The sequence below is a fragment of the uncultured Sphingomonas sp. genome (assembly GCF_964237155.1).
Classification (GTDB): Bacteria; Pseudomonadota; Alphaproteobacteria; order Sphingomonadales; family Sphingomonadaceae; genus Sphingomonas.
In genome coordinates this window covers 1-55964 of the sequence record NZ_CAXSHH010000001.1, presented here as the reverse complement: position 1 = coordinate 55964, position 55964 = coordinate 1, and the positions used below count along the sequence as shown (strand labels likewise).

The 55964-nt window shown below is 68.7% G+C and carries 56 protein-coding genes and 2 tRNA genes (1 of these 58 running past the window's edge); 31 read left to right on the top strand and 27 right to left on the bottom strand.

Translation table 11 applies throughout. The annotated features are described in order from the left end of the window. The 3 genes in view from ACFE71_RS00290 to ACFE71_RS00280 are tightly spaced (each overlapping or abutting the next) and all read right to left on the bottom strand, a layout consistent with a single transcriptional unit that may run on beyond the window. On the bottom strand, positions 1 to 920 hold the 5' portion of the coding sequence (locus tag ACFE71_RS00290) for an RNA degradosome polyphosphate kinase (RefSeq protein ID WP_375426817.1). 1246 nt of this gene lie to the left of the window's left edge; the window shows 920 of its 2166 coding nt (coding positions 1–920); its start codon is at positions 918 to 920; its stop codon lies off the left edge, out of view. Then, a complete protein-coding gene (locus ACFE71_RS00285; RefSeq protein WP_375426816.1) occupies positions 917 to 1540 on the bottom strand; it encodes a chromosomal replication initiator DnaA in 624 nt (207 codons plus the stop codon). The genes ACFE71_RS00290 and ACFE71_RS00285 overlap by 4 nt, the downstream gene beginning before the upstream one ends. Next, a complete protein-coding gene (locus ACFE71_RS00280; protein ID WP_375426815.1) occupies positions 1537 to 2790 on the bottom strand; it encodes a heavy-metal-associated domain-containing protein in 1254 nt (417 codons plus the stop codon). Before ACFE71_RS00280 ends, ACFE71_RS00285 begins: the two co-directional genes overlap by 4 nt. A 65-nt stretch (positions 2791 to 2855) precedes the next feature. Here ACFE71_RS00280 and purM point away from each other — a divergent pair, with 65 nt between their 5' ends. Continuing rightward, positions 2856 to 3959 carry a phosphoribosylformylglycinamidine cyclo-ligase gene (purM, locus tag ACFE71_RS00275; protein WP_375426814.1) on the top strand — a complete coding sequence of 368 codons (1104 nt, stop codon included), beginning with the start codon at positions 2856 to 2858 and terminating at the stop codon, positions 3957 to 3959. 30 nt (positions 3960 to 3989) lie between these two features. Next, complete coding sequence (purN, locus tag ACFE71_RS00270) at positions 3990 to 4541, top strand: phosphoribosylglycinamide formyltransferase (RefSeq protein ID WP_375426813.1); 552 nt, start codon at positions 3990 to 3992, stop codon at positions 4539 to 4541. 79 nt (positions 4542 to 4620) lie between these two features. Here the strand turns inward: purN and ACFE71_RS00265 are convergent, their stop codons facing one another. The 4 genes from ACFE71_RS00265 to ACFE71_RS00250 all read right to left on the bottom strand — a co-directional run bounded on the left by ACFE71_RS00265 (position 4621) and on the right by ACFE71_RS00250 (position 7576). Beyond that, a complete protein-coding gene (locus tag ACFE71_RS00265) occupies positions 4621 to 5139 on the bottom strand; it encodes a GNAT family N-acetyltransferase (protein ID WP_375426812.1) in 519 nt (172 codons plus the stop codon). 13 nt (positions 5140 to 5152) lie between these two features. Beyond that, positions 5153 to 5575, bottom strand: a complete 423-nt coding sequence (ndk, locus tag ACFE71_RS00260) for a nucleoside-diphosphate kinase (protein WP_375426889.1) — start codon at positions 5573 to 5575, stop codon at positions 5153 to 5155. Positions 5576 to 5652: 77 nt separating this feature from the next. After that, positions 5653 to 6093, bottom strand: coding sequence for a DNA polymerase III subunit chi (locus ACFE71_RS00255; protein ID WP_375426811.1), 441 nt, complete (start codon positions 6091 to 6093; stop codon positions 5653 to 5655). Between the two features lie 13 nt (positions 6094 to 6106). Next, positions 6107 to 7576 carry a leucyl aminopeptidase gene (locus ACFE71_RS00250; protein ID WP_375426888.1) on the bottom strand — a complete coding sequence of 490 codons (1470 nt, stop codon included), beginning with the start codon at positions 7574 to 7576 and terminating at the stop codon, positions 6107 to 6109. 174 nt (positions 7577 to 7750) lie between these two features. Here ACFE71_RS00250 and ACFE71_RS00245 point away from each other — a divergent pair, with 174 nt between their 5' ends. The 4 genes from ACFE71_RS00245 to rsmA all read left to right on the top strand — a co-directional run bounded on the left by ACFE71_RS00245 (position 7751) and on the right by rsmA (position 13259). Next, a complete protein-coding gene (locus ACFE71_RS00245; RefSeq protein WP_375426810.1) occupies positions 7751 to 9997 on the top strand; it encodes an LPS-assembly protein LptD in 2247 nt (748 codons plus the stop codon). 82 nt (positions 9998 to 10079) lie between these two features. Continuing rightward, positions 10080 to 11435, top strand: a complete 1356-nt coding sequence (locus ACFE71_RS00240; protein ID WP_375426887.1) for a peptidylprolyl isomerase — start codon at positions 10080 to 10082, stop codon at positions 11433 to 11435. Between the two features lies 1 nt (position 11436). Continuing rightward, positions 11437 to 12444, top strand: coding sequence for a 4-hydroxythreonine-4-phosphate dehydrogenase PdxA (gene pdxA / locus ACFE71_RS00235; RefSeq protein ID WP_375426809.1), 1008 nt, complete (start codon positions 11437 to 11439; stop codon positions 12442 to 12444). Next, positions 12441 to 13259 (top strand): 16S rRNA (adenine(1518)-N(6)/adenine(1519)-N(6))-dimethyltransferase RsmA, encoded by an 819-nt coding sequence (gene rsmA / locus ACFE71_RS00230; protein WP_375426808.1) that lies wholly within the window; start codon positions 12441 to 12443, stop codon positions 13257 to 13259. Before pdxA ends, rsmA begins: the two co-directional genes overlap by 4 nt. Here the strand turns inward: rsmA and ACFE71_RS00225 are convergent. The 3 genes from ACFE71_RS00225 to guaB are packed head-to-tail and all read right to left on the bottom strand — an operon-like array spanning position 13256 to position 16423. Beyond that, positions 13256 to 13762 carry a tetratricopeptide repeat protein gene (locus ACFE71_RS00225; RefSeq protein ID WP_375426807.1) on the bottom strand — a complete coding sequence of 169 codons (507 nt, stop codon included), beginning with the start codon at positions 13760 to 13762 and terminating at the stop codon, positions 13256 to 13258. The genes rsmA and ACFE71_RS00225 overlap by 4 nt on opposite strands. 31 nt (positions 13763 to 13793) lie before the next feature. After that, the gene (locus ACFE71_RS00220; protein ID WP_375426806.1) at positions 13794 to 14969 is read right to left on the bottom strand and encodes an RsmB/NOP family class I SAM-dependent RNA methyltransferase; all 1176 of its coding nucleotides are present in this window, start codon (positions 14967 to 14969) and stop codon (positions 13794 to 13796) included. After that, entirely contained in the window at positions 14966 to 16423 is a 1458-nt protein-coding gene (guaB, locus tag ACFE71_RS00215) for an IMP dehydrogenase (protein WP_375426805.1), read from the bottom strand. The genes ACFE71_RS00220 and guaB overlap by 4 nt, the downstream gene beginning before the upstream one ends. A gap of 122 nt (positions 16424 to 16545) precedes the next feature. On the opposite strand from guaB, the gene ACFE71_RS00210 reads away from it, so the two are divergent. Genes ACFE71_RS00210 through ACFE71_RS00170 form a run of 9 tightly spaced genes read left to right on the top strand, consistent with a single transcriptional unit; the run spans position 16546 to position 23239 of the window. Next, entirely contained in the window at positions 16546 to 17553 is a 1008-nt protein-coding gene (locus ACFE71_RS00210) for an SPFH domain-containing protein (RefSeq protein ID WP_375426804.1), read from the top strand. Beyond that, positions 17550 to 18056 carry an NfeD family protein gene (locus ACFE71_RS00205; RefSeq protein WP_375426803.1) on the top strand — a complete coding sequence of 169 codons (507 nt, stop codon included), beginning with the start codon at positions 17550 to 17552 and terminating at the stop codon, positions 18054 to 18056. The genes ACFE71_RS00210 and ACFE71_RS00205 overlap by 4 nt, the downstream gene beginning before the upstream one ends. A 55-nt stretch (positions 18057 to 18111) precedes the next feature. Beyond that, complete coding sequence (locus tag ACFE71_RS00200; protein WP_375426802.1) at positions 18112 to 18816, top strand: response regulator; 705 nt, start codon at positions 18112 to 18114, stop codon at positions 18814 to 18816. Beyond that, positions 18785 to 20356: an ATP-binding protein gene (locus tag ACFE71_RS00195; RefSeq protein WP_375426801.1), complete on the top strand. Its 1572-nt coding sequence runs from the start codon at positions 18785 to 18787 to the stop codon at positions 20354 to 20356. The genes ACFE71_RS00200 and ACFE71_RS00195 overlap by 32 nt, the downstream gene beginning before the upstream one ends. A 29-nt stretch (positions 20357 to 20385) precedes the next feature. Beyond that, positions 20386 to 20811, top strand: coding sequence for an HPr kinase/phosphorylase (locus ACFE71_RS00190; RefSeq protein ID WP_375426800.1), 426 nt, complete (start codon positions 20386 to 20388; stop codon positions 20809 to 20811). After that, positions 20808 to 21716 carry an RNase adapter RapZ gene (rapZ, locus tag ACFE71_RS00185; protein WP_375426799.1) on the top strand — a complete coding sequence of 303 codons (909 nt, stop codon included), beginning with the start codon at positions 20808 to 20810 and terminating at the stop codon, positions 21714 to 21716. The genes ACFE71_RS00190 and rapZ overlap by 4 nt, the downstream gene beginning before the upstream one ends. Positions 21717 to 21735: 19 nt before the next feature. Continuing rightward, positions 21736 to 22143 carry a PTS sugar transporter subunit IIA gene (locus ACFE71_RS00180; protein WP_375426798.1) on the top strand — a complete coding sequence of 136 codons (408 nt, stop codon included), beginning with the start codon at positions 21736 to 21738 and terminating at the stop codon, positions 22141 to 22143. After that, positions 22140 to 22412, top strand: coding sequence for an HPr family phosphocarrier protein (locus ACFE71_RS00175; RefSeq protein ID WP_375426797.1), 273 nt, complete (start codon positions 22140 to 22142; stop codon positions 22410 to 22412). Before ACFE71_RS00180 ends, ACFE71_RS00175 begins: the two co-directional genes overlap by 4 nt. A gap of 29 nt (positions 22413 to 22441) precedes the next feature. Next, positions 22442 to 23239, top strand: coding sequence for a TrmH family RNA methyltransferase (locus ACFE71_RS00170; RefSeq protein WP_375426796.1), 798 nt, complete (start codon positions 22442 to 22444; stop codon positions 23237 to 23239). Between the two features lie 7 nt (positions 23240 to 23246). On the opposite strand, the gene rmuC is transcribed toward ACFE71_RS00170, so the two are convergent. The 3 genes from rmuC to recR form a co-directional block, all read right to left on the bottom strand. Continuing rightward, positions 23247 to 24713, bottom strand: coding sequence for a DNA recombination protein RmuC (rmuC, locus tag ACFE71_RS00165; RefSeq protein WP_375426795.1), 1467 nt, complete (start codon positions 24711 to 24713; stop codon positions 23247 to 23249). A gap of 223 nt (positions 24714 to 24936) precedes the next feature. Continuing rightward, on the bottom strand, positions 24937 to 25461 hold the full coding sequence (gene def / locus ACFE71_RS00160) for a peptide deformylase (RefSeq protein ID WP_375426794.1): 525 nt from the start codon (positions 25459 to 25461) through the stop codon (positions 24937 to 24939). A 77-nt stretch (positions 25462 to 25538) separates the two neighbouring features. Beyond that, the gene (gene recR / locus ACFE71_RS00155) at positions 25539 to 26135 is read right to left on the bottom strand and encodes a recombination mediator RecR (protein WP_375426886.1); all 597 of its coding nucleotides are present in this window, start codon (positions 26133 to 26135) and stop codon (positions 25539 to 25541) included. Positions 26136 to 26190: 55 nt separating this feature from the next. Between recR and fmt the strand changes: the two genes are divergently transcribed. Both fmt and truA read left to right on the top strand, forming a co-directional pair. Beyond that, complete coding sequence (fmt, locus tag ACFE71_RS00150) at positions 26191 to 27192, top strand: methionyl-tRNA formyltransferase (protein WP_375426793.1); 1002 nt, start codon at positions 26191 to 26193, stop codon at positions 27190 to 27192. Next, positions 27189 to 27932, top strand: a complete 744-nt coding sequence (gene truA, locus ACFE71_RS00145; protein WP_375426792.1) for a tRNA pseudouridine(38-40) synthase TruA — start codon at positions 27189 to 27191, stop codon at positions 27930 to 27932. The genes fmt and truA overlap by 4 nt, the downstream gene beginning before the upstream one ends. Here truA and ACFE71_RS00140 read toward each other — a convergent pair. The 10 genes from ACFE71_RS00140 to dapA all read right to left on the bottom strand — a co-directional run bounded on the left by ACFE71_RS00140 (position 27929) and on the right by dapA (position 39994). Next, on the bottom strand, positions 27929 to 29107 hold the full coding sequence (locus ACFE71_RS00140; protein ID WP_375426791.1) for a class I SAM-dependent RNA methyltransferase: 1179 nt from the start codon (positions 29105 to 29107) through the stop codon (positions 27929 to 27931). The two genes, truA and ACFE71_RS00140, sit on opposite strands and share 4 nt — an antisense overlap. Beyond that, positions 29104 to 30522: an NAD(P)H-hydrate dehydratase gene (locus ACFE71_RS00135; protein ID WP_375426790.1), complete on the bottom strand. Its 1419-nt coding sequence runs from the start codon at positions 30520 to 30522 to the stop codon at positions 29104 to 29106. The genes ACFE71_RS00140 and ACFE71_RS00135 overlap by 4 nt, the downstream gene beginning before the upstream one ends. Before the next feature lie 218 nt (positions 30523 to 30740). Next, complete coding sequence (gene ilvD / locus ACFE71_RS00130) at positions 30741 to 32462, bottom strand: dihydroxy-acid dehydratase (protein WP_375426789.1); 1722 nt, start codon at positions 32460 to 32462, stop codon at positions 30741 to 30743. A gap of 75 nt (positions 32463 to 32537) precedes the next feature. Continuing rightward, the gene (locus ACFE71_RS00125) at positions 32538 to 32882 is read right to left on the bottom strand and encodes a response regulator (RefSeq protein WP_375426788.1); all 345 of its coding nucleotides are present in this window, start codon (positions 32880 to 32882) and stop codon (positions 32538 to 32540) included. A gap of 76 nt (positions 32883 to 32958) precedes the next feature. Further along, positions 32959 to 35340, bottom strand: coding sequence for a response regulator (locus tag ACFE71_RS00120; protein WP_375426787.1), 2382 nt, complete (start codon positions 35338 to 35340; stop codon positions 32959 to 32961). Positions 35341 to 35418: 78 nt separating this feature from the next. Continuing rightward, on the bottom strand, positions 35419 to 37509 hold the full coding sequence (locus ACFE71_RS00115) for a M13 family metallopeptidase (protein WP_375426786.1): 2091 nt from the start codon (positions 37507 to 37509) through the stop codon (positions 35419 to 35421). A 44-nt stretch (positions 37510 to 37553) separates the two neighbouring features. Next, positions 37554 to 38198: a DUF2062 domain-containing protein gene (locus tag ACFE71_RS00110; RefSeq protein ID WP_375426785.1), complete on the bottom strand. Its 645-nt coding sequence runs from the start codon at positions 38196 to 38198 to the stop codon at positions 37554 to 37556. Next, on the bottom strand, positions 38195 to 38677 hold the full coding sequence (smpB, locus tag ACFE71_RS00105) for an SsrA-binding protein SmpB (RefSeq protein WP_375426784.1): 483 nt from the start codon (positions 38675 to 38677) through the stop codon (positions 38195 to 38197). Before smpB ends, ACFE71_RS00110 begins: the two co-directional genes overlap by 4 nt. Positions 38678 to 38743: 66 nt before the next feature. Then, entirely contained in the window at positions 38744 to 39043 is a 300-nt protein-coding gene (locus tag ACFE71_RS00100) for a hypothetical protein (RefSeq protein WP_375426783.1), read from the bottom strand. 66 nt (positions 39044 to 39109) lie between these two features. Beyond that, positions 39110 to 39994, bottom strand: coding sequence for a 4-hydroxy-tetrahydrodipicolinate synthase (gene dapA, locus ACFE71_RS00095; protein WP_375426885.1), 885 nt, complete (start codon positions 39992 to 39994; stop codon positions 39110 to 39112). Positions 39995 to 40073: 79 nt separating this feature from the next. Here dapA and ACFE71_RS00090 point away from each other — a divergent pair, with 79 nt between their 5' ends. From ACFE71_RS00090 to ACFE71_RS00070, 5 genes are read left to right on the top strand one after another with little or no spacing between them, the layout of a single operon-like run. Continuing rightward, complete coding sequence (locus tag ACFE71_RS00090; RefSeq protein ID WP_375426782.1) at positions 40074 to 42044, top strand: lytic transglycosylase domain-containing protein; 1971 nt, start codon at positions 40074 to 40076, stop codon at positions 42042 to 42044. Positions 42045 to 42093: 49 nt separating this feature from the next. Next, the gene (locus tag ACFE71_RS00085) at positions 42094 to 42336 is read left to right on the top strand and encodes a hypothetical protein (protein WP_375426781.1); all 243 of its coding nucleotides are present in this window, start codon (positions 42094 to 42096) and stop codon (positions 42334 to 42336) included. Positions 42337 to 42381: 45 nt separating this feature from the next. Beyond that, entirely contained in the window at positions 42382 to 43191 is an 810-nt protein-coding gene (locus ACFE71_RS00080; RefSeq protein WP_375426780.1) for an NYN domain-containing protein, read from the top strand. A gap of 34 nt (positions 43192 to 43225) precedes the next feature. Further along, positions 43226 to 43828, top strand: a complete 603-nt coding sequence (locus ACFE71_RS00075; RefSeq protein WP_375426779.1) for a Uma2 family endonuclease — start codon at positions 43226 to 43228, stop codon at positions 43826 to 43828. Beyond that, a complete protein-coding gene (locus ACFE71_RS00070) occupies positions 43825 to 44196 on the top strand; it encodes a VOC family protein (protein WP_375426778.1) in 372 nt (123 codons plus the stop codon). Before ACFE71_RS00075 ends, ACFE71_RS00070 begins: the two co-directional genes overlap by 4 nt. Before the next feature lie 7 nt (positions 44197 to 44203). Here the strand turns inward: ACFE71_RS00070 and ettA are convergent, their stop codons facing one another. Further along, positions 44204 to 45883, bottom strand: coding sequence for an energy-dependent translational throttle protein EttA (ettA, locus tag ACFE71_RS00065; RefSeq protein WP_375426777.1), 1680 nt, complete (start codon positions 45881 to 45883; stop codon positions 44204 to 44206). A 103-nt stretch (positions 45884 to 45986) separates the two neighbouring features. Here ettA and ACFE71_RS00060 point away from each other — a divergent pair, with 103 nt between their 5' ends. The 5 genes from ACFE71_RS00060 to ACFE71_RS00040 all read left to right on the top strand — a co-directional run bounded on the left by ACFE71_RS00060 (position 45987) and on the right by ACFE71_RS00040 (position 48416). Then, entirely contained in the window at positions 45987 to 47408 is a 1422-nt protein-coding gene (locus tag ACFE71_RS00060) for a M20/M25/M40 family metallo-hydrolase (protein WP_375426776.1), read from the top strand. A 118-nt stretch (positions 47409 to 47526) separates the two neighbouring features. Then, entirely contained in the window at positions 47527 to 47787 is a 261-nt protein-coding gene (locus tag ACFE71_RS00055) for a hypothetical protein (RefSeq protein ID WP_375426775.1), read from the top strand. Between the two features lie 17 nt (positions 47788 to 47804). Next, positions 47805 to 48062: a hypothetical protein gene (locus ACFE71_RS00050; RefSeq protein WP_375426774.1), complete on the top strand. Its 258-nt coding sequence runs from the start codon at positions 47805 to 47807 to the stop codon at positions 48060 to 48062. An 89-nt stretch (positions 48063 to 48151) separates the two neighbouring features. Beyond that, positions 48152 to 48224, top strand: a tRNA-Ile gene (locus ACFE71_RS00045). A 115-nt stretch (positions 48225 to 48339) separates the two neighbouring features. Next, positions 48340 to 48416, top strand: a tRNA-Pro gene (locus tag ACFE71_RS00040). Between the two features lie 7 nt (positions 48417 to 48423). On the opposite strand, the gene ACFE71_RS00035 is transcribed toward ACFE71_RS00040, so the two are convergent. Both ACFE71_RS00035 and ACFE71_RS00030 read right to left on the bottom strand, forming a co-directional pair. After that, positions 48424 to 48873: a GreA/GreB family elongation factor gene (locus ACFE71_RS00035; RefSeq protein WP_375426773.1), complete on the bottom strand. Its 450-nt coding sequence runs from the start codon at positions 48871 to 48873 to the stop codon at positions 48424 to 48426. 272 nt (positions 48874 to 49145) lie between these two features. Beyond that, positions 49146 to 50867 (bottom strand): sensor histidine kinase, encoded by a 1722-nt coding sequence (locus ACFE71_RS00030; RefSeq protein WP_375426772.1) that lies wholly within the window; start codon positions 50865 to 50867, stop codon positions 49146 to 49148. Between the two features lie 182 nt (positions 50868 to 51049). Here ACFE71_RS00030 and ACFE71_RS00025 point away from each other — a divergent pair, with 182 nt between their 5' ends. Beyond that, entirely contained in the window at positions 51050 to 51511 is a 462-nt protein-coding gene (locus ACFE71_RS00025; protein WP_375426771.1) for an Lrp/AsnC family transcriptional regulator, read from the top strand. A gap of 50 nt (positions 51512 to 51561) precedes the next feature. Here ACFE71_RS00025 and ACFE71_RS00020 read toward each other — a convergent pair whose 3' ends face one another. Beyond that, positions 51562 to 52848 (bottom strand): tol-pal system YbgF family protein, encoded by a 1287-nt coding sequence (locus ACFE71_RS00020; protein ID WP_375426770.1) that lies wholly within the window; start codon positions 52846 to 52848, stop codon positions 51562 to 51564. Between the two features lie 155 nt (positions 52849 to 53003). On the opposite strand from ACFE71_RS00020, the gene ACFE71_RS00015 reads away from it, so the two are divergent. The 3 genes from ACFE71_RS00015 to ACFE71_RS00005 form a co-directional block, all read left to right on the top strand. After that, on the top strand, positions 53004 to 53753 hold the full coding sequence (locus tag ACFE71_RS00015; RefSeq protein ID WP_375426769.1) for a YaaA family protein: 750 nt from the start codon (positions 53004 to 53006) through the stop codon (positions 53751 to 53753). A 13-nt stretch (positions 53754 to 53766) separates the two neighbouring features. Then, positions 53767 to 54447, top strand: coding sequence for an SDR family NAD(P)-dependent oxidoreductase (locus ACFE71_RS00010; protein WP_375426768.1), 681 nt, complete (start codon positions 53767 to 53769; stop codon positions 54445 to 54447). A gap of 124 nt (positions 54448 to 54571) precedes the next feature. Beyond that, a partial coding sequence (locus tag ACFE71_RS00005; protein ID WP_375426767.1) for a DNA gyrase subunit A occupies positions 54572 to 55964 on the top strand: 1393 nt, incomplete at its 3' end.

The following is a 55964-nucleotide window of genomic DNA, read 5'->3' as shown; positions in this document are numbered from 1 at the left end:
AGGAACGATCCCGATTCGGTGATGATCGTCCCGCCGCCGCCGAGTTCGGTCTTGAGGATGGAGGCGAGCTCTTCGGCCATGCCGGTCTCCAGTTCCAGCCGGATGACGCGGCCGCGGCGGCGGCGCTTGATGGCGTTGGCGAAATAGCGGACGAGGTCCTCCGCCTCCTCCTCGATTTCGATGTCGCTATCGCGCAGCACGCGGAACTCGGCCGCGCCGCGCACCGCGTAGCCGGGAAAGAGCAGCGCGGAGAAACGCTTCACCAGCGACTCGATGGCCACGTAGCGCGCGGACTCGCCCGGCAGCCGGACGAAGCGCGGCATCGTCGCGGGAAGCATGACGAGTTCGCGAATGGGTTCGTCGTCCGAGTCGCGAACAAGGTCGAACATCAGCGCCAAGCCGCGATTGGGCATGAACGGGAACGGATGCGCGGGATCGAGCGCCTGCGGCGTCAGGATCGGGAAGATCTGGCGCAGGAAATGCTGTTCGAGCCAGACCGCGGCCTCGTCGTCGATCCCGCGGCTGCCGAGCACGTCGATGTCAGCCTCGCCAAGCTCCCGGCGAAGATCGCGCCAAACGGATTGCTGCGAGGCCATCAGCGCGTCGGCCTCAGCGATGACGGCGGTCAGTTGCTGCGCGGGCGTCATGCCGTCGGCGGACAACCGTTCGACATCCTGGAGCTGTTGCCCTTTCAGCCCCGCCACGCGGACCATGAAGAACTCGTCGAGGTTCGAGCCCGATATCGACAGGAAGCGCAGGCGCTCGAGCAGCGGGTGCGCGCGATTGCATGCCTCCTCGAGCACGCGACGATTAAAGGCGAGCCAGGACAGCTCGCGGTTGAAATAGCGGCCGGTGGGCGTCGCCGCGAAAGGATCGTCGTCGGCATCCGCAAGACGGCTAAGGTGCGCGGGTCGGTTCATGACGGGTCGGGCTCCACCGGGCTCAGCAGCCCGGCCTCGAACAAGCTAGTACGTGCGAAAGGAATGGACAGCCCGCGACGGCGTTCCATCGCGTACGCATCGAGCGCATCGACGGCGCGCAACGCGGCGAGATGGCTGCGCTCGATCCTGCGCGCGAGCCAGTCGACCAGATCGGGCCGCGCGTCCAGCCCTCGATGTGCGAGCTGCCGCTCGAGCAGCGCGCGGAACAGCGCGTCGTCGGGCGCGCCGATCTCCGCAACGGGGCTGGCGGCCAGGCGGGAGCGGAGGTCCGGAAGTGCTAACCCCCAGGCGGACGGATACCGCTCGGCGACGAGGAGCAGCGGCGTTCCACTCTCCTGTGCGCTGTTCCATGCGTGGAACAGCGTCGGCTCGGCCACGCGTTCAGCGTCATCGATGATGATCCCGCCGTTTTTTCCCGCAAAGATGCGCGCCAGCAAGCTGCGACCGGACTTACGCGGGCCGACCAAGAGCGCGGTGCGGACGGGCCATTCGGCGGGCCGTTCGAGCTGGCGTACCGCCCGTTCGTTGGACGGGCCGATCAGGTAAGTATCGCTCCCAGGATCCACCGGCCAGGCGAGCGGCAGTGCGAGCTGGCTCATTCCGGGGGAGGCAGCGCGGTCGGGGGGGGAGCCGGCGCGGGCGCGGCGCGCCCGATGCGGAGCGACTGGCCGCCGCCCGAAATCTGGAACCCCCGCGCCGCGAGCGACGAGGCGAGCCCGGCCGGATCGCCGTCGTAGAAGACGCGCATGAGCGACACGCCGCCCAGCGCCAGGCTGGTCGTCGTCGCCGAGCGCACGCCGACCAGCCCGCGCACCGCCGCCTCCGTCGCGGCGACCGCGGCCGCGTCGGGCGTCTCGAATTGCACGTTGACCGCGATCGCCGCCCCGGCCAGCGAGGAGCCATCGGCGGGCAGCGACCGGATTACCGTGTCGAGCACGGCGTTCGGCGTCGAAATCGGCGTGGGGCTAGGTGGCGGTAGCAATGTCGGATCGGCGCGGAGCACCCCGCTCCTGAGCGCTCCCTGATAGAGCTGGTCCACGCGCGCAACGCCCGCATCGAGGAGCTGGGGCAACCCGGCCTCGCCGCCGACCCGAAGCGAAAAGCTGCCCAGATATCGGTTGTCGGGGCCCCAGCGCGCCTGGAACGCGCCGACGATGGGGCCTCCGGGATATTGGCGATATAGGCGTACGACCGGGATCACGACGTCGGACGCGCCGTATTGATCGATGATCGCGCGCCACCAGCGCCGCCCCGGCCGGCTGACCTGGCCGGCGCTCAGCACCAGCGGGTCCGCGCCCGTCCCGGCGGGACGGACATAATCGATGATGCTGTTGCCCGTCCGGTATCGCGCCCACGCCTGTTGCCACTGCGTGCGCGCCTCGAATACCTGGCCGACGCCGCCCGAATACTGGACGGGGATGACGAGCATCGGCGCCGAGCGCGTCGCGCCGGTGGCGATCCCGAGCAGCGACCCGACGCGGCCGCGATCGAACAGCACGCCCAGGCGCGCGACGTAGCGCGTGGGGCCGATCTGCTCGCGCTCGACGACGATCGCGGAGACCAGCTGGTCGAGCGTACCGTCGGACACCTCCGCCCCGCCCGCGCCGAGCCGGCTCGAGAGCTGGGTCCAAGCCTTGCGCTGAGCGACGCGCCAACCGCCATAGCGCGCGGCGTCGGGCGTCTTCGCCGCCACGTCGACGACGATGCCGGTCACTTCGAAGTCGCCCGAACTGTCGATCGGCGCCACGCCGCGGTCGCCGCCCTCGATCTGCGCCATCCCGGCCCCCGCGGCGGCGAGCAGTGCGGCCGCCCCGGCGAGACGGAACGCTGTCGAGCGGGGCTGATCCATGATGCCGCGCCTTTTGGCGAAGCGGGCGTGGAAATCCAAGCGTGTTCTCGGTAGGCGGTCGGATCATGAGCAGCGATCGGCATAACAGCCCCTACACCTACGCCGATGCGGGCGTCTCGATCACGGCCGGCAACGCGCTGGTGCGCGCGATCGGGCCGCTCGCCAGAGCGACACGGCGGCCCGGCGCGGAGGCGGAGCTCGGCGGCTTCGGCGGGCTGTTCGACTTGAAGGCGGCGGGGTTCGTCGATCCGCTGCTCGTCGCGGCGAACGACGGTGTCGGGACCAAGCTGAAGCTTGCGACCGAGTGGGACCGGCATGCTGGCATAGGGATCGATCTGGTCGCGATGTGCGTCAACGACCTGCTCGTCCAGGGCGCCGAGCCGCTGTTCCTCCTGGACTATTACGCCTGCGGCAAGCTCGACGCCGGGGTCGCCGAGCAGGTGGTCGCGTCGATCGCGGAGGGGTGCCGGCAAGCCGGTTGCGCCTTGATCGGCGGCGAGACGGCGGAGATGCCCGGCATGTACGCCGACGGCGACTACGACCTGGCCGGCTTTTGCGTCGGCGCGGTAGAGCGCGACCGGTTGTTAACCGGTTCGAACATCGCAGCGGGCGACGTCATACTCGGGCTCGCCTCGTCGGGGGTGCATTCGAACGGCTACTCGCTCGTCCGGCGGCTCGCGGCCGACCGGGCGTGGAAGCTTGGGCGGCCGTCGCCGGTCGACCAGGATCATCTGCTGATCGACACGCTGCTCGCGCCGACGCGCATCTATGTGGCAAGCCTGCTGCCCCTCTTGCGCAAGGGTCGGATCAAGGGCTTGGCGCACATCACCGGCGGCGGATTGCTGGAGAACATCCCCCGCGTGCTGCCGGAGGGAACACATGCGCTGGTCGATGCCGACGCCTGGCCGCAGACGCGGCTGATGGCGTTTCTACAAGCGCAGGGGTCGATCGAGCCCGAGGAGTTCGCGCTCACCTTCAACTGCGGGATCGGCATGGCGGTGATCGTCGGCGCCGACGAGGCCAAGTCCGTCGCGGCGGCGCTGGAGGCCACGGGCGAGACGGTGTTCACGATCGGTCGCATCGAGGCCGGAGCGCGAGGCTGCACCGTGCGCGGATCGGTCGAGACATGGAGCGCCCGCGCCGACTGGACCGCGACGCATGTTGCGTGATTTCCTCTCCCGCAAAGCGGGAGGGGAGAAGTGAGGCGCGTCGGCATTCTCCTGTCCGGCCGGGGATCGAACATGATGGCGCTTGTGGAGCAGGCGCGGGGCTACGAGGTCGCGCTCGTCGCCTCCGATAAGCCCGATGCCGCCGGACTCGCCTGGGCGGTGGAGCGCGAGCTGTCGACCTTCGCGCTTTCGCCGAAGGGGATTGGCAAGCTCGCCTACGAAGCCGCGCTCGACCGCGCATTACGCGAGGCGGGCGTCGAGGTGATCGCGTTGGCGGGCTATATGCGCCTGCTGTCGGACGCGTTGGTGGCCACGTGGCGCGGACGGATCGTCAACATCCACCCTTCGCTGCTGCCGAAATACAAGGGCCTGGATACCCATGCTCGCGCGATCGCGGCGGGCGATACCGTGGGCGGCTGCTCGGTCCATATCGTCACGGAGGAGCTCGACGGCGGTGAGGTGCTCGGCAGCGCGAAAGTGCCGATCCTCCCCGGCGACACGCCCGACACGCTCGCCGCGCGCGTGCTGATCGCCGAGCACCGGCTTTATCCGCGCATCCTTTCGGAGTTCGTGAACCGATGACCGATCCGCCAACCCGGGTCCGCTATATCGCGGTGCAGCCGCCGTGGGCGTGGGAGCCCGTCATCGGTAGCCGCTTTCGCTAGATGGCGCGAGCGTACACCGGGTCGGTGAACGAGGCCGAACCGACCTGGAACCGGCGCTCACCGACGATGCGGAAGGCGTGCCGCTCGTAGAAGGCGCGGGCGCGGGCGTTGCCGGGATATACACCGAGCGCGAGCCGGGTCCGGCCAAGCGCGCGAGCGTCTTCGACGGCGCGGTCCAGCAGCGCCGCACCCAGCCCCGACCCGTGCGCGCTCGTCAGGACGTAGATGCGGCGCAGCTCGATCGTCTCGGGGCCGAACGCGATGGGGAAGTCGGGGGGAGTGAGCGCGGTGAAGCCGAGCGGGGCGGCACCGTCCGGATGCTCGGTCAGCGTCACGACATGATCGGCACTCGCGATCCACGCGGAGAAGAAGTCGGCCGAGCACTTGGCGGCAAGGTGCGCGAGTATGTCGCCGCAAGACACCACGCCCGCATAGGTTTCCAGGAAGGTGGCGGCCGCGACCAGCGCGAGCGCGGCCTCGTCGCCCGCCTCCGCTCGCCTCACCCGCGACTCCATCGCCCCCGGCCTACTAGCCTACGATCTCTTCCGGCTTGAAGAAGTAGGCGATCTCGGTCGCGGCGTTCTCTTCGGAGTCGGAGCCATGGACCGAGTTCGCCTCGATCGACTCGGCCAATTCCTTGCGGATCGTGCCCGCTTCCGCATTGGCGGGGTTGGTCGCGCCCATCACGTCGCGATTGCGCTGCACCGCATCCTCGCCCTCGAGCACCTGAACGACGACGGGTCCGGAGATCATGAATGAGACGAGGTCGCCGAAGAAGGGGCGCTCGCGGTGGACGGCGTAGAACCCTTCCGCCTGGTCGCGCGACAGTTGGACGCGCTTGGACGCGACGACGCGCAAGCCCGCCTCCTCCAGCATCCTGGTCACCGCGCCCGTCAGGTTGCGGCGGGTGGCGTCGGGCTTGATGATCGAGAAGGTTCTGGTCGCGGCCATGGCGGTCACGGGCTCCTGTATAATGCGGTGCGGAATTCGCGCGGAGCCCTAGGGCGGGGAGCTTCAGGGCGCAACCGTCAGGCCGCCTGCTGCCACCTCCCCGCTTCGTTCTGCTTCCAATAGCGGCGTTGGACCTCCTCCGTCGCGGCCAACTCTTTCCAGGCGATCCGCGCGTCGCCGACGCGTTCCTCATCGAAGAACAGGAACGCCCGGTCGAAGCCCAATGCCTCGTCCCGCCACCGGCCGTCGACGAGCGCCACGTTGCGGGCGGCGTTGCCCGCCGTCAGGTCCGGCGCGATCAGGACCGGTTGGGCGGCATCGTCGCCCGCACCCGCGACCGCGTGGGGCAGGAAGCTTTCGCGGGAATGTTCCCACAACAGCCGGTCCAGCCGTTCACGACGCCCCTCGTCCGGATCGACGACGAGCAGGCGGCCACCGCCTGCGAGCACCTTTTCCGCGATCCGCGGCAGGACGCGATCCAGCGGCTGCGCGGTGAGATGGTAGAAGTCGACCTGCATCGCCGCCCGTCCGTCAGCCCTCGAAATTGTCCGCCACGAACCGGTCGAGCAGCCGCACGCCGTAGCCGGTCGCGCCCTTGTCGTGCGTCGCCCCTGCCTTGTCCGACCAGACCATCCCGGCGATGTCGAGGTGCGCCCAGCGCACGCCCTCCTCGACGAAGCGCTGGACGAACTGCGCGGCGGTGATTGAACCCGCACCCTTGCCGCCGATGTTCTTCATGTCGGCGATGGGGCTGTCGATCATCTTGTCGTAGATGGGCGAGAGCGGGAAGCGCCACAGCTTGTCGCCCGTCGCCAGGCCCGCCGCCAGCAGCTGTTCGGCCAGCGGGTCGTCGTTGGCGAACACGCCGCCATATTCGTTGCCCAAGCTGACGATCATCGCGCCCGTCAGCGTGGCGAGATCGACGACCGTCTTCGGCCGGTGCGTGCGCTGGACCCAGGTCAGCACGTCGCCCAGCACCAGCCGTCCCTCCGCATCGGTGTTCAGGATCTCGATCGTCTGGCCGGACATGGAGGTCACCACGTCGCCCGGGCGCGAGGCGGCGCCGTCGGGCATGTTCTCGACCAAGCCGCACACGCCGATGACGTTCGCCCGGGCCTTGCGCGACGCCAGCGCCTTCATCGCGCCGACGACCGCGCCCGCGCCGCCCATGTCCCACTTCATGTCCTCCATGCCGGGCCCGGGCTTTAGCGAGATGCCGCCGGTGTCGAACGTCACGCCCTTGCCCACCAGCGCCAGCGCGGGATCGCTGTCCCCCGCGCCGTTCCATTTCAGCGCCAGCACCTGCGCCCCGCGCGCGGATCCTTGGCTGACGGCGAGCAGCGCCCCCATGCCGAGCTCGGCCATCGCCGCCTCGTCCAGCACGGTGATCTCGAGCCCCAGCCCGTCCACGTCGGCGCGGACGCGCTCGACGAACGTCTCGGGATAGAGGACGTTGGGCGGCTCGGTGACGAGCATCATGGTCAGCTCCAGCCCGCCCGTCACCGCGAATTGGTGCGCCCAGGCGTCCTGCGTCCCCTCCGGCGCGCCCGCGATCGTCACGCCCGTTAGCGTCGGCCTCGCCTTCTCGGGAAGCTTCGTGCGGTAGGCGTGATGCTGCCACCCGCGCTGCACCGTCGCCGCGGCGAAGCGGGCGACCGCTCTCGGCGCAGGTGCGGCGGCGAGCGCCGACAGATCGACGGCCACCTCGGCCGCGCCAGAGGCCAGGAACCGCGCGGTGAGCGCCCCGCCCGCCTTCTCCCAATCGGGCTCGTCCGCGCCGCCGACGCCCAGGAGCACGACGTGGCGTACAGGATCGCCGACGAACAGTTCGAGCGTCGTACCCGCCTCGCCGGCGAAGCGGTTCGCAGCCGCCGCGCCCTTCGCGATCGGACGCAGGGCGTCGCGCGCCCCCCAGGCGACCCGGTCCAGGCCGTCCTTCTCGACGGGCAGGATCACGACGGCCGCGTCGTCGGGAAAGGTCGGCTGAAACCGGATAGAGATGGACACGGGTGCTGAGGCCTCGTCGGTGATGGTTGCCTGTTCTCTAGGCCAGCGCCGCGGACGCGCAAAGCGCGCGATTGCGATGCGCTTGTCCGGATGCGATAGACGGGGCCGTTCGAGGCGTCCGTTTGGGGCGGACGTCCGGAGCCAAGTAAAAGGTCCCATCTCCTGTCCGTGCCGCGTTCCACCCTACTGGCGGGCTCCGTCCTGGCGTTCGCGCTGTTCGGGACGATGCCCGCCGTCGCGCAGGACCTTCAGGATCGACCAGTCGACCCGCCGGTCGTCGCACCCAAGCCCGAGCCGTCGCCCACCGCCGACCAGATCCGCTTCAGCGCCGGCCAGATCGAATATGATACCGAGGGCGAGATCGTAACCGCGACCGGCGAGGTTCGCATGACGCGCGAGGGCGAACGGCTCCGCGCCGACCGCGTCACCTGGAACCGCACCACCGGCCAGGTCGTCGCGACGGGCGGCGTCGCGGTCGCCAATCCGGCGGGCGACGTCGCTTATGGCGACTCGATCGAGCTCACCGACACGTTGAAGGACGGGGTGGTGGACAACCTGCTCGTCGTCCTGGAACAGGGCGGGCGCCTGGCCGCCGATAAGGGTACGCGGCAGGAGAGCGGGACCTATCTACTCGACCGCGCGGCCTATACCCCGTGCGCCGTGATCGATGCGGAAGGTTGCCCCAAGGAGCCGTCCTGGAAGGTCACCGCCGCGCGGATCGCCTACCGCCCCGACCGCTCGCGCGTTTATTTCACCCGGCCGGGTTTCCATTTGTTCGGACTGCCCGTTCTCCCCTTGCCCAGCTTTTCGACCGCGGTCGGCGGCGGCAGCGACAATGGGTTCCTGAACCCTAATTTCGGCTACAACCGGGCGAACGGGGTCAATGTCACCGCGCCCTATTACTTCCGCCTCGCGCCCAATCGCGGGTTGCTCGTCGCGCCGACGGTCTATTCCAGCGTACTGCCGATGCTGCGCGCGGAGTACCGCCAGCTCGACAGCCGGGGCGCGTTCCGCATCGGCGGCCACGTCACCGCCAGCCGCCGCTCGGACGACCTGACCGTTCAGCGCCCAAGCGATACGAGCATGGGCTTGCGCGGCTATATCGACGGCTTAGCGCGCTACCAGCTGTCGCCCGAATGGTCGGTCAGCGGATCGCTCCGCGTCACCACGGACCGCACCTTCCTGCGCAGGTACGAGCTTTCGCGCGACGACCGATTGCGCAGCACCGTCCGGGTCGAGCGCGTCGATCCGAACAGCTACCTGTCGATCACCGGCTGGGCGGTGCAGACCTTGCGCGTCAACGACCGCCAGGGCCTCCAGCCGATCGCCTTCCCCGAAATCGACTATCGCCGCCGCTTCGAGGACGGGCTGGTCGGCGGCCGGTTCGAGGCGCAGTTCAACACGCTCGCGCTCACCCGCCCAGATGGGCAGGACACGCAGCGGGCGTTCGCGTCGCTGCGGTGGGATCTCCGGCGACTGACGACGATGGGCCAGGAGGTGACGCTGACGGCCTATGCCCGCGCCGACGCGTACAACACGAACGACATCCTCTCCACAGCGGTCGAAAGCTATCGAGGCACCGAGGGGTTCAGCCATCGCGCGATCGGGGCGTTGGCGGTGGACGTGCGCTGGCCGTTTATCGGGCCGTTGTGGGGCGGCACGCAGCGGCTGATCCCGCGCCTGCAGATCGTCGCCAGCCCGCGCCTAGCCAATTTCTCGATCCCCAACGAGGACTCGCGCGCGGTCGATCTGGAGGACTCCAACCTTTTCTCGCTTAACCGCTTCCCGGGCTACGACCGGTTCGAGGACACCCCCCGCGCGACCTACGGCGTGCAATGGATCGCCGGCTTGCCGGGCGTTTTGATCGACGCGGTCGTGGGGCAGAGCTACCGCCTGAGCCGGCGCGAAAGCATATTCTTCGACGGCACCGGGCTCAGCGACCGGTTCTCCGACTACGTCGGTCGCACGGAAGTCCGCTTTCGCGATTTCGTGGCGCTCACCCACCGCTTCCGCCTCGACAAGGACGGGTTCGGGGTGCGGCGCAACGAGGTGGATGCGACGATTGGCACCCGCGCCACCTACGCCCTGCTCGGTTATATCCGTTTGAACCGCGACATCGCGCCGTTGACCGAGGACCTGCAGGATCGTGAGGAGGCGCGCGTCGCGGGCCGCGTTCAGGTCACGCGTTTCTGGTCCGCCTTCGGATCGGCGGTCGTCGACCTGACCGATCGCGACGAGGACTCGTTGTCCGTCGCCGACGGCTTCGACCCGATCCGCCACCGGTTAGGCGTCGAATACGAGGACGACTGCCTTCGCCTGGGCCTGACCTGGCGACGCAATTACCGTGCCACAGGCGATGCGCGCGCGGGTAACAGCTTCCTGTTGACGCTGGCGTTGACCAACCTTGGCCGCTAAGCCGCGGTTCAGCGAAGGTCGGGCAGGGCGCGGGGGCGTTCGGAGGCTTCGAACGCTTATTAAGCGGTGGCGAGTGCATATGATGGACGTGAATCGATATTCCGGCACGGCGCGCGCCGCCTGCTTCGTTGGCCTGGTCCTCCTGACAGGCATGGGCGCGGCGCAGACGACCCCCGATCGCAGCGTTCCCGAAATGGGCGGGCTCAACATCCCGTCCAACCTGCAGATCTTCGGCAAGGTGGATCCCAATGTCCGCAAGGCGACCGCGATCGTCAACGAGGCGGTGATCACCGGCACGGACGTCGATCAGCGGGTGGCGCTGATCGGCGCGGCCAACAGTGTCAAGATCGAGGGCGAGGAGCGCGAACGGCTGAAGCTCCAGGTGCTCCGCCAGTTGATCGACGAGACGCTGCAAATCCAGGAGGCCAAGACCAAGGACATCACCGTCACGCCCGCCGAGCTCAATCAGAGCTTCGACCGGGTCGCGACCAACTTCAAGCAGCAGCCCGCGACCTTCCGCGACTATCTGCGGACGTCGGGCTCGTCCGAACGCTCGCTACGCCGCCAGATCGAAGGCGAGCTCGCCTGGCAGCGTTATCTGCGCCGGCAAGTCGAGCCGTTCGTGAATGTCGGCGACGAGGAGGTGAAATCGATCCTCGACCGGCTGCAGGCGTCCAAGGGCACGACCGAATACAACCTGAAGGAGATCTACCTCGCCACGCCGCCCGAGCGCGCGGCCGAGGGGACGGCCAACGCCAAGCGGATCATCGGCGAGATTCAGAAGGGCACGCAGCCTTTCGAGTATTTCGCGCGCAGCTTCTCCGAGGCATCGACGCGCGCGGTGGGCGGCGACCTGGGCTGGGTGCGCGCCGACCAGCTTCCCGCCGAACTCGCGCAGGCGGCCGGTGAGATGCGGCCCGGCCAGGTCGCGGGGCCGATCCCGGTGCCGGGCGGCATGTCCATCCTGTTCCTGGGCGACCGACGCCAGATCCTGACCGCCGATCCGCGCGACTCGCGTCTCAGCCTCAAGCAGCTGACCGTCCGCTTCCCTGCGGGCACCAACCAAGCGGAGGCGACCAGGCGTGCGGGCGCGTTCGCGACGGCCACCCAAGCGCTGCGCGGGTGCGGTACCGTCGCGCAGGTCGCATCGACCCTGGGTGCGGAGGTGGTCGACAACGATACGGTGCGCGTCCGCGACTTGCCGCCGCAGCTGCAGGACATCATGCTCAAGCTTCAGGTTGGCCAGTCGACGCCGCCCTTCGGTTCGGCGGACGACGGCGTGCGCGCGCTGGTGCTGTGCGGGCGCGACGACCCGACTACGGGCGAGCTTCCGCGCGCCGACCAGATTCAGAACCAACTGGAACAGACGCGCGTCAACCTGCGCGCGACGCAGAAGCTCCGCGACCTCCGGCGCGACGCGGTGGTCGAGTATCGCTGAGGTGCCGACACCCGCGCCGTTGGTGGTGTCGATGGGCGATCCTGCGGGCGTGGGCCCGGAGATCGTCGCCAAGGCGTGGGAACGGCGGATGGAACGTGCGTTGCCGCCATTCGTCACGGTCGGCGATCAACGCGCGGTCGAGCGGGTCTGGCGCGGCCCGGTCGCGCCGGTCCGCGATCTGCACGAGGCGCTCGCGGTGTTCGGCGACGCGCTTCCGATCCTGGCGATCGATTGCGGCGGCGAGGTCACGCCGGGCGTTCCCGACACGGAGGGTGCGCGGTGCGCCCTAGCCGCGCTGGAGACCGCAGCGGGACTGGCGCAATCGGGCGCGGCGCGCGCGCTGGTGACTGGCCCGGTGTCGAAGGCGCAGCTTTATGCGATCGGCTTCACGCATTCCGGCCAGACCGAGTTCGTCGCGGAACGCTGCGGCGTGTCGGCCGACAATGCGGTCATGCTGCTCGCCGGGCCGACCTTGCGCGTCGTGCCGATCACGACGCACATACCGTTGGCGCAGGTGCCGGGCAGCCTGTCGATCGAGCTCGTCCTCGCCAAGGCGCGCGCGACCGTCCGGGGATTGATGAAGAATTTCGGGATCGCCCGGCCACGCCTGGCCTTTGCCGGGCTCAACCCGCACGCTGGCGAGGGCGGCGCGATCGGGCCCGAGGAGATCGAGATCCTCGAACCGGCGATCGCGATCCTGCAGGCCGAGGGCGTCGACGCGGTGGGACCCCTGGCGGCCGACACGATGTTCCACCCGCGCGCGCGCGAACGCTACGACGTCGCCCTATGCTGCTATCACGACCAGGCGCTGGTACCGCTCAAGACGCTGCATTTCGACGAGGGGGTGAACTTCACGCTCGGCCTGCCGATAGTCCGGACCAGTCCCGACCACGGCACCGCCTTCGCCATCGCGGGCCGCGACCTGGCCGATCCCGGTGCGATGATCGCCGCGATCGCGATGGCGCATGGGGCGGCCGAGCGACGTTTCGCGATCGCCCCGCCCCAGTGATCTCGCTGCCTCCGCTGCGCGAGGTGGTCGCGCGGCACGGGCTGCAGGCGTCCAAGGCGCTGGGACAGAATTTCCTGTTCGACGGTCAACTCCTCGCCCGCATCGCCGCCGTCCCCGGCGACCTGGCCGACGCCGAGGTTCTGGAGGTCGGTCCCGGCCCCGGCGGCCTGACCCGCGCGCTCCTCGCCGCCGGCGCGCGCGTGACGGCGATCGAACGCGACCGTCGCTGCATTCCCGCGCTCGCCGAACTCGGCGAAGCGTACCCCGGCCGGCTGCGCGTGATCGAGGGCGACGCGCTCTGGATCGACGCTCCCGCATCATTCGCGGAAGCGCCGCACATCGTCTCCAACCTTCCCTATAATATCGGCACCGCGCTGCTCGTCGGCTGGCTGTCGGGTCCGTGGCCGCCCCGGTGGCGCTCGCTCACGCTCATGTTCCAGCGCGAGGTCGCCGAGCGGATCGTGGCGGCCGTCGATACCGACCATTACGGCCGGCTGGCGGTATTGGCGCAATGGCGCAGCACCGCGCGGATCGCGATGCCCGTCCACCGATCCGCCTTCACGCCGCCGCCCAAGGTGATGTCGGCGGTCGTCCACCTGACCCCGATCGAAGCAGCCGGCGGTGTCGATCCGGTGCGCCTCGAGCGCCTAACCGCTGCGGCTTTCGGACAACGGCGCAAGATGCTGCGCCAATCGTTGAAAGGCACGACGGGTGCGTTGGAGGCGCTGGAGGAGGTCGGCATCGATAGCGCGCGGCGTGCGGAGACGGTGCCCGTCACCGACTGGATCGCGGTCGCCAGGGCGATGCGGGCCTAGGGATTGCCCTCGGTCTTGGGCTGCGTCGGCACGACGGCCGCCGTGGTCACCGGCGGTCCTTTCGCGATCACGCCCGTCAGCTGTACCGCGTCGGGGCACGTGCCCTTGCACAGCGTCCGAATGCGCGCGAGATTGTCGCGCGCCCTGGCGACCGCTCCCTTCTTCACCAGCGCCTCGCCCTGTCCGCGTAGCGCGGCGACGTCGTTTGGCTCCAGCAGCAGCGCCTCGCGGTAGAGGCGAATGGCCTTGCCCGGCAGATCGCGCTGATCCGCGACCTGGGCCAACAGCAGGAAGCCGGGCCGGTTGCGCGGGTCGACCGTGACTGCGGTCTCGAGCAGGTCGGTCGCGCCCTCCAGGTTCCCCGCCGCGCGCGCCGCGCGCGCTTGCGCGACGAGCGCGACCGAGCGGGCGTCGATCTCGTCATCGGGTCGCTGGCCGTTGAGCGAGGCGGACAGCGACGCGAGCGTCAACGCTGCGGCGACTGCGAGGGAAGATACGCGCATGATCCACTCCAATCCGGACACGACCGACCGGCTAGCATGGCCTTTTAAGGCGTGCGACGAAAAAACCGTCGGTGCGGTCGTGCGCGGGGGTTAGCCGCAGGCCCAGACAATGCGGCCGGCCGAAGCCGATCTTCGGTCGATCGGCGGCCCATCCCGGATGCGCGGCGAGGAACGTCTGGACCTGACCGCGTCCTTCGCCGTCGAGCAGCGAGCAGACCACATACACCAGCGCCCCGCCCGGCAGCACCAGTTCGGCCGCGATCCTCAGCAGATGCGCCTGGGTCGCGACTAGCCGTTCCAGCCGCTCGGGGCTGAGCCGCCAGCGCGCTTCCGGATTGCGCCGCCACGTCCCCGTTCCGGAACAAGGCGCGTCGACCAGCACAAGGTCGGCAGCATCACGCCACTCGGGCAACAACTCCAGCTCGCGGTTCGGGTTCAGCAACCGCGTCTCGACGATCGTGATCCCTGCCCCCTCCGCCCGCGGCATCAACCGCCGAAGCCGCCCGCGATCGGTGTCGCACGCCAGGATCGCGCCATCGTTCGCCATCATCGCCGCAAGCGCGAGCGTCTTCCCGCCCCCGCCCGCGCACAGGTCCACGACGCGCCCGCCCGGCCGCGCGAGCGTGGCCAGCGTCACGGCTTGGCTTCCGGCATCCTGCACCTCGACCAATCCCGCGAGCGACGCGACGTCGGTCCCCGCCGAAAGCCGCAACGCGTCGGGCAAACCCTCGATCGCCCGCGCGCCTTCCAGCCGCGCCGCGACCTCGCCCGGCTCGGCGCGCAACCGGTTCACCCGCAAGTCGAGCGGCGCGCGTTCGATCAATGCGTGAAGCTCGTCGCCGTCAAGCCCGCTCGCGCGCAACAGGTCGAGCAGCCACCGGGGCGCCAATCCCGCCTTTGCCGCACGCTCGTCCGCCCCGATCGGCGAGGGTCCGTGCGGCGAGCCGTCGAACCCGGCCGCGACATCGCCGTCCTCGCCCGCCACCGCCAGCATCGCCGCGCGCCCGCTCGGCGGTCGCTCGCCGCAGCGTCGGACCGCACGGTAGACCAGCTCGCGCACCGCGCGCCGGTCCTTCGACCCCGCATAGCGGCGCGTCGCGAAATATCGCCCGACCAACGTATCCGCCGCCGCCCCGCCCTCGGCGGCGGCGGCGACGATCTGGTCGAGCAGCTCGATCGCCGCTTGCGTCCGCGCGCCGGGCGTCACTGGGTGGGGTAGTTCGGGGCTTCGCGCGTGATCGTCACGTCATGGACGTGGCTTTCCTTCAGGCCCGCTCCCGTGATCTGCACGAACCGCGCCCGCTCCCGAAGATCCTCAAGCGTCGCCGAGCCGGTGTAGCCCATCGCGGCTTTCACCCCGCCGACCAGTTGATGGATCACGTCGCGCGCGGGTCCCTTGTAGGGCACCTGCCCCTCGATCCCTTCGGGCACGAGCTTCAGCTGGTCCTTGATGTCCTGTTGAAAATAACGGTCCGCCGACCCTTTCGCCATCGCTCCAACGGACCCCATGCCGCGGTAGGATTTATATGCGCGGCCCTGATACAGGAACGTCTCGCCCGGCGCCTCCTCCGTCCCCGCGAGCAGCGATCCGATCATCACGCATGACGCGCCCGCCGCCAGCGCCTTGGCGACGTCACCGGAAGTACGGATGCCGCCGTCGGCGATCACCGGCACGCCCGACCCTTGCGCGCCCTCGGCGCAGTCCATCACGGCGGTGAATTGCGGGACGCCGACGCCCGCAACGACGCGGGTGGTGCAGATCGATCCCGGTCCGATCCCGACCTTCACCGCATCCGCGCCCGCGTCGATCAACGCGCGCGTCGCGTCGGCGGTGGCGACGTTTCCCGCGACGACCTGGACCGCGTTGGACAGCTTCTTCACCCGCTCGACCGCGCGCGCCACGTCGCGATTGTGGCCGTGCGCGGTATCGATCACGACAAGATCGACACCGGCCGCGACCAGCGCTTCCGTCCGCTCGAAACCGGTGTCGCCGACGGTAGTGGCGGCCGCGACCCGCAAGCGGCCCGCCCCGTCCTTGGTCGCGTTGGGATGCGCGACCGCCTTTTCGATATCCTTGACGGTGACAAGCCCGACGCAGCGGTAGGCCTCGTCCACGACCAGCAGCTTCTCGATCCGCCGTTGGTGCAGCAGGCGCCGCGCCTCCTCCTTGCCGACGTCGGCGGGCACCACGGCCAGGTTCTCGCGCGTCATCAACTCGGCGACGGGCTGAAGCGGGTTCTCGGCGAAGCGTACGTCGCGGTTGGTGAGGATGCCGACGAGGCGACCGTCCGCCTCGACCACCGGCACGCCGCTGATCCGGTTGCCCGTCATAAGCGCCTGCGCCTCGGCCAGCGTCGCGGTCGGCGCGATGGTGATCGGGTTGACGACCATCCCCGACTCGAATCGCTTCACCTGTCGGACGGCGGCGACCTGCTGTTCGACCGTCAGGTTGCGGTGGAGCACGCCGATACCGCCCAGTTGCGCCATGACGATCGCCATTTGGCCCTCGGTTACCGTGTCCATCGCCGCCGACAGCACGGGGATGTCGAGCGCGATTTCGCGCGTCACTCGCGTCCGTGTGTCGGCCCCGCTCGGCAGCACCTCGGACGCGGCCGGGTACAGGAGCACGTCGTCGAAGGTGAGGCCGAGCCGGATGTCCATGTGAGTGCCGCGTCCAAGGGGAGGGAGTGGCGGGCCATGTAACCGCGTCCCGCGCATTTGCCTATGGCAAATCCCCGATCCCCATTAGGGTGTTAGCAGGTCGCGCTGGAGAGTTCGTGAACATGGCCGTCACCATTATGATATTGCTGCTCGCGCTGGTGCTCCTGTACCTGTTCGTGTCGATCAAGATCGTCCGCCAGGGCTACCAGTACACGATCGAGCATTTCGGCCGCTTTACCACCACCGCGCGGCCCGGCTTCAACTTCTACCCCGCCTTCTTCTACCGCGTCGGGCGCAAGGTGAACATGATGGAGCAGGTGATCGACATTCCCGGTCAGGAGATCATCACCCGCGACAACGCGATGGTATCGACCGACGGCGTCGTCTTCTTCCAGGTGCTCGACGCGGCCAAGGCGGCCTACGAGGTGTCGGACGTGTTCGTCGCGCTCCAGCAGCTTACCACCACCAACCTGCGCACCGTCATGGGATCGATGGACCTCGACGAAACGCTGTCGAAGCGCGATGAGATCAACGCCCGCCTTCTGACCGTGGTCGATCAGGCGACCACCCCCTGGGGCGTCAAGATCACCCGGGTCGAGATCAAGGACATCCGCCCGCCCGCCGACATCGTCAACGCGATGGGCCGCCAGATGAAGGCCGAGCGCGAGAAGCGCGCCAACATCCTGGAGGCTGAGGGCTCCCGCGCCTCCGAGATCCTGCGCGCCGAGGGCCAGAAGCAGGCGCGCATCCTGGAAGCCGAGGGTCGCAAGGAGTCCGCTTTTCGCGATGCCGAAGCCCGCGAACGCGCCGCCGTCGCGGAGGCGAGCGCCACTTCCGCCGTCTCCGACGCAATCGAGAAGGGCGGCGTCCAGGCGATCAACTACTTCATCGCGCAGAAATACGTGGAGGCGATCGGCAAATTCGCGACCTCGCCCAACGCCAAGACGATCCTGTTCCCGGTCGAGGCCACGCAGTTGATAGGGACGCTGGGCGGGATTGGAGAACTCGCGCGCGAGGCGATCGGATCGCAACCCCAGGCCCGCAAGGAGCCGGCGGCGGGCGCGCCGACGCTTACGCCACGAACCGCGATCGAGGAGCGACGCGGCCCGTTCGAACTGCCGCAACAGTGAGCCCGGCCGATCTCGGCCTGAGCGCCTCGGGAGCGTGGCTGCTCGTCGCGCTTGCGCTCGGGCTCGCCGAGTTGGCGGTGCCCGGCGTATTCCTCGTTTTCGTCGCGCTCGCCGCCGCGGTCACGGGCACGGTGCTGCTGGCCGTCCCCGACCTGCCGATCGTCGGTCAGCTCGCCTCGCTGGCGTTATGGAGCGGTGCGGGCGTCGCGATCGGTCGCCGTTGGTACCACGAACACCCCGTCGCGACCGACGACGCGCTGCTCAACGACCGCGCCGCACGGCTGATCGGCGAGGTGGTCGTCATTACCGCCGCGATCGAGAATGGACGCGGCCGAGTGCGCGTCGGCGATGGCGCTTGGCCGGCGCGCGGCACCGACGCCGCGACCGGCGAACGTGTGCGTGTCGTTTCGGTGGACGGCACCGTCCTCGTTGTCGAACGCCTGGACGACCCGGGCCACCTTGTCGGCCCGGGTCTCGCGCGGGTCGTGGATGGCGGCGATTGAGCGCGTGCCGCCTTTGGACTAGCATGTCGCGTATGTTTTTCGCCGCCCGCCGACGATGACCGCGACGATCGCGTTGGTCGACGACGACCGCAACATCCTGACGTCGGTGTCGATCGCGCTGCAGACGGAGGGGTTCCTGACGCGCCTGTATCCGGATGGTGAGAGCGCGCTCAAGGCGCTTGTCGATAATCCGCCCGACCTGGCCGTCCTGGACATAAAGATGCCGCGGATGGACGGACTGGAGCTGCTTCGCCGCTTCCGCGAGCACAGCGCGGCACCTGTCATCTTCCTGACGTCCAAGGACGACGAGCTCGATGAAGCGTTGGGGCTGGCGATGGGCGCGGACGATTACATCGCCAAACCCTTCTCGCAGCGGCTCTTGATCGCGCGCATCCGCGCGATCCTGCGCAGGACCGAGCTGGCCGCGGTTTCCGGTGCCGGCGCTCAGCCCGGCGATGGACAGGTGACGCGCGGTCGCCTGATGATGGACCCCGCCCGCCACCGCACAAGCTGGGGCGACGAGCCGGTCACGTTAACCGTGACCGAATTTCTGATCCTCGAAACGCTCGCCCAGCGCGCGGGTATCGTGAAGACGCGTAATCAGCTGATGGACGCGGCGTACCAGGACGACATCTACGTCGACGACCGCACGATCGACAGTCACATCAAACGCCTGCGTCGTAAGTTCCGGCAGGTCGATCCGGAATTCGACGCGATCGAGACGGTGTATGGTGCCGGGTACCGTTTCTCCGAGACCTGAGCCGCTCCGGGGCGATCGGGATCTGGCGTTGCGATGGTCGGGGCAGATCTCGCTCACCCGGCGCATCCTGGCGGTCAACATCTTCGTCCTGCTGATGATGGTCGGCGGGTTCTTCTACCTCGACTCGTACCGGTCGCGGATCATCGACTCGCGGCTTGCCCAATCGGCGCGCGAGGTCCGGTTGATCGCGGAGGCGATCGCGGCGGTGAACCTGCGCTACCGCGACGCGCTCGTCGTCAGGCTGGCGCACGATACCGGCGCGCGCATCCGCATCTACGACGAGCGCGGGCGGGCGACGGTCGACTCGCGTGCGTTGGGACTTCGCAACTTCGTGCTGGTCGATCCGGATAGGCAAGGTTGGGACCAGCGCGCGGCGCGTCTGCTCGACGCCGGGCTGGACACGGTGGTCGGCGCCGAACGATCGCCCTTGTTCCGCGAGCGGTCGAACGGGTTAGGGTGGCCCGACGTGCGCGAGACGACCGGGACGAGGTCGGTGGCGACGACCGTGTGGCGCGCGCCGGACCGAACGCCCGTGCTCACCGCCGCCGCGCCCCTGCCGGGCCGCCGCGTCGTGCTGACCGCGACCACCGCGCGCGATATCACGCAGACGGTGCGGGTCGAGCGGTTCCGGCTGGGGGTCGTGTTGATGGCGACAACGCTCGTGTCAGTGCTCCTCTCCCTCTTCCTGGCACGCACCATCGTCCGGCCGCTTCGCCGGCTTGCCCGGGCGGCGGTGCGGGTACGGTTGGGTCGGGCGCGCGAGGTGGTTGTGCCGCGCCTGCCGTCGCGCCGCGACGAGCTGGGGCTGCTCGCGCGCGCTCTGTCGGACATGAGCCTGGCGCTCCGCGCGCAGATCGACGCGACCGAGGCATTCGCGGCCGACGTGACGCACGAGTTGAAAAACCCGCTGGCTTCGCTCCGTTCCGCCGTGGACGGCCTTAGCCGCGTCCGCGATCCGGCGTTGGCCGAACAGCTGATGGCGATCGTCGGCGACGACGTGCAACGCCTGGATCGCCTGATCACAGACATCTCGGAAGCCTCCCGTCTGGACGCGCAGCTCAGCCGCGCGAAGTTCGAGCCGGTAAATTTGGGGGCGCTGATCGCCGAGTTGCTCGCGCAGCGCCGCGCGCGGGGGGTGGAGCGGGGCGTGGCCTTGCGTTTCGACCACCGGCCCGGCGGCGACCTCATCGTCATGGGCGACGGTTCGCGACTCGAGCGCGTCTTCGAGAACTTGCTCGAGAACGCGATTTCGTTCTCCCCCGACCGCGGGACGATCGATGTCGGCTGCGCCTTCGACCATGACGATCTTGTGATCCATGTCGAGGATGAAGGGCCGGGCATCGCTGAGGTCGAGCGCGAGGCGGTGTTCCGCCGGTTTCAGTCGAGTAGGCCGAGCGCCGAAGCGTTCGGCCGCCATTCCGGCCTGGGGCTCGCCATTGCGCGGACGATCGTGGAGGGGCATCAAGGGACCGTCGCGGTGGAGGGGCGCGGGGACGGTGCATCCGGCGCACGCTTCGTCGTCCGGCTGCCGCTTGCCTGATCGCGCCCGTCAACCGGAGTCCGTTCCTTTTGTCCCAAGAAACGATCCACGCCACCACCGTCGCGGTCGCCGGGCGCGGCGTGGTGATCTCGGGTCCCTCCGGATCGGGCAAATCTGACCTTGCGCTGCGACTGATCGACCGCGGGGCGGTGCTGGTCGCGGACGATCGGACTCGAATTCGGATCGAGGGCGGCAGACCGGTCGGCGGCGTGGCCGACGCGATTGCCGGGCGGTTGGAGGTGCGCGGCGTCGGCATTTTGCGACTGCCGCATGAGGTGGACGTCCCGCTCGCGCTTTGCATCGAACTGGGCATCAAGCCGGAGCGGCTGCCGACCCCGCGCACGCGCGCGATAGGCGGGGTGGCGTTGCCCGAGCTTCTCCTCGACCCGCGACCCGCCTCCGCGCCGATCAAGGTAGAGCTGGCGCTCGCGTGGCCCGACATGGCGGTCGCATGACCGAGCGCGCGCGCATGTTGCTCGTCACCGGCATGTCGGGCGCGGGCAAGCTGACCGTGCTGCGCACGCTGGAGGATCTGGGTTGGGAGGTGGTCGACAACCTGCCGCTCAATATGGTGCGCGGCCTGCTCGACGCGCCCCGTTCCGGCAACGCCTCGCGCTCGGTCGCGGTCAGCCTGGGCGCGCACACGCGCGGTTTCGACACCGGCCGGCTGATCGACCTCGTGACCGAACTGAACGACGGCGGTGAGCATGATGTGGGCACGCTGTTCCTGGATTGCGACACGCCCGAGCTGGAGCGGCGCTATTCGGAGACGCGCAGGCGGCATCCGTTGGCGCTCGACCGCCCGGCCGCGGACGGGATCGCGCACGAACGCGACTTGCTCCAGTCGCTGAAGGGGTGGGCGAACCGGCTGATCGACACCACCGGCCTGAAGGCGAATGAGCTGCAACAGGACGTTCGGGTGAGCTTCGGGCTGGCGGACGCGAACGGGCCGACATTGTCGGTCTTGTCCTTCGGCTTCTCGCGGGGGTTGCCGCGTAACGCGGACCTGGTGTTCGACATGCGTTTCCTACGCAATCCGCACTGGGTGCCCGACCTGCGGCCGGGCACGGGGCTCGATCCGGCGATCGCCGCCTATGTCATGGGCGATCCGACATACGAGGAGGCGGTGAGCCGGATCGAGGCGCTGCTGCTGGTCCTGCTTCCGCGCTACCAGGCGGAGGGCAAGGCGTATCTGACGATCGCGATCGGGTGTACCGGAGGGAGACACCGGTCGGTCCACGTCGCCGACCGGATCGCGAGGCGGTTGCGCGCGGCGGGCTTTTCGCCCACCCTATCACACCGGGATTTGAAGGCGGCGTCGCAGGACTCGCTGGAACGATCCCAGTCCGTCACCCCATGATTTGGATACAGTTACGCAGATGATCGGCCTGGTTCTGGTCACGCATGGTCGGCTCGCGGATGAATTCGTGACCGCGATGGAGCATGTGGTGGGGCCGCAAGCGCAGGTGGCGACGATCGCCATCGGGCCGGAGGACGACATGGAGGCGCGCCGCGAGGACATCGCCGGCGCGATCGGGCGCGTCGATGCCGGGGCGGGCGTGATCGTGCTGACCGACCTATTCGGGGGCACGCCGTCCAACCTGGCCATATCGCTAATGGAGCGGGGACGGGTCGAGGTGATCGCGGGAATGAACCTCCCCATGCTGATCCGGCTCGGTTCCGCCAGGCGCGCGATGAAGGTGGTGGACGCGGTGGCGGCGGCGCGCGAGGCGGGTCGCAAGTACATCTCGGTCGCGTCCGAGGTGCTGGGCGAGGCGGCGGCATGAGCGCGGTCAGCCGCACGGTCCGGGTCGTCAACCGCCGCGGGCTCCACGCCCGCGCCAGCGCCAAGTTCGTGACCCTCGCCACCGGTCAGCCGACCGAGGTGCATGTCGGCAAGGACGGGTCGGAAGTGACGGGCACGTCGATCATGGGGCTGATGATGCTCGGGGCGGCGATGGGCGACGAGATCACCATTCGCGCGGAGGGTGATGGCGCCGAACAGGCGGTGGCGGCGTTGTGCGACCTGGTCGAGGCCAAGTTCGGGGAGGACTGACCTCCCCCCAAGTCGTCTAGGGCCCGCCGATGCCGCGTCTCGTCACCGCCTATTCCAATCCACTCGTCAGGCACGCGCGCGACCTGCGGGAGAAGCGACGTCGGCGCGAGTCGGGGCAGTTCCTGGCGGAGGGCCTGCGCATCCTGACGGAGGCGCGCGAGAGCGGGCGGGTGCCGCGCCTGCTGTTCTTCGCAGGGGCGACGGGGGCTCACCCGCTGGTCGTGCGGCTGATCGACGCGGTCGAAGGCGCGGACGGCGAAGCGATCGAGACGACGCCCGACATCCTGGCCAAGCTGTCGGGCAAGGACAATCCGGGCGCGGTGATGGGGGTGTTCGACGAGTTCGGGCCGGCGCTGGACGAGCTCGACCGGGGTGCGGCGGACATCTGGCTGGTCGCCGAGCGTCTGCGCGATCCGGGCAATCTGGGTACGATGCTCCGGACCGGCGACGCGGTCGGGGCGGGCGGGTTGATCCTGATCGGCGAGTGCGTGGACCCGTTCTCGGTCGAGGCGGTCAGGGCGAGCATGGGGGCGTTGTTCACCGTCCCGGTGGTCCGGTGCGAATGGGACGCGTTCATAGGCTGGCTTCGGCGAGGGCCGGGGCAGCTGGTTGGGCTCAGCCTCGACGCCCGCCAAGACTACCGGGCGGCGCGATACGACGCGCCGGCGTTCCTGCTGACCGGCAACGAGGCGCAGGGAATGCCGGACGACTATGCCGACGCCTGCGACCTGCTGGTCAAGATCCCGATGCTCGGGCGCGCGGACAGCCTGAACGCGGCGGTCGCGACGGCCGTGATGGCGTATGAGGTGCTTGCTCAACGGCGTTAGTGACCCGTTACTCCGCTGCTTCATCCGCCGCGATCAGCTTGGTCGAACTGCTGGCGCTACGATCTATAGCAGCAGGCATTTCGATCAGCTTGCCGCCACCGTCCATCTTGTATGCTTCAAGCTTCTTAGCAGTAGTGAGAACATTGCGATCCAAGCTGCCAATAAACTTGTTGAAGTTTTCAGTCGTATCGTCGAGACTCCGGCCCATCTTAACTACATGACCAGCAAGGACTTGAATTCGAGAGTATATCTCCTTGCCGAGCGCGCCAATTTCCCGAGCCTCAGTCGCAAGCTTTTCCTGTTTCCATACAGCATCTACCGTGCGCGCAATCGCAATCAGGTTTGTCGGCGTTGCAAGTAGGACGCGCTTGTCGAAGGCAAAGTCCCACAGCGTCGGGTCGTGCTCCAGCGCGGCGGTAAGGAAATGTTCGCCCGGCACAAACATGACGACGTATTCGGGTGTATCCTCAAATTGTGACCAGTAGTTCTTGCCTGACAAACCGTTGACGTGAGTGCGCATCGACAAAGCATGGGCCTCATGAGCACGCTTACGCTCAGCTTCATCGATCGCGTTAATTGCGTCTTGATAACTGTTTAAAGATACTTTCGCGTCGATGATTAGCGACTTGCCACCAGGTACGCGAACAATAGCATCCGGGCGAAGACGACCGCCTTCACCGTCTGTGACGCTGACTTCCATCATAAAATCCGTATGTTCAGCGAGGCCGCAAGTCTCAAGAACGTTGCGAAGCTGCTGCTCGCCCCAGCGGCCACGGGCTTTCGGCGCGTTACGCAGCGCGTTCACCAAGCGCGCGGCCTCCGTCGAGACACGTTCCTGTCCATCGCGCATGGCTTTGATCTGGCCATCGAGTTCGCCGAACGCGGTACGACGCTCCTGCTCGACTCGTGCAACACCTTCTTCATAGCGTTGCAGGCGCTCGCTGACAGGCTGCAGCAACTGGCTGAGCTTCTGACCGGACGCTTCCTCCGATTGGCGGAAGCGGGCATCGGCGCGTTCGAGGAACTGGCGTTGCGCAGTCTCCAGCGCCTTCGCGGCGGCGTCACCGAAATGGGACGAGATCTGGTCGCGCGCCTGGATGAGGGCGTCGGCATGCGCCTGCTCGCGCTCCTGCGCGCGGGCGTTCACGTCGGCGGCGCGAGCGTTGGCGTCCGCGAATTCGCGCGAAAGTTCACTAAGTTCACGCCTAGACACCTCGTGCGCGGCTCGGAGCAGCTGCGCCTCGGCGTCGCGCTCGTCGAGCCGCGCGCGGATCGCGGCAAGGTCGCGGAGCGCGTCGTTGCGCTCGCGCTCGACCGCGTCGCGGGCTTGGCGGACGATGTCGAGATCGGCCGCGCGGCCTTGCGCGACGGCAAGGTCGGCGGCCACCCCGGCCGAGCGGCGCTCCGCCAGGAACCAGCCGAGCACCAAGCCCAGCACGAGCGCGAGAAGCGCGACGACGATCAGCTCGAGCATCGGGGTCCAACCTGAACAAGTTTAGGGAAGTATAGGCGTGGACAGGATTCCTGATCCGACCGGCGAACGGGTGAGCGGTATCGCGGGACAGGAACATGCGGCGTCATGGCCGAGGAACGTAGCCGGAACGATCTTTGTAGGACAGTGGGAAAGTTCGCCGCAACGATCCGCGGGTCGGCCACCCACCCCAAGCCCCTCCCTTTCCGGGAAGCGCAGGAATTGGTCAGGTGGCGCGGCGCAGCTTGGCGAGCTTCTTGAGCACCATGTCGCGCTTCAGGCGGGAAATGTGGTCGACGAACAACACGCCGTTCAGATGATCGATCTCGTGCTGCATGCAGGTGGCGAGCAGGCCTTCGAGCCATTCGTCATGCGCATCGCCGCGTTCATCGAGCCAGCGGACGCGCGCGCGGGCGGGGCGTTCGACATCGGCATATTGCTCGGGGATCGACAGGCAGCCTTCATTGTAGCTGGCGAGTTCTTCGGAGACTTCGAGCAGTTCGGGGTTGATGTAGGCGTGCGGGTCGCGGATCGGGCGGCCGTCCTCGCCCTCCTGCTCCTGCAGGTCGATGACGAGGACGCGCGACTCGACGCCCACCTGGATCGCGGCGAGGCCGATGCCCTTGGCGTCGTACATCGTGTCGGTCATGTCGGCGACGAGCGCGCGGGTGCCGTCATCGACGGTCTCGACAGGCTTGGAGACAAGGCGGAGACGCGGGTCGGGAATCTCGACGATGGGAAGGACGGCCATGGCGGGCGGGCTAGGTCGGGGGCATGGAGAGGTCAAGCCAATGAACCCTCTCCCGCGAAAGCGCGAGAGGGTCGCCGTTAGGTCATTGGCCGCCGTGCGCGGAGCGCCTGGGCGAGCGTACCCTCGTCGAGATAGTCTAGCTCGCCGCCGACCGGCAGGCCGTGGGCGAGCTGGGTGACGCGGACGGGGAAACGCTCGATGCGCTCGGCTAGATAGTGGGCGGTCGTCTGCCCCTCGAGCGTCGCGTTCATGGCGAGCACGACCTCGTCGATGCCGCCCGCCTCGACGCGGCGGATCAGCGCGTCGATGGCGAGATCCTCGGGCCGTATTCCCTCAAGCGCCGAGAGTCGGCCGCCAAGTACATGGAAACGGCCCGGAAACAGACGCGAGCGTTCGAGGGCCCACAAGTCGGCGACCTCCTCCACCACGCAAAGCGCGCGGGCGTCGCGGCGGGGATCGGCGCAAACGGCGCAAGGATCGGCGGTATCGACGTTACCGCAGGTCCGACAGGTCGCGAGCCGTTCCTCGACCGCCGCAAGCGCGGTGAGAAGCGGGCCGAGCGCATTCTCGCGCTTCTTGAGGAGGTGCAACACCGCGCGCCTGGCCGAGCGTGGGCCAAGGCCGGGCAGCCGCGCCAGCGCGTTGGTCAACGCCTCGATCTCGGGGGACGCCATCGGGAATAGATAGGGACTTGGCAGCGGACGCGCCAGCGTGGAAGGGCCTGCGGCGATGCGGATCGTCTTCATGGGAACACCCGATTTCGCGGTGCCGGTGCTGGATGCGGTGGTCGCCGCGGGGCACGACATCGTCGCCTGCTACACGCAGCCGCCGCGGCCAGGCGGACGGCGGGGACGCACGATCGTCCCCTCCCCCATCCAGGCGCGGGCGGAGGCGCTCGGGATCGCGGTGCGGTCGCCGGTCTCGCTGCGGACGAGCGAAGCGCAGGCCGAGTTCGCGGCGCTCAGGGCGGACATCGGGGTGGTCGCGGCCTACGGCCTGATCCTGCCACGGACGGTCCTGGATGCCTGCCCGCTGGGGTGCTTGAACGTCCATGCCTCCCTGCTCCCGCGCTGGCGGGGGGCGGCTCCGATCCAACGTGCGATCCTGGCGGGCGACGCGGAGACAGGGGTCTGCATCATGCAGATGGAAGCGGGGCTGGATACCGGGCCGGTGCGACTGGAGGAACGCACGCCGATCGCCAGAAAGGACGCGGGCGAGCTGACGGCGGAGTTGAGCGCGATGGGGGCGCGACTGATGGTGGACGTGCTCGGCGATTTCGACCGGTTTCCGGCGGTCGTTCAACCGGATGAGGGCGTCACCTACGCATCCAAGATCGACAAGCCGGAGGCGCGGATCGATTGGGGGCGGAGCGCGGCGGAGGTCGAGCGGCAGGTGCGCGCGTTCGCACCGACGCCGGGCGCGTGGTTCGAGGTCGCGGGCGAGCGGGTCAAGGTGCTCGAGGCCACCGTCCATCATCCGGGCGAAGGCCGGGATCGCGTCGCGAGCGGAGGTGCCTTTCCGGCGAGCGACCCCGGCGTAGAGCTTCGCCCGCCTCCAGCTTGCTTGGATGATAGAAACGCGCCGTTCGGTATGGCATTGGACGACCTTCTTACCATCGCGTGTGAGGATGGAGCGATCCGGCCGACGCTCGTCCAACGCGCCGGGCGAGGGGTGACGAGCGCGGCCGACCTGCTGCGCGGCTTTCCGATCCCGCCCGGCATGCGGGTGTGACGCGCTTCGCGCTGTTGATCGAGTATGACGGTCGACCGTTCGTCGGCTGGCAACGGCAAAGGCATGGCGCGAGCGTTCAGGGCGTGCTGGAGGAAGCCGCCCATGCGGTCACGGGCGAATTCGTCACGCTCCACGCGGCCGGGCGCACCGACGCCGGGGTTCACGGGCTCGCCATGCGCGCGCATGTCGAGCTGCAGCGCGACATCGCGCCGTTTCGGCTGATGGCGGCGCTGAATGCGCGGGTACGGCCGCATCCGGTCGCGGTGCTCGGGTGCGAAATCGTCGGCGACGACTGGCACGCGCGGTTCTCGTGCGTCGGACGGGCGTACGAATACCGGATCAGCAATCGACGCGCGCCGCTGACCATCGAGCGGGGGCTGGCCTGGCGCATCCCGCAGCCGCTCGACGAACGCGCGATGGCGATGGGCGCGGCGACGCTGGTGGGACGTCACGACTTCACGACCTTCCGGTCCGCGCATTGCCAGGCGGACAGCCCGGTCCGGACGCTCGACCGGTTGGACGTCATGCGCGAGCGCGAACGGGTCGTGGTGCGCGCGGGGGCGCGGTCGTTCCTGCATCATCAGGTGCGGTCGATGGTAGGGTGCCTGGCGCTGGTCGGGATGGGTCGATGGTCGGTGGACCGGCTCCGCGCGGCGCTCGAGGCGCGCGATCGGGGGCGGCTCGGGCTGAACGCGCCGCCGGATGGGTTGTACTTCACCGCGGCGACCTATCCCGTTTAGCGGACGAGACGAGCCGCGAGCTCGACATGCGTGGACCAGCGGAACTGGCCGACCGGCTGGACCCAGTCGATCCGCCAACCGCCCTCGCACAATGCCTTCGCGTCGCGCGCGAAGCTGCTGGGATTGCAGGAGACATAGGCGATCACCTGCGCCTTGCACGCCGCCAGCGCCGCCGCCTGTTCGCGCGCGCCCGCGCGCGGCGGGTCGATCACCACCGCATCGAAGCGGTCGAGCTCGGCGGTGGTGAGCGGGCGGCGGAACAGGTCGCGGTGCTCGACGAAGACGGGCCGTCGGCGGCCGTCGGCGGCGGCCTTGAGCGCGGCGGCGGCATCGCGAGCGCCCTCGGCGGCGTAGACGCGGCCGGGCAGCCCGAGCGCGAAGGTGCCGAGCCCGGCGAACAGGTCGGCGACGGTGCGCGCGGGGCCGATCGCGTCCCCGACGGCCAAGACCAGGGCTGCCTCTCCTTCGCGCGTGGCTTGGAGGAAGCCGTGCGGCGGGAACGGTATGGGGATGCCGCCGAGCGTGACCGTGACCGGTTCGGGCTCCCAGCGGGTCTCGGGACCGAAGCCATCGTCGACCGACAGCCGCGCGATGTCGTGGCGTTCGCAGAATGCGGTGATCGCATCGGCGCCGGCAAGGCCATCGGGTCGCACTCCCGTCAGGAGGATGTCGGCGCCCTGATCGGCCGTCGTGAGGTGGACGTCGCCGCGCCCGCGCAGGGAGAGGCGCTGAAGCAGCACGCGTAAAGGCGCGACGAGCGCGAATAGTTCGGGCGCGAGGATGTGACATTCGCGCAGGTCGACCACCGCGTGGCTCTTCTCCGCCGCGAAGCCGAGCAGGACGCGACCGCCCCGCGCCTCGGCATGGAGGCTCGCGCGACGACGGGTGTTCTGGGGTGACAGGATGGCCGGGCGGATCGGGGCGGCGAGCCCCTGCCCGGCCAGCGCGCCGGCGATGCGGTCGACGACGAATCCGGCATAGGCGTGATCGTCCAAATGCTGAAGCTGGCAGCCCCCGCATTCGGGAAAGTGGCGACAAGGCGGATCGGCGTGGTGCGGGCCGTGGACGATCCCGCCCGCTTCCGTCAGCATGTCGCCGGGCGCGGCGAAGGCCGCATGGCGGCCATCGGCGGTTACGCCCTCGCCGCGCGCGGCGATCCGGACGATCGTGCTCACGGCGAAGCGCGCGCCGGGGTCAGCGCATCCGCGAGATCGTCGGCGATGAAAGCCGGGCCAAGAAGGCGCGCGGCCTCGCCGTGAAGCCAGACGGCTGCGGACGCCGCATCGAACGGAGTGAGGCCCGATGCGAGCATCGCGCCGCAAGTCCCCGATAACACGTCCCCGGTTCCCGCCGTCGATAGCCAATGACTTGCCCCGGCGCTTACCGCGGCGCGGCCGTCCGGGGCGGCGATCACCGTGTCCGGGCCCTTGAACATGACGACCGCGTCCGAACGCCTAGCGGCCGCTCGGGCGCGGACGATCTTGCCGCCCCCACCGGGGCCGAACAGATAATCGAATTCGCCGTCGTGGGGGGTAAGGACGACGGGCGCGACGCGGCGCGCGTCCGGGTCGAGCAGGCGGAGGCCGTCGCCGTCGATGACGAGCGGGTGGGCGCTCGCCCAAGCCGCGTCGAACCGCTCGCGCGCGACGTCGTCGCGACCGAGTCCCGGACCGACGACCAACGCGTCGATCCGCGGGTCGGCCAGCGCGTCGGTTCGCCAAGGCCCGCGCACGATCGCGCGCGGCAGGTCGGACACGCCGCCTAGCAGCAGGACGTAACCCGCGCCGACCCGCGCCGCGGCAAGCGCGGCGAGTTCGGACGCTCCGGGCATCGCGCCGCCGATCACGACGACCATGCCACGGTTGAACTTGTGAGACCCGGCGGCCGGCTCCGGCAGCGTGGGCCGACCGAGGACCGAAGCTTCGCGGTCCCGGTCCGCGTCGGGAGGGGTGCGGTGCAGCCGGCCGCCCTTCGCCATGATCGACACGCCGAGGTCGAGAACGCGGCGTTCACCCATATGGCTCGCGGCCGGGTGCAGCACATGCGCGACCTTCAACGCCCCGAGAGCCAGCGTCAGGTCGAATCGGGGCGGCTCGGACAGCAGCGCGCCGGTGTCGGTCGCGACGCCGCTCGGAAGGTCGACCGCGATCCTGAAGCGCGCGGCGGACGCCAGCCGATGCAACGTGGCCAGGAGTCCGGCCTCCAACGGACGTGTCAGGCCGATGCCGAATAGCGCGTCCACCAGCACGGCCGCGGAGCGTGCGTCGGCGATCGCCTCGACAGGGCCCGGCCATGACGCCCGAGCGCGGCGCGACAGGTCGGTCCGCGGCTCGCCCGCCGCGGCGACGCGGACGGGACAGCCTCGCTCGCGCAGGATCCGTGCCGCCACATAGCCGTCGCCGCCGTTGTTGCCGGGACCGCACAGGATCAGCGTTTCCTCGTCGGGACATAATCGCGCCACGGCCGCCGCGACGCCCGCGCCCGCGCGTTCCATCAGGGCGTACATCGCGTCGATCGTCGGTGCGGCGCGATCTTCCGCCGCGAGCATCTGGACGGCGGTGAGGATGGGTTGGCCCTCGATGGGGATCATGGCCGCCCGGACATCGCCCGCATGGTGGCGGGAAGCCGGTGACGATCTCCGCCGACCGCGACCTCGACGCTTCCCGCTCCGAAGATCGTCACGCGGGCATGCTCCGCACCGTCCGCAGCCACGATGCCGCGGCGAACGGTTCGCGCGCATATGCACAAGGTGCGCGCCCGGCCGGAGGAGCGGTCGCCGTACGTTCGGTCCGCGCCTCGGCCTCCCGCTCAGATGTCGGCATAGACGTGCGTCTCCGCCCGCGCGCCGGGATGGGTCACCGCGCCCGAGTGCGCGGGGCCGACGGTACGCGCATAGCGCCAGAGTGCGCCGGAGCCGTACTCGTTTGCGCGCGGGCTCCAGCGGGCGTGGCGCTCCGCCAGCAGGGAGGCGGGCACGTCGAGGTCGATCGTTCCTGCTTCCGCGTCTATGCGGATGGGGTCGCCGTCCTCGACGAGCGCGATCGGACCGCCATCGGCCGCCTCCGGCCCGACATGGCCGATGCAGAAGCCGCGCGTGCCGCCGGAGAAGCGGCCGTCCGTGATCAGCGCGACTTTTTCCCCCAGACCCAAGCCGTAAAGCGCGGCGGTGGTGGACAGCATCTCGCGCATGCCGGGGCCGCCCTTGGGACCCTCATAGCGGATGACCACGACCGAGCCCTCGGCGATGTCGCGGCGTTCCACGGCGGCGAAGGCATCCTCCTCGCAGTCGAAGACGCGGGCGGGGCCGGCGAACTGGAGGCGGTGGAGGCCGGCCACCTTCACGATCGCGCCCTCGGGCGCGAACGTCCCGGTGAGGCCGACGACCCCGCCCGTCGGCGAGATCGGGGTGGCCACATCATAGATGACGCGCTGGTCGGGATTCCAGGTCACGCGATCGATGTTCTCGGCGAGGGTGCGGCCGGTCGCGGTGAGGCAGTCGCCGTGAAGATAGCCGCCCGCGAGCAGCGTCTTCATGAGCATGTAGACCCCACCCGCCTCGTACATGTCCTTGGCGACATATCTGCCACCGGGCTTCAGGTCGGCAAGGTAAGGTGTCGTCTTGAAAAGCTCGGCGACGTCGTGGAGATCGAACACGATTCCCGCCTCGTTCGCCATGGCTGGGAGATGGAGCGCGGCGTTGGTCGAGCCGCCGGTCGCCGCGACCACGCGCGCGGCGTTCTCGAAGGCTTGGCGCGTGCAGATGTCGCGAGGGCGGATGTTCGCGGCCAGCAGCGCCATGACTCCCTCCCCCGCCGCGACTGCGATATCCTCTCGCGCGCGGTAAGGAGCGGGCACCATATTGCTGTTGGGCAACGACAACCCGATCGCCTCGCCGACGCAGGCCATGGTGTTGGCGGTGAACTGGCCGCCGCACGCGCCGTGGCCGGGGCAGGCAACTTTTTCGAGCGCGGTCAGCTCGGCGAGCGGACAGATGCCTGCCGCATATCCGCCGACCGCCTCGAACACGTCGACCACCGTCACGTCGCGGCCTTGATGGCGGCCGGGGAGGATCGATCCGCCATAGACGAAGATGCTCGGCACGTTCAGGCGGAGCATCGCCATCATCATGCCCGGAAGCGACTTGTCGCATCCCGCGAAACCGACGAGCGCATCGTAGCAGTGGCCGCGCACGGACAGCTCGACCGAGTCGGCGATGACCTCGCGGCTGACGAGCGAGGACTTCATGCCCTGATGGCCCATGGCGATGCCGTCGGTCACGGTGATGGTGTTGAAGCGACGCGGCATGCCGCCGCCCGCGACGACACCGGCGCGGGCGGCGTCTGCCTGCGCGTCGAGCGTGGTGTTGCACGGGGCGGAGTCGTTGCCGGCGGAGGCGAGCGCGACGAACGGCCGGGCGATCTCCTCCTCGCTCAGGCCCATCGCGTAATAATACGAACGGTGCGGCGCGCGCTCGGGACCGACCGACACATGGCGGCTCGGTAGGCGCGACTTGTCGAATATGTGCGGCATGGCGGGGATATGCGGGAGGGGACGGGTGATAGCTAGTCCCTGACGACCTCCATACATGAAGGGGGGACGATCAGGTCAGAGCGCGTCGAGAGCCCTTTGCACGCCGTCCATCGTGAACGGCTTCATGAGGCGCGGGCGATCGCGGAACTGTTCGGCCACCCCATCCTCCGAGCCGCCGGTCGCGAACACGAACGGCAGGCCGCGCGACGCAAGCGCCTCGGCGATGGGGCCGCTCTTCTCGCCGCCGCGCAGGTTAACATCGAGTATCGCCGCGTCCGCGTCGTCGATCAACGACAGCGCCGCCGCGACGGAATCGGCGGTGCCCGCGACCTTGTGATCGAGAAGCTCGAGAAAGTCCTCCAACATCATGGCGATCAGGGGTTCGTCCTCGACGATGAGGATGCGCTTTGAAGAGGTCATCGGCCAACTGCATAGCCAGGTTTGCGCGCGTGGCAAATAGGTGCGGTTCGGAGCGCCCGGTCGATCGTTCTTCTCTTCATCGCGCGCTTATCGCGTCGCGCGCGACTTCGGCCAGCTGTTGGACGGAGAAGGGTTTGGGTAGGAAAGCGATGTTGTCGAGGTCGATGGAATTCCTGAGCTGTTCCTCGGCATAGCCCGACATGAAGACGATCGGCAGGTCGGGATACCGCTCGCGGACGAGGCGGACCATGGTCGGGCCGTCCATCGTGGGCATCACCACGTCGGAGATCAGGAGATCGGGTCGTCCATTACGCTCCAGCAGGTCGAGCGCGACCTCTCCATTCTCCGCGGTCAGGACGGTGTAGCCCTGACGGGTGAGCGCGCGTTCGGCGACGGCGCGGACCATGTCCTCGTCCTCGACGAGCAGGACGACGCCCGACCCCCACAGGTCGGTCGCCTTGGCGGTGGACTTGGCCGCGTTGGCCCTGACCGGCCCACCCGATGCGTGGACGGGCAGGAACACCGAGAAGGTCGCGCCGTGGCCGGGCTCCGACTCGGCGAAGATGTAGCCGCCCGACTGTTTGACGATGCCGTAAACGGTGGAGAGGCCCAGGCCCGTGCCCTTGCCGAGCTCCTTGGTGGAAAAGAACGGCTCGAAGATCTTGGGCAGGTCGGCGGCGGGGATGCCGGTGCCGTTGTCCTTGACCTCCAGGGCGGTGTAGTCGGCGACCGGGAGGACGTCGTGCGCCAGGCGGCGGACTTCGACGGCGGGTACAGCGCGGGTGGTGACGGTCAGCGTGCCGCCGCCGCGCGGGTTCCTGACGAGAATGGCGTCGCGCGCGTTGACCGCGAGGTTGACGATCACCTGTTCGAGCTGGCCGGGATCGGCGCGCACGGGACCCAGATCGCGGCCGTGATGCACATCCAGCGTGACGAGTTCGCCCATCAAGCGGTTCAGGAGATTGGAAACCTCCGACACGACATCGGGTAGTTGCAGGATCTGGGGGCGAAGCGTCTGCTGGCGCGAGAAGGCGAGCAGTTGGCGCGTGAGCGCGGCGGCGCGGTTGGAGTTCGCGCGGATCTGCTGGATGTCGTCGTAATCGCTGTCGCCGGGCGAGTGGCGCATCATCATCAGATCGCAATAGCCGAGGATGCCGGTGATGATGTTGTTGAAGTCGTGCGCGACGCCGCCCGCGAGCTGGCCGACCGCACGCATCTTGGTCGCCTGCTCGACCTCGCGCTTGAGGCGGCTCTCCTCCGAATTGTCCTTGAGCGACAGTAGGACGGCCGCGTCGCCCAGCCCGCGCGCGCCGGCGATGGTGAGCGCGACGGGCTCGTCGGGCTGATGCGCGAGCCGGATCGCCATGTCGCTGGAGTGGGTCGCGCCGCCCGCGAAACGCCGGATCGCATCGGCGACCGCGCCCTTGTCCTCGCGCACGACGAGATCGCCCGGATAGAGTGGCGGCGCGTCCGGCCTGACCCCGGCGGCGCGGATGAAGGCGTCGTTCATCTGGAGGAAGCGGCCGTCGCGATCGACCAGCGCCATGCCGAAGGGCATGAGCGAGACGAGGCTGCGGACGTGCGCCGAGGCGCTCGCGCCGATGGCGGGCGCGTCCTCCTCATCGTCGAGCAGCGCGACCAGCACGGGCGCGTCCTCGCCGTCGAGGAACGGGACCTGGACGATCCGAAGGGGGTGACCCTCCAGCCCCTCGCGCTCGAAGCGGACGAGGCCGCGGCTGTCGGTGATGAGGTGGCGGGCGAAGTCGCGGCCTTCGATCGCGCCCTCGGCGCGGCCGGTGGCCCGCTTGGCGAGCACGGGATTGGCGGCGCGGACGCGGCCGTCGGGTGCGATCAGCGCGGCCATGATGCCGGCATGGCCGAGCCGCGCACCCGTCTCGCCGGTCAGCAGCTCGGCGACGGTGCGGCCGAGGTCGTACTCCCGGTCCGCGCGGAAGCGCCAGACGAGCATGTCGCCCTCCTCGCCCGCGCGCGCCACGACGGCGGCGAGCAGCGCCGGTCCGGCGCGCAACCGCTCGGCCGCGCCCCGACCGTCGCGCCAGGCCGCACGACCCGCCGCCCCGAGCGCATTCACCCCGGCGTCGTCGAGCGGCAGGCCGGGCGGCACGGGCAGGCCGCCGAACATGGCCTCGAACGCGTCGTTGGCGCAGACGAGGCGACCGTCGTGGTCGGTGACCGCGACCGCGTCGTCGCTGGCCTGAGCGATACCGCGCACGAGGGACCAGTCGGTGTCGCGCGCGTCGACGTCGCAACGCCGCCGCGCGAGGAGACGCCAGGCTATCACGGCCCCGCCCGCGACCAAGCCCGTGGCGAGGAAACCGGCGGCGGCGATCAGGCTTTCGGCGAGGAACAGGACCAACGCGGCGGCGAGGACGGCCGCGACCCCGGCGGTGATGGCCGCATTGCGGATCTGGCCGACGATGGTGGGGGCGGAAACCATGGCGTGCTGTTCACCATGACCCGCCGGAACGCGCAATCGAATCCTCCCCGGGGCGGGACCCGGGGAGGGGCCGGGAGATCACCAGACCTTGATGCGCTGGCCGGGCGTCAGATAGTACGCCTGTCCCGGCTTGACCTTGAACGCGTCGTACCAGGCGTCGAGGTTCCGCACGGCGTAGGCGCGGTATGCGCCAGGCGTGTGCGGGTCGGTGGTGAGCTGTTGACGGATGGCCGCCTCGCGCGCCTTCGTCTGCCAGACCTGGCCGAAGCCGAGGAAGAAGCGCTGGTCGCCGGTGAAGCCGTCGATCACGGGCGCGGGGCGGCCGTTAAGCGACAACTTGTACGCGTCGTAGGCGATCGTCGCGCCCGCCAGGTCGGCGATGTTCTCGCCCAGCGTCAGCTCGCCGTTGACCTTTCCGCCCGGGATCGGCTCGTAGGCGGCGTATTGCGCGACGACGCGGTCGGTATAGGTCTTGAAGCGGGCCACGTCCTGCGGCGTCCACCATTCGGCGACGTTGCCCTGGGGATCGAACTTGCGGCCCTGGTCGTCGAAATGGTGCGTGATCTCGTGACCGATCACCGCGCCGATGCCGCCGTAGTTGACCGCGGGGTCGGCGTTCGGATCGAAGAAGGGCGGCTGGAGGATCGCGGCCGGGAACACGATCTCGTTCAGGAGCGGGTTGGCGTAGGCGTTGACCGTCTGCGGCGTCATGAACCACTCGGACCGATCCACGGGCTTGCCGACCTTCGCGAGCTGGCGGTCATACTCGAAGTTCGCCGCGCGATCGGCATTGCCCAGCACGTCGCCCCGCACGACCCGGAGCGCGGTATAGTCGCGGAACTTCTCCGGATAGCCGATCTTGGGCGTGAAGGCGGCGAGCTTGGCGCGCGCCTTGACGCGGGTTTCCGGTGCCATCCATTCCAGCTTGGACAGGCGCGCGTCCATCGCGCGGACGAGGTTCCTCACCAGCGCGTCCGCCTTCGCCTTGGCGTCGGGCGTGAAGTAACGCTGGACGTAGAGTTCGCCCACCGCCTCTCCAAGCGAGCCGTTCACGACCGACACGCCGCGCTTCCACCGGTCGCGCAGCTGCGGGGTGCCCGACAGGGTGGTGCCGTAGAAGGCGAAGTTCTCGTTCACGAACGCGCGCGGCAGCATCGGCGCGGCGTTCTCGATCGTGTGATAGGCGAGATATTCCTTCCAGGTCGATAGCGGGGTCGCGCCGATGATCCTGGCGATCCCCGTCATCGCCGAGGGTTGCGCGACGATGACCTGCGGCAGCGCCGGAATGCGCGAGGCGGAAAGCATCGTCGCCCAGTCGAAGCCAGGCATGCGCTTGGCCAACTCGGCGGTCGGCACCGGGTTGTAGATCTTGTCGATCTGACGGTTCTCGACCTGGGTCCAGTGAACCTGCGCGATCTGCCTTTCGAGGTCGTAGATGCGACGGGCGGAACCCTCGGGATCGGGACGGCCGGCGAGGCGCAACATGGCGGCGATGTGCGGCACGTATTTGGTGCGCACCTCGACGAACTTGGGCGTGTCGGCGAGGTAATAATCGCGGTCGGGGAGGCCGAGGCCGCCCTGCCCCGAATAGACCGTATAGACGGTGTTGTCCTTCAGGTCCTGCTGCACCCCCGCGCCGATCGGCACGTCGATGCCGCGCCGGGTCGCGGTGGCAAAGGCGGTGGCGAGGTCGGCGGGGGTGGCGATGGTGTCGATCTTGGCGAGGTAGGGCTTGAGCGGCGCGACGCCCTTCGCCTCGATCGCGGCCTCGTCCATGAATGAGGCATAGGCGACGCCGACCTTTTCGCCGACGGAGCCGGGCGCGTTGGGCTGGCGCGCGACGTCCTCGATCAGTGCGCGGGTGCGCTGGTCGGAGAGGTCGCGAAGGATGCCGAACCCGCCCCAGCTCGCCCGGTCGGCTGGGATCTCGGTACGCGCCATCCACTGGCCATTGACGTATTTGTAGAAGTCGTCGCCGGGCGCGACGGTGCGGTCCATCGCGGTCAGGTCGACGCCGAAGGGGCCGAGCTGCGGCTTGCCGGGCGCCGGCGCCGCCTGCGAGGCGGCGGGACGGTCCGCGGTCGGCGCGGGCGCGCTCGATTGAGCGAAGCCGACGCCCGCGAGCGTGGCGGTGGCGAGCAACGAGGTGACGAGAAACGACTTCCGCATCGGGCATCCTTGTACGTTGGGAGGATGCGACGTGTTGTACCCGACTAAAGCGGCTCGTCAATCGCCCCGCCGACGATCCGCTTCGCCCCATCCCGGTTTGCCCCATCCCGCTTCGCCTCGTCGGCGGCGACCCGCCGGTTGTGCCATTTGCGCGCGATCCACAGCCGCCAACCGAGCGCCGACAGCGCATAGCCGAGCGCGGCCAGCACCGCGGTCAGGATCAGGATGCCGAGCGCCGCGACCGCGCCCTTGTCGAGCAGCCAGGGGATCCAGCCGACCTGCTCCCCGATCTGCTGCGCCGCTCCCGCCGCCAGGTCGCCGGGGACATGGGCGTCGACGCGCAGCACCCACTCGCCGATGAAATAAGCTGCCACCCAGATGAACGGCGTCGTGAACGGGTTGGTGATGAAGGTCGTCAGCGCTGCCGCCGGAATGTTGGCGCGAAGCGGCAGCGCGAGCAACGCGGAAAAGGCGATCTGCGCGACGGGGAACAGGATGCCCGTCACCATGCCGAGCGCGACGCCCCGCGGCACCGAGCGCCTGGTCGCGCGCCATAGCGCCGGATGAAGCACGCGATGGGCGACGGGGCGGAGCAGGCGGCTGCGCTCGAAGCTCTCGCGGGTGGGCATGTTACGGTGGCCCCAGGCGACCGCGCGCTTGACCATCCCCGGCCCGGCGCTCGCCGTCATCCGCGGTCGCGCATGATGCGCGCCGCGTCGCGCTTCCACTCGCGCTCCTTGATGTGCTCGCGCTTGTCGTGGTCCTTCCTGCCCTTGGCGAGCGCGAGCTCGACCTTGGCGCGACCCTGGCCGTTGAAATAGACCGATAACGGCACGAGCGTCATGCCGTCGCGCGCGACGCCGCCATGCAGCTTCTTGATCTCGCGCTCGTGGAGCAGGAGCTTGCGCGGGCGTTTAGGCTCGTGGTTGAAGCGGTTGCCGTGGCTGAATTCGGGCACGTTCGAATTTACGAGCCACACCTCCGCGCCCTTCACCTCGGCATAGGACTCGGCGATCGATCCCTCGCCGAAACGGAGCGACTTCACCTCGGTGCCCGTCAGCGCGATCCCGGCCTCGAAGGTCTGCTCGATCGAATATTCGAACCGCGCGCGCCGGTTCTCGGCGACGACCTTGCGCTTGTCGAAGGCTGCGGGCTTGGGTCGCGTCATGCCGGCCATGTAAGCGCCCGCCCGCGGGAGGGGAAGCGTGGTGAGGCGGGGCGGCGCGAGTGTCAGCTATAGCGGGATCTTTAGACGGAGCATGATGCGATTAGTCGGGATGCCGCCTACGCTACCCTGCTCGACCTCGGGCGTCAGCTTGGCGCCGCCCAGGTCAAATTCGGCGCGGGAGGGGCGTGGCTCATAGCGGTCAGGTAGCGGCTTCAGGCGGAACTCGTCGTTCGACCGACCGCATACGACCACCTCGTCGCCGGTCCGATCGGCCCGGCACTCGCGCTTAGCGGAGAGCTTGGGCGACGTGGGAATCGGCGCAACGGGTGGGCCGAATTGTAGGGCGAACATGGCAAGCAACAGCACGGAGCACTTCTCCTACCACCAAGATTTGCGAGTTGGCGGAGCTTTGAGTCAAGCCCGTGGCGATCGCTAGGCCAGCCCGGCATGCGCCAGCGCCGCATCGACCGCAGCGCGGGACGCGTCGCTCGGCCAGGTCATGGGTGGGCGGAGCGTTTCTGGGAAGCCGGGGCGGACCCGGGTGAGCGCGTATTTGACCGGGCCGGGGGAGGCGTCGGTAAACAGCGCGGTGTGGAGCGGAAACAGCTGATCCTGATGTCCAACCGCCTTCCCGTAATCGCCGGCCCGGCAGGCGGCCTGGAAGTCGGCGCACAGGCGCGGGGCGACGTTCGCGGAGACGGAGATGCAGCCGGTGCCGCCTATCGCGTTGAAGGCCAGCGCGAGGTCGTCGTTGCCCGACAATTGACAGAAATCCGCACCGACGCTCGCGCGGTGGTCGGACACGCGGGTCAGGACGCCGCTCGCGTCCTTGACGGCGACGAAGACCGTCGGGTGCGCCCGGACGATGCGGGCGAGCGTCGCGGGCTGGATGTCGGTGACCGTGCGGCTCGGCACGTTGTAGAGGACGATCGGCAGCGAAGCGCCGTGCGCGAGCGTCTCGAAATGCCGAAAGATGCCTTCCTGGCTCGGGCGGTTGTAATAGGGCGGGACCATCAGCGCCGCGTCGGCCCCGGCGTCGCGGGCGGCCGCGATGTTGGCGGCGGCGACGCGCGTATCGTTCGAGCCGGCGCCCGCGATCACGGGCACGCGGCCCCGCGCCTGATCGACGCACGTCGCCACGACATGGAAATGCTCGCGCAGGTCGAGCGTCGCGGCCTCGCCAGTCGTCCCGCAGGCGACCAGCGCCGACGAGCCCTCGGCGACCTGCCACTCGATCAGGTCGCGGTAGGCCGTCTCGTCGAATGCCCCATCCGTCCGGAAGGGTGTGACGAGCGCCGGGATCGATCCGGAGAACATAATTAATTTCGTCTCCCGATCACCCGCGCCGGGCGATTTCATTCACGACAGGTAAGGGCGATTCGACTAGTCTGTCCATATGCTTGGCACCCTTCTCCGTTCCGGCGCACTGATCTCGGTCCTCACTCAGGTCACGGGCGCGCCGTCCATCGACTTCTCGCGGGTGCAGTCCCCCGCCCCGTACGCTCCCCAGCCGACCAGCGACGGCGCGATCGCCTCGGCGATCGCCGAATGGCGCGCGATCGGGCAGACGGACGCGCTGCCCTTCGACAGCTACGCGCGTTTCCTGCTCGCGCATCCCGGCTGGCCGAACGAGACGGCGAACCGGCGCGCGGCCGAGCGTCAGGCGGGCGTCGCCTCACCGATCAGCGCGATCACCTTCTTCCGCCGGTTCCCGCCGCAGTCGACGAACGGCATGGTCGCCCATGCCCGCGCGCTCGCCGCGACGGGCGATCAGGCTCGGGCGCGCGAGGAAGCGCGGCGGGCGTGGCGAGTAGGCGGGATGTCGGCGGCCGACGAGAACACGTTGCTGTCCACCTTCGGTTTCGCGCTGACGCCTGCGGATCACGACGCGCATGTCGACGCGCTGCTCTGGGCCGGAGGCACGAGCGCGGCCGCACGCGCGATGCCGCTGACCTCGCCCGCGATGCGCCCGGTGCTGGAGGCGCGGCTGGCGCTTCGCTCCAGCGCGGTCACGGCGGGGACGATCGACGCCGAGCGGTTCCGGAGCGACGCGGGCTTCATCGCCGACCGCGCGACTTGGCTTCGGAACAACGGCGCGGGGCCGAGCGCGCGAAGCTGGCTCGCCCGCCCGCGCCAGATCGTCCAGCGGCCCGGGAACGTCGAGCGGTGGTACGAAATGCTGCTGACCTCCGCCCGCGCCGCGTCGGCGGATGGGCAGCACCAGCTCGCCTACGACATCGCGCGGCAGGTCGATGACGCCTACCCGCCCGGCACCGACGTCTCGGCCAAGCCATATGGCGAGCGCGACGACTATACGAGCCTTGCTTGGCTGGCAGGACAGTCGGCGATGAAGATCGGTCGCCCGGCGGACGCGTCAGTCATGTTCGACCGCTATGGCCTGGGCGTGAAGTCGCCGCAGACGCGCGCCAAGGGGTTCTACTGGGCCGCACGCGCGGCCGCGCAGGGAGGGCGCACGGCCGAAGCGACCGCTTTGTTCGAGCGCACGGCGGCGTTCCGCGACCAGTATCATGGCCAGCTCGCGACCGAGCGGCTCGGCCGCGCGCTCCTGCCCCCTGCCGCGCCGCTTGCCACGGCGGTCGCGCCCACCGCGCGCGCGGCTTGGGACGCGCGCGACCTGGTGCGCGCGGTGCGCTTCCTGGGGCAGATCGGCGCGCGGCAGGACCAGACCGCCTTTGTCCGCCGGATAGCGGAAGGGGTGGAGACCGAGAGCGACCAGCTGCTCGCGGTCGAGCTGTCACGCGCGCTGTCGCGGCCCGATCTGGCGGTGATGGCCAGCCGCACCGCCGCGCAGAACGGGCTGACCGCTCACTCCGCCGCGGGCTTCCCGACGGTGCCGGTGCCGGGCGGCTACGAGCGGAACTGGGTCATCATCCACGCCATCACGCGCCAGGAATCGCAGTTCGACCGCACCGCGATGAGCTCGGCGGGCGCGCGCGGGCTGATGCAGCTGATGCCGGGCACCGCGCGCGAACAGGCAGGCAAGATCGGCGTGACCTTCGCCGGGCTCGACAGCCTGACCGCCGACCCGAACCTGTCGATCATGCTGGGATCGAGTTATTTCGACCGGATGTACGCCAATTACGGCAGCTACCCGCTCGCGATCGCAGCCTACAACGCCGGACCGGGCAACGTGAACAAGTGGCTGCGCCTGAACGGCGATCCGCGTGCCGGCGCCGTCGACGCGGTCGATTGGGTCGAGGCGATCCCGTTCACCGAAACGCGCGGCTACGTCCAGCGCGTGCTGGAGAACGCGGTGGCGTACGACCTGCTCAACCCGGCCCGGGCGAGAAGCCGGGGGAACACGCGGCTGAGCTGGTACCTGGGGCGCGGGTCGCGGACGGGGTAGGAACATGGCGGGTACTTCGGCGGTTCGACTCCATACGCAAGGAGAAGATATGATGGAGAACCCCCGCACCACATCGGCCCGCGAGCATGACGATCACGAAATGATCGACGCCGCCGTCGCCGAGGTCACCCCCGGCCAATCGTCGTCGAGCGGCGGCCATCTCGCCAAGGACGTCGCGACGCAGGCCGAGGAGGCCGCCGTCCACGATCCCGAAGTGAGCAGGCGCCCGGAGAAGACCGACAAGATCGACAACAACGCGGCGCGCTCCGGACACACCGGCGGCGCGGAGTAGCGATCCGGCGTTGCGTCATGGGGCGAGCCGCGCAAGGGTGAGTGCATGAACGAGTCCACCCGCCCCGTCGCCAATGTCGCGCTGTTGATCGACGCCGACAACGCCCAGCCCTCGGCGATCGACCCCGTGCTGACCGTCCTCGCCGAACTCGGCACGGTCAACGTCCGGCGCGCCTACGGCAACTGGTCAAAGCCTGGGTTGAAGGGTTGGCGCGACGTGTCGTTGCGCTACGCGATCGAGCCGCAGCAGCAGTTCGACCTGACCAAGGGCAAGAACGCCACCGACATGAAGATGACGATCGACGCGATGGACCTGGCGTTCCGCGGTCGGATCAGCGCGTTCGGGATCATGTCGTCCGACAGCGACTTCATGCCGCTCGCGACCCGCCTGCGTCAGGACGGGCTGGAGGTGTACGGCTTCGGCTCGTCGCGCGCGCCCGCCGCCTTCCGCGCCGCCTGCACCCGCTTCATCGACGTGGGCGCGATCACGGTCGACGAGCCCGAGCTGCCGGTCCAACCGACCGGCGACCAGCCCGCCGCTCGCGCGCCCGCGCCGGCGGACTTGGACGCCGAGCCAAGCTCGATCTTCGACGCCCTCCCCCCGGCGATCCGCTCCGGCAAGGGTGCCAAGGTCGACCCCGCGCTCCTGAAGCTCCTCATCGACGCGTACGACTCGGTAAAGAAGGACGCCAAGGGCTTCGCCAACCTGTCCGTCATGGGCCAGCTCGCCGGCAACCGCTCCAGCTTCGACGCGCGTAATTATGGGTTCAAGCGGTTGAGCGACCTGATCGAGTCGGTTCCGGACTTCCAGGTGGACCGGCGGGAGAATGCGCTGTGGGTGAAGCGGGTGCGGTGATACGTCGATATCTGAGAAGTGATAGTAGCCGCGCATGAACGCTCATGTCGGCATCCCACATCCGCTTAGCGATAAGCTGCCGTACGCCTGGCCGGACGTACGCAAGTACAAGCTACGAATGAGCGATTACCTGCTTCTTGATGAGGCGGGTACGTTCGAAGGGCATGAAACCGAGCTGGTCGATGGAGATGTCATCGTAATAAGTCCGGAATGGATCCCGCATATGCGGGTGAAGGACGAACTTGCATATCAGCTGAGGCGATCGATCGAGCGTAAGAAGCTTGATCTTCTTGTCGGGACCGGCGGGAGCGTAGCGTTGTCCGAGGTGAATACTCCAAGGCCTGACGTCATCGTCGCGCGTCAGTTCGCAGGCGATCGCTCCGTAAAGCTTGACTGGGTATCGCTGCTCGCCGAGGTCTCGTCGTCAACTCTGACGTTCGACATTGGTAAAAAAGCGGTGCTGTACGCTCGCTTCGGCATCCCTGAATACTGGGTAGCCGACGTAAACGCACGACTAATCATTCAGATGTGGTCGCCACTGGGTGACGCATATCGCGAGCGACGGGAAGTGCCGTTCGGTAAACGCATCACAGCAGCGACCATCGACGGGCTTACGATCAATACGATGGCCCTTTGATCGACCATATCACCTTCGGCGTTTCAGACTTCGCGCGATCATGCGCCTTCTACGATGCCGCGTTCGGACCACTGGGCATCCGCCGCCTGATAAGCTCCCGCGAGGTTGCCGAATTCGCAGGTTACGGTGACATACGACCTTGGTTCTGGATCGCGGAGCAGGACGCAACGCGCGGTAAGCTTCACATCGCGATTCGCGCCGAAAGCCGGGAACTGGTCGACACGTTCCACGCCGCCGCTCTCGTAGCGGGTGGTCGCGACAATGGTGCCCCCGGACCTCGCCCTTTGTATCACCCAGATTATTATGGCGGATTCGTGCTCGATCCGGACGGGCACAATATAGAGGCGGTTTGCCGCCGCCCCGAGTAACGGGTCGCTACCGCGTCAGCTTCTTATACGCCAACCGCGTAGGCCGGTCCGCCGCATCGCCCAGCCGCCGCCGCTTATCCTCTTCGTACGCTTCGAAGTTCCCCTCGAACCATTCGACGTGGCTGTCGCCTTCGAACGCCAGGATGTGCGTGCACAGGCGGTCGAGGAAGAAGCGGTCGTGGCTGATGACGACCGCGCAGCCCGCGAAGCTTTCCAGCGCCTCCTCCAGCGCGCGGAGCGTTTCGACGTCGAGATCATTGGTGGGCTCGTCGAGCAGCAGGACGTTGCCGCCCTCCTTGAGCATCTTGGCCATGTGGACGCGGTTGCGTTCGCCGCCCGACAGTTGGCCGACCTTCTTCTGCTGGTCGGGGCCGCGGAAATTGAAGGCGGCGACGTAGGCCCTGGTGCCAAGCTCCTGCTTGCCAAAGCGGAACACCTCCAGCTTGTCGCTGATCTCCTCCCACACGTTCTTGCCCGGATCCAGGTCGTCGCGGCTCTGGTCGACGAAGCCGAGCTTGACCGTCGTGCCGACCTCGATTGTCCCCGAGTCGGGCTTCTCCTGCCCCGTGATCAGCTTGAACAGAGTCGATTTTCCCGCGCCATTGGGGCCGATCACCCCGACGATGCCGCCCGGCGGCAGCGTGAAATCGAGCCCGTCGAACAACAGCTTGTCGCCATAAGCCTTGGTCAGGCCCTTGGCTTCGATCACCTTGCCGCCCAACCGCTCGGGCAGCTGTATGAGGATCGCGGCCTTGCCCGAAACGCGGTTCTCCTGCTTCTCCATCAGTTCGTCGAAGGCGCGGATGCGGGCCTTGGACTTGGTCTGGCGGGCCTTGGGGGTCTGGCGCATCCAAGCGAGCTCGTCGGCGATCGCCTTTTGCTTGCCCTGCTCCTCGCGTTCCTCCTGCTCCAGCCGCTTGGACTTCTTCTCCAGATAGCCCGAATAGTTGGACTCGTAGGTATAGTAGCGGCCGCGGTCGAGCTCGAGCACCCAGTTGACGACGTTGTCGAGGAAGTAGCGGTCGTGGGTGACGAGGATGACGTTGCCCTGATATTCCTTCAGGAAGTTCTCGAGCCAGCCGACGCTTTCGGCGTCGAGATGGTTGGTCGGCTCGTCGAGCAGCAGGATGTCGGGCTTCTCCAGCAGCAGCTTGCATAGCGCCACGCGGCGCTTCTCGCCGCCCGACAGCGTGCTCACGTCGGCATCGCTCGGCGGACAGCGAAGCGCCTCCATCGCCTGTTCGAGCTGGCTGTCGAGCGCCCAGCCATCGACCGCGTCGATCTTGGTCTGGAGCTCGCCCATCTCCTCCATCAGCGCGTCGAAGTCGGTGTCGTCCCCCGGATCGCCCATTTCCGCCGAGATGGCGTTGAAGCGGTCGACCAGGTCGGCATTCTCCTTCACGCCCTGGCGCACGTTGCCCATGACGTTCAGCGCCGGATCGAGCTGCGGCTCCTGCGCCAGATAGCCGACACGGATGCCGTCGGCCGCCCAGGCCTCACCCGAGAAGTCGGGGTCCATCCCCGCCATTACCTTCATCAGCGTCGACTTGCCCGAGCCGTTGGGGCCGATGATCGCGATCTTGGCCGATGGGATGAATTGGAGGTGGATGTTGTTGAGGACGGGCTTGTTCGCGCCGGGGAAGGTCTTGGACAGGCCCTTCATGACGTAGGTGTACTGGACGGCCATGAGGGGCGCGTGCTCCGTGTTGCGAGGATCGGGAAGTCGGAGCGGCATGTAATCGCCGGCCCTGCCGTTGGCAAACACAGCGGGCCGCCTTACGCCCTAGCGGATGATCAAACGCCTCCTGCTCTCTACGCTCCTCGCCGCTCCCGCGCTGGCCCAAACGCCCGCGATCACGCCGCCCGGCGGCCCCGCCCCGCCCGCGAGGCCTGTGGCGCTGTCGCCCGAGGTCGTGCGGCTGCGCGACGCGGCGTTGAAGGACGATCTGGCCTATGAGATCACCGAGGGGCTGACGACCGAGGTCGGCCAACGGCTCGCGGGAACGGAGGCGGAGGCGCGCGGGCGGACCTGGGCGGTCGCCAAGCTCAAGGCGCTCGGATTCAAGAACGTGCGGGTCGAGCCGTTCACCTTGCCCGTCTGGGTGCGCGGGATCGAGACGGCGGAGATCGTCGCGCCGTTCCCGCAGAAGCTGGCGCTGACCGCGCTCGGCAACTCGGCCGCGACCCCGCCCGCTGGGATCACCGCGCCCGTCGTGATCTTCCGCGAATATAACGACCTGCTCGCCGCGCCCGACGGATCGCTCAGCGGCAAGATCGCCTATATCGGCCACGACATGGCTCCGTCTCAGGACGGGTCGAGCTATGGCGCCTACGGCCCCGCGCGGCGGGTCGGGCCGGCGCTGGCAGCGCGAAAAGGGGCGGTCGCGGTCGTGATCCGGTCGATCGGAACGGACAAGCAGCGGCTGCCGCATACCGGCGGCACCAACTTCCCGGACGGCGTGACGCCGATCCCCGCGGCGGCGCTGGCGCATCCGGACGCCGAGCAGCTGGAGCGGATCGCCGCGCGGGGCAAGCCGATCACCATGCATCTGGTCCTGACCCCCCGGTCGCTCGGCCAAGGGGAGTCGGGCAACGTCATCGGCGAAGTGCCCGGCACGGACCGCGACGCCGGGATCGTGCTGATCGGCGGGCATCTCGACAGCTGGGACCTGGGGACCGGTGCGATCGACGACGCGTCGGGGGTGGCGATCACCACGGCCGCCGCCAAGCGCATCATGGATTCGGGCCGTCGCCCGCGCCGTACGATCCGTGTCGTGTGGTTCGGCGCGGAGGAGGTCGGCGTGTTCGGCGGCCGCGCCTACGGTGCCGCGCACGCCACCGAACGCCACGCGGTCGCGGCCGAGTCGGACTTCGGCGCGGACCGCATCTGGCGATTCGAGACCAACCTGCCCGCGAACGCTTCGGCGGTCGTCGACCGGCTAGGCGCCGCGCTGGCCCCGCTCGGCATCCCGCGCGGGACGGCGGTGGCGGGCGACGGCGCGGATGTCGGACCGATGTTCAAGTTGGGCGTCGGCGCGATCGATCTCAACCAGTCGGGCACCCGCTATTTCGACATCCACCACACCCCCGACGACACGCTGGAGCGCGTTGATCCGGAGCAGATGCGGCAGAATGTCGCCGCATGGACGGCGGTGCTGGCCGTGGTAGCCTACGCGCCGGAAGAGCTCGGGCCAGTGACGCCGCAGCCTTGAGGTTCGGGCAAATGCGGCGAAAAGAAGGCGCTGGCTATTGACCTACCATTTTGATCGGGTATTCGGAACGCCTCGTCGACGGCCGGGGGTCGTTGACGATGTACTTGGGAGTTTTGCCATGAAGAAGTTCGTACTTGCCGTCGCCGCCACCGGCCTTCTGTCGCTCGCCGCCTGCAACTCGCCGCAGGCCGAGCGCAACGAGGCCGCCGGCGAGGCCGTAGCCGACAACCTCCAGGCGCAGGCCGACAATCTCGAGGACGCCGCCGAGGCCGCGCCGACCGAGAACGCCGAAGCCGTGCTCGAGAACGCGTCGGAGAACATGCAGACGAAGGCGGACAACGCCGAGGACGCCGCCGACAACGAGACCGACGTCAACTAAGACGGCGGGTCCGATCGATGAAGCGCCCTCTCCTCGTCGCGATCGGCCTCCTGCCGCTCGCCGCCTGCTCCCGATCGCCCGAGGCGACCGCGGTGGAGGTGAATGCCGACATGCTGGCCGACAAGCTCGAAGCGGAAGCGGACCAGCTGGAGGCGTTGGCGGAGAACGCCGCGAACGCGGATGCGGCGGCGGCGATCGAGGGCGCTTCGGAGAACCTTTCAGCCGACGCGGATAACGTCCGTGACGTCGCCGAGGATGTGGCGCGGAACCTGTAAGGATTCGTGTCCGACGGTGAGTTCAGGGTGTTCTCGCCTCGGCGAGGGCACCCTTTTTTCATTGGGCGATCTCGGCTAGTCCGGCGGTGGGGCCTGTAGCTCAATGGTTAGAGCTGGCCGCTCATAACGGCTAGGTTGGGGGTTCGAGTCCCTCCGGGCCCACCGATTTTCTCGAGCCCACCGCGGCGAAGCCGCGTCGTCGGTCGTGGCTGAAACCACGCCGGCCGGGCGCGTTGCCTCTCGCGCATAGCTCCGCTATGCGCGTGGGCATCGGCCCCGGGGAGTGGCGCAGTCTGGTAGCGCGCTTGCTTTGGGAGCAAGATGTCGCAGGTTCGAATCCTGTCTCCCCGACCACCGGCGCTCAGGTCGGCTCGATCGCGATTATTTCTACCCCGTCGCCGAATATGACCCGCTCGCCCTCCATCGCGCCGGTCAACGCGCGCGCGAGAGGCGACGAAAAGGCGATGCGTCCTGCCGCCGGTTCGGCTTCATCGTCGCCGACGATCTCGATCACCCGCTCCGCGCCCTTGATCCGCACCCGCACGCGCGATCCGAACGCAACCTCGTCGGCGGGCGGCGCGGGCGCGAGCGTCGCCGTCACCGACCGGATCCGCCAGTAACGCAGGTCGCGCGCGACCGCCGCACGCTCCTCATCCGACGCCCCCGCCAGCCGCGCCTCCAGATCGGCCAGGCGCTCTCCGATCAGCGCCAGCCCGCGCGGGGTCACCAGGTTCGGTCCCGCCGGGATTGGAAGTTCGAATTTGGGCTCCAGATGCTCCTCGTCGCTCTCGCGGCGGAATGCGACGCTCATGGTGTGGTCTCCGTTGCAGGTGATTCCGCCGCCGCGATCACGTCCTCGGGCGACGCCAGACGCACCGCCGAACGGTCAAGCCGCGCGAACATCGCGTCCCACCACGCCCGGAAGCGCCGCAGCTTATCCGCGTCGCGCGCATATAGGGTGTGCCCGGGCGCGAGCGAGGGCGAATGGGCTGCGACGCTACGGCCCAGCCTTCCGGCGCGCCATGCGCGCGGCGCGCGGCTGAACGCGGCAGGCCGACCCAGGCGTGAAGCTGCGTTGCCATCTCAGATCGTCGTCGCATGCTCCGCGCTTCGGCCCAAGCTGGTCGGCAGCCGCAAGGTCAAGCGCGCGGGCCTGAACTCGAGCGCGCCGCCGAGCTCGGCGGCGAGGTTGCGCGCGACGCGGATCGCAAATCCTGTACCCAGCAATGGAGTCCCGTCGAGTGGATGGTCGACGTCCCGGTCCGCCCCGTGCTCCCCTGCATTCAAGGCGAGCAGCGCGCCCTCATCGAGCCCCGCCAGGCTGCGCGGACGGTCGATGGCGATTTCGACGCTGGACGGATCGGCATGTACGGCTGCGCGCAGCGTCTCGCCGAAAGTCCCGGCCGCGATGAGCGTCGCGAACAGCCGCGCGAGCAGCCGCTCCGCCGCGCGGTCGTCGGCGACCACGCGTGCATCCGCATCGCCGTCGATCAGGACGCGTACCCCGCGAAGCGCGGCCAGCGCACCGAGATCGGCGACCACCCGCTCGACCATCGGCCGCACCAGGAGCGGTCCGGGCCTAAGCTCCAGCGCGCCGACTTCGATCCGGGCGGCGGTGTCGAGATCCTCGATCGCGGCGAGCAGCTCGCCGACGCGCGCGCGGATGGCGGTCGCGCGGGCGCGGTCGGCGGGGGGCACCGGGCCGAGCAGCTCGCTCTCGATCAGTTCGGCGAAACCCGCGATCGCGTTGGTGGGGGTGCGGAGTTCGTGGACGAGCTGGCGCAACGCGTCGGGGCTGGGCGTTCCACCCCGGCCCGGCGGGGCCGCGCTCTCGTCGGTGCGCGGGCGACGGCCGACGCCGCGGAAACCGGTGAAGCGACCGCTGTCCCGGTCGAAGGCGGGTATTCCCGTCAACCGCCAACACCCCGTCGCACTCGACGTACCCCCGACTTGGAGCCGCGCATCGTCGAAGCGTGAGCGGCGGCGCAGGCCGCCCGACGCGATCCCGTCGACCTGCGCCACGCCCTGAACGCCGGAATGCGCGATCGACAGGCCGACCAGGGCGCCCCGCGCGACGCCCTCCACGCCGATCAGCGTGCCGCTCGCGTCGGTCTCGAACATGAAGCGCTCGCCTGGCGTTTCCGCGATCGCCTGGGTACTCGCCGCAGACACATAGGGCCCCTCGTCACGGCGGCGGCGGAACGCCTCGATGCGCGCCATGAGGTCGGAGATCGCGTATCCCTCGGCCGGCGGCGGCGCGACCTCCGTTTCACCCCGCGCCGGCGTTTCCGCAATGACGGGCAGCCCGCGCGCGATCGGGTCCGGCGCGGCGATCATCGCGGCATCGAGCTGCAGCGGCTCACGCACGGCCGGCTCGGGCGTCGGAAGCGTGAAGTCGACCGTCCCGAAGCTCGCGAGCGCCCGCACCGTCTCAGGGGTGAGATCGCGTCGCCGGCGCAGCACCGATCGCAGCACCGGCGACAGCCGGGGGAGCAGCGCGGTCCACTCCGCGTCATCCAGTTTCGCCGTCCGCAGCACGGGAGCGGCGACGGCCGGCTCATCCTCGGCGAACAAAGCCACCAGTGCCGCGTCCGGCCGCGCATGGGCCAGCATCCGCGCGCTCGCCGCTCGAACCGCGACCGGTACCGCTGGGCGCAGCATCCGAAGGCGAGCAAGCACCGGCCCGTCGGTCGCGACGCGTCCGCGCCCGGCAAGGTCGACGAGCTGCCGCCAAGCGGATTGCGCGTCGTGTCCGGTCGCCACCTCTGAACCGAGCACCGTCTTGAGGCTGTCGTCGAAACGCACTGGATCGTACCCTTGGGCGAACGTGGAAATCGCTGCTAACGACTCGTTAAAAGCGCGATCGTGTCGATCAAAGTGTCCGTTTCGGTACGTTGCATTGTGGGACAATTGCGCTTGCACGCATGATTGTTACGTTGGAAAGAAGTCGAGCCGCCGATTGAAGCACGAACGGGAGTTATAGCGCGTTGGACCGCATCGACCGACGGATCATGGCGTTGTTGCAGGCGGACGGACGCATGACCAACGTCGACCTCGCCGAGCGCGTCGGCCTGACCGCCCCGCCATGCCTTCGCCGTGTCCGCGCCCTGGAAGAGGCGGGCGCGATCCGGGGCTATCACGCCGAACTCGACGGCACGCGGCTGGGTTATCCGATCACCGTATTCGCGATGGTGAGCCTCAGGAGCCAGGCCGAACACGACCTGGCCATGTTCGAGGCGCACGTCGCGAACATCCCCGAGGTGCGCGAATGCCACATGCTCAACGGGGAGATCGATTTCATCCTGAAAATCGTCGCGCCCGACCTGCGCGCGTTTCAAGAAATCCTGACCACGCACTTGACGCCCGCGCCCAACGTCGCCGGGGTCAAGACATCGTTGACGATCCGCACCGCCAAGCAGGAGTCGGGCATTCCGATCAAGGCCGAATGAAAAAGGGCGGCCCGTCCGCCGCCCTTTCTCCCGTGATGCCCAATCTCCGGTCAGGCCGTGACGGGTGAATCCAGCGACGTGATCCAAAGCTGCGCCAAGTCCGACCGCGGCGCGCCCTTGACGGCGGTGAACGCCGCGCGAGCGCCTTCCTTGTCGCCCTGACGCGCCAGCGCGATGCCCAGGCGGGTGTTCGCCTCGTCCGCGTTGACGCCGCCCTTCTGCAACGCGACCCGGTATAGGTCGGCGGCCTTAGCATTGTTGTTCTGGCTCAGATAGGCGTCAGCCGTTTGCGCGGCGAGCTTGCCGTCGCCCGCCGACTTGGCCTTTGTCTCTAGCGGCCCGAGCGGACTCTCGGCGGCGATAGCCTTCGCGATCTCGGTCCGCATCGCCTTGTAGTCGGGTCCGCCGGTCGGGATCTTCCCCGCTGCCGCACCCTCGTCCAGAATGCGCTTAGCCTCTTCGGGCAGTCCTCGGGCGGCGGCATCCTGCGCGTACTCGCGATAATCGTACTGATCGGCAAGCGATCGGGTATGGTGCATCAGGCGAAACAGGTCGAGCTTCTGCTGCTTGTCGAGCGTCGCCACCGACCCTTGCTGCAACCCGTACAGGACCGACACGTCGCGCCAGTTCTTGGCCGTCGGATAGGCCGCGAGCAGGCGCTGCATCGACGGAACGGCCTGGCCCGGTTGCTTGACGCTCTTGGCCATGCCGTAACGGTACAGCTCCTCTTTAGGCTTCTGCCCGGCGGCGGTAGCGCGCTGGATCTCAGCGTTGAGGTCGGTCAACGCGCCCTGCGAGTCACCCGTCAGCTCTTTCACGCGCATGACGTTCATGTCGAGATTGGGATCGACATAGCCGAGCTGCTTGGCCTGCTGCCAATATTGCAACGTCTGCGGATACTGCTTGGCGTCGTAGGCCAGCTGTCCGCGGATATAGGCCATCTGGCCCTTCCTGGACTGCTCGGTCAACGGGCTGGCGAGCAACGCGTCGAGCGGCGCGGCCAAGCGGCTCTGGTCGACGGGCCCGTTGGGGTTCGCGGCGCGAGCGACACGGAGCCTGGCCTGCTCCATATCGAGGCGAAGCGCCGCGGCGGTGTAGCGATCCTGATCGGTCGTCACCGCCGCGTCCATCTGAACCAGCGCGGCTTCGGCGGTCGGAAAGTCGTTGGCCGTCGTCGCCGTCTGCACGGCCTGCGCGGCCTTCAGCGCGGCCGGGCTCAGCTTGGGGCCCTTATCCGCCTTTTTCTTCTGCGCGGCGGCGGGGGCCGCGACGATCGCACCGCCGGCCACGCCGGTCATGAGCAGCGCCGACAGCAGGGCGCGGGAAACGGTGTTCATTGGGCTCTCCATCATGGCGGCATCGGCCTTGGACCACGCTCGAACCCGTACCGGGACGCGGCGTTCCGTTCAAGCGAGGCGCGGGCGTCCGGTGCCGCCCGCCCGCTGAACCGCGATTGAACGCGGAGCGGCGCGCGGCTACCGCTTCCGCGCCGATGATCGCCGTCCTGTCACCCGCCAAGTCGCTCGATTTCGAGAGCGCGCCGCCGCCGCACGCCGCCACCGTCCCGCGTTTCGCCAGGGAGGCGGAGATGCTCGCCAAGTCATGTGCGCGGCTGTCGCGCAAGCGGCTGGCCGAGCTGATGCGCATCTCGCCCGCGCTCGCCGCACTCAATAGCGATCGGTATCGCGATTTTGCGACCGCGCCCGAGCGGGCCGCGCTTTTCGCCTTCGCCGGCGACGTATATCACGGCCTCGACGCGCATACGCTGGACGATGCCGCGCTTGCCCATGCTCAAGACCGCCTGCGCGTGCTGTCCGGCCTCTACGGCTTGCTTCGCCCGCTTGACGCGATCCGCCCGCACCGGTTGGAGATGGGCACGCGCTGGGCTCCCCGTCATGCCCGGCTGACCGACTGGTGGGGCGCCCGCATCGCCGCCGCGCTCGGCCGGGAGCTCGAGGCGGCGGGGTCGACCACGATACTCAATCTCGCCAGCAACGAATATTGGGCAGCGGTGGCGAAGCACTTGGCCCCTTCGATCCGCATCGTCGCCGTCGAGTTTCGCGAAGGCGCGGACGCCCATTTCATCAGCTTTCACGCAAAGCGCGCGCGGGGAAGCATGGCGCGCTGGGTCGTCGATCATCGCGTCGAGGACCCCGCCGTCCTCCCCGGCTTCGACCGCGACGGCTACCGCTTCGACGTGCAGGCGAGCACCCCTGACCGCCTTCGATTCGTGCGCCTGTGAAGGCGCTCGGGGCGTGAGGGCGGTCGTCATCGGGGCGGCGGGCGGGATCGGCGCGGCGCTCGTGGGCGCGTTGCGCGAGGAGGATGCGGAGGTCCACGCCTTCGCCCGATCCCTCGCCGGCGACGGCCGGCTCGACCTGACCGACGAGGCGAGCATCGCCGCCGCGGCCGCGCGGATCGCGCCGGGGTTGGACCTGGTGTTCGTCGCGACCGGCCTTCTTCATGACGGCGGCCGCGGTCCGGAAAAGACTTGGCGCGACCTCGACGGCGACTGGCTCCGCCGCAATTTCCTCGTCAACGCGATCGGCCCCGCGCTCGTGGCCAAGCACTTCCTGCCGCTCCTCGCCCGCGATCGCCGGAGCGTGTTCGCGGCGCTATCGGCGCGGGTCGGCAGCATTTCCGACAACAACTTGGGCGGCTGGTATGGCTACCGCGCCTCCAAGGCGGCGCTCAACCAGCTGATCCGCACGATCGCCGTCGAGGAACGCCGCCGCAATCCGCGCGGGATCGTGGTCGCACTTCATCCGGGCACGGTCGACACCGGCCTTTCCAAGCCGTTCCAGGGCAACGTCCAGCCCGGCCGCCTGTTCGCGCCCGATCGCGCGGCGGTGCAGCTGTTGGACATGATGGAGGGGCTGCGTCCCGTCGACAGCGGCAAGCTGTTCGATTGGGAAGGCAAGGAGGTCAGCCCCTAAAACCCTCTCCCGCTTTCGCGGGGGAGGGACAGGAAAGAACCCCTCGCGCGCACGCGCGCGCGTGACAAAAGGGGTCCGGATACCTAAATCGCCCTGTAACATTCCCCTGCCTGAAAGCGAACAATTGGCCGACGACACGCTGCTCGACGACCCCATCCAGTCCATCTCCATCGTCGACGAGATGAAGTCGAGCTACCTCGACTACGCCATGTCCGTCATCGTCGCGCGCGCGCTGCCCGACGTGCGCGACGGGTTGAAGCCGGTCCATCGCCGCATCCTGTTCTCCGCCGCCGAAAGCGGGTTCGTCGCGGGCAAGCCGTATCGCAAGTCGGCGCGTATCGTCGGCGACGTGATGGGCAAGTACCACCCGCACGGCGACAGCTCGATTTACGAGGCGCTGGTTCGCATGAGCCAGGACTGGTCGATGCGCGTGCCGCTGATCGACGGCCAGGGCAATTTCGGGTCGATGGATCCCGACAAGGCCGCGGCCATGCGGTACACCGAGGCGCGGCTGGCCAAGGTGGTGAACTCGCTGCTCGGCGATCTCGACAAGGACACGGTCGACTTCGTCCCCAATTACGATGGGTCGGAGCGCGAGCCCGCCGTCCTGCCCGCGCGCTTCCCTAACTTGCTCGTCAACGGCGCCGGCGGGATCGCGGTCGGGATGGCGACCAACGTGCCTCCGCATAACCTGGGTGAGGTCATCGACGCCTGCCTGGCCTATATCGAGAACGGCGCGATCACCGTCGAGGAACTGAACGAGATCGTCCCCGGCCCCGATTTTCCGATGGGCGCGATCATCCTGGGCAAGGCGGGCGCCCGATCCGCCTACCAGACTGGGCGCGGCTCGATCATCATCCGCTCGCGCCACGTGGTCGAGGAGGGCCGGGGCGACCGCCGCTCGATCGTCCTGACCGAAATTCCCTTCCAACAAGGTAAGAACGCGCTGGTCGAGAAGATCGCCGAGGCGGCGAAGGACAAGCGCGTCGAGGGCGTCAGCGACATCCGCGATGAGTCGAGCCGCTTGGGCGTCCGTATCGTCATCGACCTGAAGCGCGACGCGACGCCCGATGTGGTGCTGAACCAGCTCTGGCGGCACACCCCCGCGCAAGGGTCGTTCCCGGCGAACATGCTCGCCATCCGAGGTGGGCGTCCCGACCTGCTGAACCTGCGCGACATCATCCAGGCGTTCATCCAGTTCCGCGAGCAGGTGATCACCCGCCGCTCAAAGTTCGAGCTCAACAAGGCCCGTGAGCGAGCGCACCTGTTGCTCGGTCTCGTTGTCGCGGTCACAAACCTGGACGAGGTTGTCCGCGTCATTCGCGGCTCGGCGAACGCGACCGAGGCTCGCCACGCGCTCCTCATGCGCGAATGGCCCGTCGCCGAGATCGCGGGCTATCTGCGGCTCGTCGAGGCGGTCGAGAACGAGGTGACGGGCGACGTGTACCGCCTGTCCGACCTTCAGGTCCGCGCGATCCTCGACCTGCGCCTCCACCGCCTCACCGCGCTCGGCCGCG

Excerpts from the sequence above, each read along its gene's own strand:
- ACFE71_RS00285 (WP_375426816.1), bottom strand. The coding sequence starts at position 1,540 with ATGAGCCAGCTCGCACTGCCGCTCGCCTGGCCGGTGGATCCTGGGAGC.
- ACFE71_RS00280 (WP_375426815.1), bottom strand. The coding sequence starts at position 2,790 with ATGGATCAGCCCCGCTCGACAGCGTTCCGTCTCGCCGGGGCGGCCGCA.
- purM (WP_375426814.1), top strand. The coding sequence starts at position 2,856 with ATGAGCAGCGATCGGCATAACAGCCCCTACACCTACGCCGATGCGGGC.
- ACFE71_RS00265 (WP_375426812.1), bottom strand. The coding sequence starts at position 5,139 with ATGGAGTCGCGGGTGAGGCGAGCGGAGGCGGGCGACGAGGCCGCGCTC.
- ndk (WP_375426889.1), bottom strand. The coding sequence starts at position 5,575 with ATGGCCGCGACCAGAACCTTCTCGATCATCAAGCCCGACGCCACCCGC.
- ACFE71_RS00255 (WP_375426811.1), bottom strand. The coding sequence starts at position 6,093 with ATGCAGGTCGACTTCTACCATCTCACCGCGCAGCCGCTGGATCGCGTC.
- ACFE71_RS00240 (WP_375426887.1), top strand. The coding sequence starts at position 10,080 with ATGGACGTGAATCGATATTCCGGCACGGCGCGCGCCGCCTGCTTCGTT.
- ACFE71_RS00225 (WP_375426807.1), bottom strand. The coding sequence starts at position 13,762 with ATGCGCGTATCTTCCCTCGCAGTCGCCGCAGCGTTGACGCTCGCGTCG.
- guaB (WP_375426805.1), bottom strand. The coding sequence starts at position 16,423 with ATGGACATCCGGCTCGGCCTCACCTTCGACGACGTGCTCCTGTACCCG.
- ACFE71_RS00210 (WP_375426804.1), top strand. The coding sequence starts at position 16,546 with ATGGCCGTCACCATTATGATATTGCTGCTCGCGCTGGTGCTCCTGTAC.
- ACFE71_RS00200 (WP_375426802.1), top strand. The coding sequence starts at position 18,112 with ATGACCGCGACGATCGCGTTGGTCGACGACGACCGCAACATCCTGACG.
- ACFE71_RS00195 (WP_375426801.1), top strand. The coding sequence starts at position 18,785 with ATGGTGCCGGGTACCGTTTCTCCGAGACCTGAGCCGCTCCGGGGCGAT.
- rapZ (WP_375426799.1), top strand. The coding sequence starts at position 20,808 with ATGACCGAGCGCGCGCGCATGTTGCTCGTCACCGGCATGTCGGGCGCG.
- ACFE71_RS00180 (WP_375426798.1), top strand. The coding sequence starts at position 21,736 with ATGATCGGCCTGGTTCTGGTCACGCATGGTCGGCTCGCGGATGAATTC.
- ACFE71_RS00175 (WP_375426797.1), top strand. The coding sequence starts at position 22,140 with ATGAGCGCGGTCAGCCGCACGGTCCGGGTCGTCAACCGCCGCGGGCTC.
- ACFE71_RS00170 (WP_375426796.1), top strand. The coding sequence starts at position 22,442 with ATGCCGCGTCTCGTCACCGCCTATTCCAATCCACTCGTCAGGCACGCG.
- rmuC (WP_375426795.1), bottom strand. The coding sequence starts at position 24,713 with ATGCTCGAGCTGATCGTCGTCGCGCTTCTCGCGCTCGTGCTGGGCTTG.
- def (WP_375426794.1), bottom strand. The coding sequence starts at position 25,461 with ATGGCCGTCCTTCCCATCGTCGAGATTCCCGACCCGCGTCTCCGCCTT.
- recR (WP_375426886.1), bottom strand. The coding sequence starts at position 26,135 with ATGGCGTCCCCCGAGATCGAGGCGTTGACCAACGCGCTGGCGCGGCTG.
- fmt (WP_375426793.1), top strand. The coding sequence starts at position 26,191 with ATGCGGATCGTCTTCATGGGAACACCCGATTTCGCGGTGCCGGTGCTG.
- ACFE71_RS00135 (WP_375426790.1), bottom strand. The coding sequence starts at position 30,522 with ATGATCCCCATCGAGGGCCAACCCATCCTCACCGCCGTCCAGATGCTC.
- ilvD (WP_375426789.1), bottom strand. The coding sequence starts at position 32,462 with ATGCCGCACATATTCGACAAGTCGCGCCTACCGAGCCGCCATGTGTCG.
- ACFE71_RS00125 (WP_375426788.1), bottom strand. The coding sequence starts at position 32,882 with ATGACCTCTTCAAAGCGCATCCTCATCGTCGAGGACGAACCCCTGATC.
- ACFE71_RS00120 (WP_375426787.1), bottom strand. The coding sequence starts at position 35,340 with ATGGTTTCCGCCCCCACCATCGTCGGCCAGATCCGCAATGCGGCCATC.
- ACFE71_RS00115 (WP_375426786.1), bottom strand. The coding sequence starts at position 37,509 with ATGCGGAAGTCGTTTCTCGTCACCTCGTTGCTCGCCACCGCCACGCTC.
- ACFE71_RS00110 (WP_375426785.1), bottom strand. The coding sequence starts at position 38,198 with ATGACGGCGAGCGCCGGGCCGGGGATGGTCAAGCGCGCGGTCGCCTGG.
- smpB (WP_375426784.1), bottom strand. The coding sequence starts at position 38,677 with ATGACGCGACCCAAGCCCGCAGCCTTCGACAAGCGCAAGGTCGTCGCC.
- dapA (WP_375426885.1), bottom strand. The coding sequence starts at position 39,994 with ATGTTCTCCGGATCGATCCCGGCGCTCGTCACACCCTTCCGGACGGAT.
- ACFE71_RS00090 (WP_375426782.1), top strand. The coding sequence starts at position 40,074 with ATGCTTGGCACCCTTCTCCGTTCCGGCGCACTGATCTCGGTCCTCACT.
- ACFE71_RS00085 (WP_375426781.1), top strand. The coding sequence starts at position 42,094 with ATGATGGAGAACCCCCGCACCACATCGGCCCGCGAGCATGACGATCAC.
- ACFE71_RS00080 (WP_375426780.1), top strand. The coding sequence starts at position 42,382 with ATGAACGAGTCCACCCGCCCCGTCGCCAATGTCGCGCTGTTGATCGAC.
- ACFE71_RS00075 (WP_375426779.1), top strand. The coding sequence starts at position 43,226 with ATGAACGCTCATGTCGGCATCCCACATCCGCTTAGCGATAAGCTGCCG.
- ettA (WP_375426777.1), bottom strand. The coding sequence starts at position 45,883 with ATGGCCGTCCAGTACACCTACGTCATGAAGGGCCTGTCCAAGACCTTC.
- ACFE71_RS00060 (WP_375426776.1), top strand. The coding sequence starts at position 45,987 with ATGATCAAACGCCTCCTGCTCTCTACGCTCCTCGCCGCTCCCGCGCTG.
- ACFE71_RS00055 (WP_375426775.1), top strand. The coding sequence starts at position 47,527 with ATGAAGAAGTTCGTACTTGCCGTCGCCGCCACCGGCCTTCTGTCGCTC.
- ACFE71_RS00050 (WP_375426774.1), top strand. The coding sequence starts at position 47,805 with ATGAAGCGCCCTCTCCTCGTCGCGATCGGCCTCCTGCCGCTCGCCGCC.
- ACFE71_RS00035 (WP_375426773.1), bottom strand. The coding sequence starts at position 48,873 with ATGAGCGTCGCATTCCGCCGCGAGAGCGACGAGGAGCATCTGGAGCCC.
- ACFE71_RS00020 (WP_375426770.1), bottom strand. The coding sequence starts at position 52,848 with ATGAACACCGTTTCCCGCGCCCTGCTGTCGGCGCTGCTCATGACCGGC.
- ACFE71_RS00015 (WP_375426769.1), top strand. The coding sequence starts at position 53,004 with ATGATCGCCGTCCTGTCACCCGCCAAGTCGCTCGATTTCGAGAGCGCG.